The organism is Citrobacter sp. Cb023 (assembly GCF_030336805.1).
Taxonomy (GTDB): Bacteria; Pseudomonadota; Gammaproteobacteria; order Enterobacterales; family Enterobacteriaceae; genus Citrobacter; species Citrobacter braakii.
This window is the reverse complement of sequence record NZ_JAOWCV010000038.1, coordinates 277792-335462: the sequence shown is the minus strand read 5'-3', so window position 1 is coordinate 335462 and position 57671 is coordinate 277792. Positions and strand designations below refer to the sequence as shown.

Genomic DNA, 57671 nt, shown 5'->3' with positions numbered 1-57671 from the left:
ATTAATCTCTTGCTCGCTAACCGTGTATTGCGTGAGTTGATTACAACCAACCAACAGGCCGCTGACAATTAGTGCAGCGGCAAAAAAAAACTTTTTCATGGGGTTCCTCAACATGATGCTTGTTGTGTAATCGTGACACAAAGCATCATCGAGCACCAGCGCTGCGGGTAACAGCAGAAAAAACTGAAAAAAGCACGTACGCCAGATTGGCTATCAGGCGTCAGGCTCCAGCATACCACGCGTTGGACGTTTGAGACTAAATTGCCAGCCCAGCGCCAGGAAAGTGATGAAGCCGATAATACCGAGCATCATCCAGGGCAGCTCCGGTTGTGCCAGGGCTTTACCCATGTCAAACAGCCAGCCGCCGCCGATATAACCAATGGCGCCGCCGATGGCGAGTCCCAGTCGACTGAAACCCATATAGCTTCCCCGGGCACGTGCATTCGCCAGCGAGGCGCTCAGGGTTTCACGCGCCGGTTCGGCGATGATTGAGCCAATATAGAACGTGCAAATCAGGGTGAACAGCTGCTGCAAATTCCCGACCAGGCCGATGGGCATCATGCTTAAAGACATCACCAGCAGACCGGCCATCAGGCGATGCTCAAGGCGAAAGCGTTTTTCACTCCAGCGGGCAATCGGGTAGAGCAACGTTAAAGAGAGGCACGCCTCGATGGCATACATCCATTTCACTGCGGCCGGTGACCCAGCGATGTCGTTTACCATTATTGGCAGCATCAGCATCACTTGCACCGCCAGCATGTAATAGCCCGCCAGCGTCAGCACATAAGTGACAAACCGCTTGTCATGCATCACATGGCTCATTCCTTCGCGCACCGGAATTTTCACCGTCGACAGCTTCCATGCCGGAAGTAGCCAGGCGTTAAACGCCGCGCACAGAACGAACAAAATTGCGCCGGTGGCACACACCAGACGGAAATCGTATTGCAATAACCAACTGCCGAGCAACGCGCCAACCACGGCCCCGGCGCTATCCTGCATCATCAGAATAGAGAAAAAACGCCCGCGCTTTTCCGGACGGATCAGTTTGACCACCAGCGCCGAGCGGGGAGGGTCGAACAACGTGCCGCCCAGCCCGGAAAGAAAGCAGGAAAACCATAGCAGCCACGGTTCATGGGCAATGCCCATGGTGGCGAATCCGGCAGCGCGCATCAGCATGCCGGTGACGATCATCGGTTTTGCCCCGAAACGGTCAGCAATAGCACCGCCGAAGATACCTAAACCTTGCTGGATAAATTGACGTAATCCAAGCGCGATACCGACCATCACGGCGGCCCAACCCATTTGATCGACGAAACGAATTGAGATCAGCGGGAAAACGACGAAGAAACCCAGCACGACCAGCATGTTATCGATAAGAAGGAAGTATTTACCCAGGTTCCTTGCCTGCGAGACTTGCGACATTTCCCCTCCAGGGAAAAACTCGTCACTCTGGATAGAGTTTAAAAGATAAGCACCTCCTATTCTGCGGTGTCGTCATCGCTTTTCCCACCCTTCGCGGGACAATATTTTTTTATCAAAAGTCCGTCTTGATAGAGAGTTTTCATCAAAATGTGTGAATAATTCAAAAAATGGCATTTTGCTCTTTTCACAGGGCGTATTTGCGCAGGTATAGTAATGCGAATAGCGTATTGAAGACGTTACGGGAAGGAGTAGGTATAGAATGTTTGGCTATCGCAGTAACGTGCCAAAAGTGCGCTTAACCACGGACCGCCTGGTCGTGCGTTTAGTGCATGAGCGTGATGCCTGGCGTCTGGCAGATTATTACGCAGAAAATCGTCATTTCTTAAAACCCTGGGAACCTATTCGCGATGAAAGCCACTGTTATCCGTCAGGCTGGCAGGCGCGTCTGAGCATGATCTCTGAGTTTCATAAACAGGGCACCGCTTATTACTTTGCGCTGCTCGATCCGGAAGAAAAAGAGATTATTGGCGTCGCGAACTTCTCGAACGTCGTGCGGGGATCTTTCCACGCCTGTTATCTCGGTTACTCCATTGCACAGAAGTGGCAGGGGCAGGGGCTGATGTATGAAGCCTTAACCTCGGCCATCCGCTATATGCAGCGCACGCAGCATATTCACCGCATTATGGCTAACTACATGCCACATAATAAACGCAGTGGTGACCTGCTGGCGCGACTGGGTTTTGAAAAAGAAGGGTATGCCAAAGACTACCTGCTGATTGACGGGCAGTGGCGCGATCACGTGCTGACGGCGTTGACCACATCAGAATGGACCCCCGGCCGCTAAGTTTCAGATGCAGCCATGATTAATGGAGAAGACGATGAAATACGAATTAACCGCCACCGAAGCACGGGTGATTGGCTGTTTATTAGAAAAACAAGTGACTACGCCTGAACAGTATCCGCTCTCCGTTAACGGAGTCGTAACCGCCTGCAATCAAAAAACGAATCGTGAACCCGTGATGAACCTGTCGGAATCCGACGTGCAGGATCAGCTTGATAACCTGGTGAAACGGCATTTCCTGCGTACGGTGAGTGGCTTTGGTAATCGCGTCACCAAATATGAGCAGCGTTTCTGCAACTCTGAGTTTGGTAATCTTAAGCTCAGCGCGGGGGAAGTCGCGCTCATTACCACGCTGTTGCTGCGCGGCGCTCAAACACCTGGTGAACTGCGTAGCCGCGCCTCCCGGATGTACGAATTCAGCGACATGGCCGAAGTAGAGTCGACACTGGAGAAACTGGCAACCCGGGAAGATGGTCCTTATGTCGTTCGCCTGGCGCGTGAGCCGGGCAAACGTGAAAGCCGTTATATGCACCTGTTTTGCGGTGACGTTGATGAAGCGATGGCCACCACAGATGAACTTCCGGCAGCTTCGGGCGATCTACAGGCGCGCGTTGACGCGCTGGAAACAGACGTCGCGGAGCTTAAGCAGCGGCTTGATTCCTTGCTGGCGCACCTGGGAGACTGATGTGAATAAATTACGTATCGGCGTTGTCGGGCTCGGCGGGATTGCGCAAAAGGCCTGGCTGCCCGTGCTGGGTGCTAGTGCAGACTGGACACTGGAAGGGGCATTTTCACCTTCGCGGGAAAAAGCGCAGCGTATCTGTGATACCTGGCGGATACCTTACGTTGATTCACTGGTTAATCTGGCGCAAACCTGCGATGCGGTTTTCGTCCATTCCAGTACCGCAACGCACTATGCGGTGGTCAGCGAACTGCTGAATGCCGGGGTTCACGTGTGCGTGGATAAACCGCTGGCGGAAAACCTGCGCGAGGCTGAACAATTGGTGGAGCTGGCCGAGCGGAAAAAGCTGACGCTGATGGTGGGGTTTAACCGTCGATTTGCGCCGCTGTATCAGGATCTCAAATCCCAGTTGGGCAATGCGGCGTCCGTACGCATGGATAAGCACCGGACGGACAGCGTCGGGCCGCACGATCTGCGCTTCACTCTGCTGGACGACTATCTGCACGTTGTCGATACCGCATTGTGGCTGGCGGGAGAGAAAGCGCAGTTAAATAACGGTACGCTGTTAACCAATGAATCCGGCGCGATGCTCTATGCGGAGCACCATTTTTCTGCCGGGCAAATGCAGGTAACGACCAGTATGCATCGCCGCGCCGGTAGCCAGCGCGAGAGCGTGCAGGCGGTGACGGATGGTGGCCTGATTGACGTCACGGATATGCGGGAATGGCGGGAAGAGCGCGAGCAAGGAGTGGTGCACAAGCCGGTAGCAGGCTGGCAAACTACCCTGGAACAGCGTGGTTTTGCCGGATGCGCACGTCATTTCATTGAGTGCGTGCAAAATCAGACGGTTCCCCAGACGGCAGGTGAGCAGGCGCTCCTGGCCCAGCGCGTTGTCGAAAAGCTGTGGCGGGAGGCAATGGCTGAATAACCCCCTGTAACATCTGGCGGTAGTAATTCATTGTAATCCAGGTACTATATGCCAACTCAAAAATAACACCTCTTTTCAACCATAGGCTGGTTTGTCGGCCTGATAAGACGCTACGGCGTCGCCATCAGGCACAGCAAAAGTGCCGGATGGCGGCGATCATGCCTTATCCGACCTACGGGCAGGTTTGTCGGGGTTTTGCCTCAGAGTCTGGAATACAACATAGATGAATTTATTAAAGTCGCTGGCAGCCGTCAGCTCGATGACGATGTTTTCACGTGTGCTGGGTTTTGCGCGTGATGCGATTGTCGCCAGAATCTTTGGCGCAGGGATGGCGACTGATGCCTTTTTTGTGGCGTTCAAACTTCCTAACCTGCTGCGCCGAATCTTTGCTGAGGGCGCTTTTTCGCAGGCGTTTGTGCCTATTCTTGCCGAATATAAAAGTAAGCAGGGGGAGGATGCGACCCGCGTCTTTGTCTCTTACGTTTCCGGGCTGTTGACCCTGGCGCTGGCCGTGGTGACGGTCGCCGGAATGCTGGCTGCCCCGTGGGTGATTTTAGTCACCGCGCCTGGGTTTGCCGACACAGCGGACAAATTTGCGCTGACCACTCAACTGCTACGGATCACCTTTCCGTATATTCTGCTGATCTCACTGGCTTCGCTGGTGGGTGCGATCCTGAATACCTGGAATCGCTTTTCCATTCCGGCGTTTGCGCCGACCTTTCTGAATATCAGCATGATCGGTTTCGCGCTGTTTGCTGCGCCTTATTTTCACCCTCCGGTGCTGGCGCTGGCGTGGGCCGTTACCGTTGGCGGCGTGCTACAGCTGATTTATCAGCTTCCACACCTGAAGAAAATTGGCATGCTGGTGCTGCCGCGCGTGAACTTCCGTGATGCGGGGGCGATGCGCGTCGTCAAGCAAATGGGCCCGGCGATCCTTGGGGTATCTGTCAGTCAGATTTCACTGATCATCAATACGATTTTCGCTTCGTTTCTGGCCTCTGGCTCAGTGTCATGGATGTATTATGCTGACCGTCTGATGGAGTTTCCGTCTGGCGTACTTGGCGTCGCGTTGGGGACTATCCTGCTGCCCTCGCTGTCCAAAAGTTTTTCTAGCGGTAATCATGATGAGTATTGCCGTCTGATGGACTGGGGCCTGCGTTTGTGTTTTCTGCTGGCATTACCGAGCGCCGTGGCGTTGGGGATTCTGGCCAAACCGCTGACGGTTTCTCTGTTCCAGTACGGTAAATTTACCGCCTTTGACGCCGCGATGACGCAGCGCGCGCTGGTGGCATATTCGGTAGGTTTGATTGGCTTGATCGTGGTGAAAGTGTTGGCCCCAGGTTTTTATTCGCGCCAGGATATTAAAACGCCAGTCAAGATTGCCATTGTCACGCTGATTATGACCCAGGTAATGAACTTGGCGTTTATTGGGCCGCTGAAACATGCCGGGCTGTCGCTGTCGATTGGTCTGGCGGCGTGTCTGAACGCTTCACTGCTGTACTGGCAACTGCGTAAACAGAAAATTTTTACCCCACAACCGGGTTGGGCCTGGTTCCTGGCGCGACTGGTGATTTCTGTGCTGGTGATGTCTGCGGCGCTGGTTGGGATGCTCTACATCATGCCGGACTGGTCGCAGGGAACGATGTTATGGCGTCTGCTGCGTCTGATGGCCGTTGTGGTGGCAGGTATTGCTGCTTACTTCGCTGCGCTCGCGGTGCTGGGCTTTAAAGTGAAAGAGTTTGTGCGCCGGACGGCGTAACAGATTAATGCCGGATGGCGGCATGACGCCGTATCCGGCCTACAAAACGCGTAGGCCTGATAAGCAAAACGTTATCAGGCTAGCATCAGATAGAGAATTTTTTCCCGCCGCGGTGCGCAGCAGAGGTTTGACCGTTTGCGCCATACAGCGCCGGTTCCTGGTGCGGTTTCAGCACTTGAATCGCTTGTTGATTGCGCTCGATCTGCCCTTCCAGCAGCCAACCGTTGTGCTGGTTGAGTTCGCGTAGGTCCTGTGTTTTCCGGGTAATGGTCTGCCAACGCTCGGCAATTTCATCATTGGCGCTGCGTGTGGCGTCATGCTCCAGACGGCGCTGCTGCTCCAGATAATCAAGGGTTGCCAGCAAAGAGCTTTTTTCTTCTGTAATACGCTGTAGCTGGCTGCCGTTAATATATCCTGCGGAAAGCTGCTGCTGTTCAGCATCCATTACCGTTTTCAGGTCATTGAGGACGGTCGTCATCTGGTCAAGGATTTCTGACAAACGAGTCATACTTTATTTACTCTGTAAGTAGCTCTGCGCCTCGCGGATCAGCGAGTCGGCAATTTTTCCGGTGTCCATTTTCAGCTCGCCATTACGGATCGCGGTTTTCAGTGCTTCCACGCGTTCCATATTGATGTCATTGGTGCCGGGCTGCATCAGTTTGGCCTGGGCGTCGCTCAGCATGACGCTGGTGCTGGTGGTGGCGGTGGTTTTTTCCTTCCGCGTTTTTTGTACCGGCGCATCGCTGGTTTCACGTGGCTGAACGGTACTTACTGGCTTCAATGGTGAGGTACGATCAATGCTCATTTTGTTTATCCTCATCGAGGGGTTACGCTATAGCGGCCCGCTGTAATCATTGGTTGTTTATCTATCGGCACACGCTAAAAAATCTTTAACCTATTATAGGTTAATAAGAATATTCCCATCAGAATCGACGACACCGCTCACCACCTGGCCTGAAATCATCCGTACTCGGGCATTCTGGGCGACGGCGGCATTGTTCAGCGCTTTACCTTCGGCATTCACCCGAAAGCCATCTCCGTTGGCGATAACCAGGACGCGCTGACCGGCCTTGATTCGCCATGCCTGGCGCAACATGGAAAGCTGTATCGGCTGACCAGGCACCAGATCGCGCAGGCTTACGGCATCCTGCACCTGATTCATATCCAGCACGGCGCGCGGAGGGAGTTGGTCCAGTCGACCTCGTTTCAGCGTTACGCTGGCCGAAGTCAGGGCGCTACCCCGAGCGACGGGCGCGGCGGCAACAACGTAGTTTCCCGTGGCCTGCACGTTCACCTGCAGATAACGTTTCTCGTTGGCGCAGCGCGCCAGCACGTTCACATTACCCCACAATTTTGCACTCCCGGACACGCTTAATGCTGGTTGTTCGCAGCTCGGCAATAAGTTTGGCGACGTTCGGATAGTAACGACGACCTCATCGCTAAATCCGGCCAGTCGCTGGGAAAACCATGCCGTCAGCTGTGAATTCAGGTCTTGCGCCAGCGTCATAGGACTGAACAGCAGTGCTGCCACGACGACTCCACGTTTAAACGTTTGCATCAAAACCTCGCGCTTTTTCAGGTAGTGACAGGATTCTACCTGTGTGACGCAGTCATCAACGCAACAAATAGCGACGCATTTTGCGTTTATTCCGGCGATAACGCGCGCGTAATGGGATTTAAGCTGTCGGCTGAATTTTGTCATTTGCGGAGGAGATATGCTCGATAAGCTCGACGCCGCCTTACGTTTTCAACAGGAAGCGCTGAATTTGCGCGCCCAACGCCAGGAAGTATTGGCGGCCAACATAGCCAATGCCGACACGCCGGGGTATCAGGCGCGCGACCTGGATTTCGCCAGTGAATTAAAAAAAGTCATGGTGCGAGGACGGGAAGAAACCGGCGGTGTCTCGTTGACGCTGACCTCTGCACAACACATTCCGGCCCAGACCGTTTCCGCTCCTTCTACGGAACTGCTCTACCGCATTCCTGATCAGCCGTCTCTCGATGGCAACACGGTAGATATGGACCGGGAGCGTACGCAATTTGCAGACAACAGCCTCAAGTATCAAATGGGGCTGACCGCGTTGGGTGGACAAATCAAAGGCATGATGAACGTGCTGCAAGGAGGGAACTAATTCGTGGCGCTGTTAAATATTTTTGATATCGCAGGCTCTGCGCTGACGGCTCAGTCTAAGCGCCTGAACGTGGCGGCCAGCAACATGGCGAATGCGGATAGCGTCACCGGACCTGACGGTCAGCCCTATCGCGCGAAGCAGGTTGTTTTTCAGGTTGATGCCGCGCCAGGCGCGGCAACCGGTGGCGTAAAAGTCGCTGACGTCATTGAAAGCCAGGCACCGGATAAGCTGGTTTATGAACCCGGTAATCCGCTGGCCGATGCGAATGGTTACGTAAAAATGCCGAATGTGGACGTCGTCGGCGAAATGGTCAACACCATGTCAGCCTCGCGTAGCTACCAGGCAAACGTCGAAGTGCTCAATACGGTGAAAAGCTTGATGCTCAAAACGCTGACGCTAGGCCAGTAAAAGGAGGCGCACATGTCTATTGCTGTAAAAATGAATGACCCGAGCACGACGGGTGTGAATGACGCAACGGGGAAGAGTTCACTGACGGGCAGCAACGCCGCGGACCTGCAAAGCAGCTTCCTTACGCTGCTGGTTGCACAGCTGAAAAACCAGGATCCAACCAACCCGCTGCAAAACAACGAACTGACCACCCAGTTGGCGCAAATCAGTACCGTGAGCGGAATTGAGAAACTGAACACCACGCTGGGATCGATCTCCGGGCAGATCGACAACAGTCAGTCGCTGCAGGCCAGTACGCTGATTGGCCACGGTGTCATGATCCCAGGCACCACCATCCTGACCGGTAAAGGTACGGAAGAGGGCGCAAAAACCACCACTACGCCGTTTGGCGTTGAACTGCAGCAACCGGCAGATAAGGTTACCGCAACCATCACCGATAAAGACGGCAAGGTGGTACGCACCATTGATATTGGTGGGTTGAAAGCGGGCGTTCATACCTTTACCTGGGACGGCACCATGACCGATGGCACGGATGCGCCAAGCGGTTCTTACAACGTGTCAATTGCTGCCAGTAATGGCGGAACACAACTGGTGGCTCAGCCGCTTCAGTTTGCGCTGGTGCAGGGCGTTATTCGCAGCAACGGCGGTAATACGCTGGATCTGGGCACCTATGGAACCACCACCCTCGACGAAGTACGGCAGATCATTTAAGCCTTCACACTTATCAGGAGTAAGTCATGGCCTTTTCACAAGCGGTCAGCGGTCTGAACGCTGCAGCGACCAACCTCGATGTCATTGGTAACAACATCGCCAACTCCGCCACCTACGGTTTTAAATCCGGTACGGCCTCTTTTGCCGATATGTTCGCCGGTTCTAAAGTGGGTCTGGGCGTTAAAGTTGCGGGCATTACCCAGGACTTTACCGACGGTACCACGACCAACACCGGTCGCGGGCTGGATGTCGCTATCAGCCAGAACGGTTTTTTCCGCATGGTAGACAGCAACGGTTCCGTTTTCTACAGCCGTAACGGTCAGTTCAAGCTCGATGAAAACCGCAATATCGTCAACATGCAGGGACTACAGCTGACGGGCTATCCGGCTACCGGTACACCGCCAACGATACAGCAAGGTGCTAACCCGGCGCCGATCACTATCCCGAATACGCTGATGGCGGCTAAAACCACCACAACTGCGTCAATGCAGATCAACCTGAACTCCACTGACAAGGTGCCAACGAAGACCCCGTTTAATCCAAGCGATGCGGATTCCTACAACAAAAAAGGCACCGTAACCGTTTTCGATAGCCAGGGTAACGCCCATGACATGAATATTTTTTATGTCAAAAATGCGCAGAGCAACACCTGGGAAGTTCACACACAGGATGCTTCAACCGGAGCCGCTGCAAAATCAGCAGGGTTTATGCGCTTTAATGAAAATGGTGTGTTCTTAGGGATTAGCGCCACAGCCGCCGAGGCGGAACCAACGCCTCCTACCGTCTGGCCAAAGGAAATCAACATCACAACCGGACAGATTAACGGTGCTGATGCGGCAAATTTCTCCCTGAGCTTCCTGAACTCCATGCAGCAGAACACTGGCGCCAACAACATCGTTGCCACGAATCAGAATGGCTATAAGCCGGGCGACCTGGTGAGCTACCAGATTAACAATGACGGTACTGTGGTCGGTAACTACTCCAACGAACAGCAACAGGTTCTGGGGCAGATCGTGCTGGCAAACTTTGCCAACAACGAAGGTCTGGCTTCTCAGGGTGACAACGTCTGGGCAGCTACTCAGTCTTCCGGCGTGGCGCTGCTGGGTACCGCGGGCGAGGGTAACTTCGGCAAGCTGACCAACGGCGCGCTGGAAGCATCAAACGTGGATTTGAGTAAAGAACTGGTGAATATGATCGTCGCCCAGCGTAACTATCAGTCGAACGCGCAGACTATCAAAACCCAGGACCAGATCCTCAACACGCTGGTCAACCTGCGCTAAGCGCCTGACGGGATGGCTTAATGGATCACGCAATTTATACCGCCATGGGCGCGGCCAGTCAGACGCTGAATCAACAAGCGGTGACGGCCAGCAACCTGGCAAACGCCTCAACGCCGGGTTTTCGTGCGCAGCTCAATGCGCTGCGCGCGGTTCCCGTTGAAGGATTGTCTTTACCGACGCGTACGCTGGTGGTGGCCTCCACGCCGGGGGCCGATATGACGCCGGGTCAGATGGACTATACCTCACGTCCGCTGGACGTGGCGCTGCAACAGGATGGCTGGTTGGCTGTGCAGACCGCGGACGGTAGCGAAGGATATACCCGAAATGGCGCCATTCAGGTAAGCCCTACGGGGGAACTGACCATTCAGGGACACCCGGTGATTGGCGAAGCCGGACCAATAGCCGTACCGGAAGGTTCAGAAGTCACCATTGCGGCAGACGGCACGATCTCGGCGCTCAACCCTGGCGATCCGGCTAACACCGTTGCGCCAGTTGGGCGACTGAAACTGGTGAAGGCCACGGGGAGTGAAGTGCAACGTGGCGATGACGGTATGTTCCGTCTGACTCAGGCCGCACAGGCTACCCGTGGCGCTACGTTACAGGCCGACCCCAGCATTCGCGTTATGTCGGGTGTGCTGGAAGGCAGTAACGTTAAGCCGGTAGCCGCGATGAGTGACATGATCGCCAACGCCCGTCGTTTCGAAATGCAAATGAAGATTATCAGTAGCGTGGATGATAACGCGGGTCGCGCCAACCAACTGCTGTCGATGAGTTAATACAGGACATTTTATGATCAGTTCATTATGGATCGCCAAAACCGGCCTGGATGCGCAGCAAACCAACATGGATGTGATTGCCAACAACCTGGCAAACGTCAGCACCAACGGATTTAAGCGTCAACGTGCCGTTTTTGAAGATCTGTTGTACCAGACGATTCGCCAGCCTGGCGCACAGTCTTCTGAACAAACCACACTGCCGTCTGGTTTGCAGATTGGTACCGGTGTGCGCCCGGTCGCGACCGAGCGTTTACACAGCCAGGGGAACCTGTCGCAGACCAACAACAGTAAAGATGTGGCGATTAAAGGGCAGGGCTTTTTCCAGGTCATGCTGCCTGATGGCACGTCCGCCTACACCCGTGACGGTTCTTTCCAGGTGGATCAGAACGGTCAACTGGTGACAGCGGGTGGTTTTCAGGTTCAGCCGGCTATCACCATCCCGGCTAACTCGCTCAGTATCACCATTGGACGCGACGGTATCGTCAGCGTAACCCAGCAGGGCCAGGCAGCACCGGTTCAGGTTGGACAGCTTAACCTGACTACTTTTATGAACGATACCGGTCTGGAAAGCATTGGTGAGAATCTGTACACCGAAACGCAGTCATCCGGTGCGCCGAATGAGAGCACTCCGGGGCTGAACGGCGCGGGTCTGCTGTACCAGGGCTATGTTGAAACCTCTAACGTCAACGTGGCGGAAGAGCTGGTAAACATGATCCAGGTTCAGCGCGCTTACGAAATCAACAGTAAAGCGGTATCGACCACCGATCAGATGCTGCAAAAACTGACGCAACTCTAAAGTGTGGCCCGGTGGGGTGAAAGCCTCACCGGCACACTGATTTTGAAGATGACCGCAATGCGAAAATACGCGCTTCACCCATACCCAATTTTAGCCCTGTTGGTGGTTTCACTGACAGGATGCGCCTGGATCCCGGCCACGCCCCTCGTGCAGGGCGCAACGTCTGCCCAGCCTGTTCCTGGCCCGACGCCGGTGGCGAATGGATCAATCTTCCAGTCGGCCCAACCGATTAACTACGGTTATCAGCCGTTATTCGAAGACCGCCGTCCGCGCAATATTGGCGATACGTTGACCATCGTATTGCAGGAAAACGTCAGCGCGAGCAAAAGTTCTTCGGCTAATGCCAGCCGCGACGGCAAAACCAACTTTGGTTTTGATACCGTACCGCGTTATTTGCAAGGACTGTTTGGCAACGAGCGTGCTGACGTAGAAGCTTCAGGCGGTAACACCTTTAACGGTAAAGGCGGCGCGAACGCCAGCAATACCTTCAGCGGTACCCTGACCGTAACGGTCGATCAGGTACTGGTGAATGGCAACTTACATGTTGTGGGTGAAAAACAGATCGCCATTAATCAGGGCACTGAATTCATTCGCTTCTCCGGGGTCGTTAACCCGCGCACCATCAGTGGCAGCAACTCCGTACCGTCAACTCAGGTTGCGGACGCACGTATTGAGTATGTCGGCAACGGCTACATCAATGAAGCGCAGAATATGGGCTGGTTGCAGCGTTTCTTCCTTAACTTGTCGCCGATGTAAGCGAGGTAGCCAGTGTTTAAATCTTTAGTTGGAATGGTACTGGTGCTGATAACCACCTTTGCGCATGCCGACCGTATTCGTGACCTGACCAGCGTTCAGGGCGTGCGGGAAAACTCGTTGATCGGTTATGGGCTGGTGGTCGGTTTGGATGGCACGGGTGACCAGACTACCCAGACGCCGTTTACTACGCAAACGCTCAACAACATGCTTTCGCAGTTGGGAATTACCGTGCCAACCGGCACCAATATGCAACTGAAAAACGTGGCGGCGGTGATGGTGACCGCGCAATTCCCGGCCTTTGGTCGTCAGGGGCAAACCATTGACGTGGTGGTCTCTTCCATGGGGAACGCCAAAAGCCTGCGCGGCGGAACGTTGCTGATGACCCCGCTGAAAGGGGTCGATAGCCAGGTATATGCGCTGGCGCAGGGGAATATTCTGGTAGGCGGTGCAGGCGCGGCTGCGGGTGGCAGCAGCGTGCAGGTAAACCAGCTCAATGGCGGACGTATTACCAACGGCGCGACCATCGAACGTGAATTACCCAGCCAGTTCGGCGGCGGTAACACTATTAATCTGCAGCTCAATAATGAAGATTTCACTATGGCGCAGCAGATAACCGACACCATTAACCGTTCGCGCGGCTTTGGTAGCGCCACTGCGCTGGACGCCCGGACGATTCAGGTACGCGTGCCAAGCGGCAACAGTTCGCAGGTGCGTTTCCTTGCTGACATCCAGAATATGGAGGTGAATGTCACGCCGCAGGATGCGAAAGTGATTATCAACTCGCGCACCGGATCCGTCGTTATGAACCGTGAAGTCACGCTGGATAGCTGTGCCGTCGCGCAAGGCAACTTGTCGATTACGGTAAACCGCCAGGCGAACGTCAGCCAGCCGGATACACCGTTTGGCGGTGGACAGACCGTGGTGACACCTCAAACCCAGATCGATCTGCGCCAGAGCGGCGGTTCGCTGCAAAGCGTGCGTTCCAGCGCCAACCTGAACAATGTTGTGCGTGCGCTTAATGCGCTAGGGGCAACGCCGATGGATCTGATGTCCATTCTGCAATCGATGCAGAGCGCGGGATGCTTACGCGCCAAACTGGAAATCATCTAATGATTGGTGACAGCAAACTGCTGACCAGTGCCGCCTGGGATGCGCAATCACTGAACGAACTGAAAGCGAAAGCGGGTCAGGACCCGGCGGCGAATATCCGCCCGGTTGCCCGTCAGGTTGAAGGGATGTTCGTACAAATGATGCTGAAAAGTATGCGTGAAGCACTGCCGAAAGATGGTGTTTTTAGCAGTGATTCGACACGTTTGTATACCAGCATGTATGACCAACAAATTGCGCAGCAGATGACCGCAGGCAAAGGTCTGGGACTGGCTGAAATGATGGTTAAGCAGATGACCGAAGGGCAGGCACAACCTGCAGACGATGCGCCGCAGGTGCCAATGAAGTTCTCTCTGGAAACGGTGACCAGCTATCAAAACCAGGCGCTGACGCAACTGGTCCGTAAAGCCATTCCCCGGGCGACGGAAAGCAATGATGAGCCGCTGTCAGGTGACAGCAAAGACTTCCTCGCCCAGCTATCGCTGCCGGCTAAGCTGGCAAGTCAGCAAAGCGGGGTTCCACATCATCTGATTCTGGCGCAGGCGGCGCTGGAGTCCGGATGGGGCCAGCGACAAATCCGCCGTGAGAACGGTGAACCGAGCTTTAACATTTTTGGCGTGAAGGCTTCGGGAAGCTGGAAAGGCCCAACCACCGAAATCACCACCACCGAATATGAAAACGGCGAGGCGAAAAAGGTGAAAGCCCGATTCCGCGTCTATAGCTCTTACCTTGAGGCACTGTCGGATTATGTCGGTCTGATATCACGTAACCCGCGCTATGCGGCGGTAACCGCCGCTGCTACCGCCGAGCAAGGGGCACAGGCTTTGCAGAATGCCGGTTACGCGACTGACCCTAACTATGCGCGTAAATTAACCAGCATGATCCAGCAGTTGAAATCGATGAGCGAAAAAGTGAGCAAAACCTACAGTACGAATATCGATAATCTCTTTTAAATAGCTCAAGTCTACCAACCTGCTGCCGATAATAACGAGTATTGAAGGATTACAAGGAACCTCCATGTCCAGCTTGATTAATAACGCGATGAGTGGACTCGCCGCAGCGCAGGCCGCGTTGAATTCTGCCAGTAATAACATCTCCAGCTATAACGTTGCCGGATACACCCGTCAAACGACAATTATGGCGCAAGCGAACAGCACGCTGGGTGCGGGGGGCTGGGTTGGCAATGGCGTCTATGTTTCTGGCGTACAGCGCGAGTATGACTCCTTTATCACGAATCAGTTACGTGCCGCGCAGAACCAAAGCAGCGGCCTGACAACGCGCTATGAACAAATGTCGAAAATCGACAATCTGCTCTCCAGCAAAACCAGTTCCATTTCGACCTCAATGCAGGACTTTTTTACCAGCCTGCAAACCCTTGTCAGTAACGCGGAAGATCCGGCGGCGCGCCAGGCGCTGATCGGTAAAGCTGATGGTTTAGTCAACCAGTTCAGAACAACCGACCAGTATCTGCGCGATCAAGACAAGCAGGTTAATACTGCGATCAAGGCCAGCGTTGACCAGATCAACAACTATTCAAAACAGATTGCCAGCCTCAACGATCAGATTTCCCGTCTGACCGGCGTCGGCGCGGGCGCATCGCCTAACGATTTACTCGACCAGCGCGACCAACTGGTCAGTGAACTAAACCAGATTGTTGGTGTTGAAGTCAGCGTTCAGGACGGCGGGACTTACAACATAACCATGGCGAACGGCTATTCACTGGTGCAGGGCAGCAATGCACGACAGCTGGCGGCTGTGCCCTCCAGTGACGATCCCAATCGTACCACAGTGGCCTACGTCGACGGGGTTGCCGGCGAGGTTGAAATTCCCGAAAAACTGTTGAATACCGGTTCACTGGGCGGGCTGTTGACCTTCCGTTCTCAAGAGCTTGACCAGACGCGTAACACGCTGGGCCAACTGGCGTTGGCGTTTGCCGATGCGTTTAACACCCAGCATAAAGAGGGTTTTGACGCGAACGGCGATCAGGGTAAGGATTTCTTTGCTATCGGTAGCCCGGCAGTATTCAACAACGCTAAAAATACAGGAACAGGATCGTTAAGCGCGAAGATTACCGACAGCTCTGCTGTACAGGCGACCGATTATAAAATCGTTTATGACGGGACGGACTGGCAGGTTACTCGCCTGGCGGATAATACCAGCTTCAAAGCTACCGTTACCGGTGGGAAGATGTCCTTTGACGGGATGGAAATCACCGTAAATACTGGCGCAAAAGCAAATGACAGCTTCACAGTGAAACCTGTCAGTAACGCCGTTGTTGATATGAAAGTCATGGTGACCGATGAGTCGAAAATCGCCATGGCCCAGGTCTCAAAAAATGATCCGGACCCGGATATTGATAAGGGAAAAAGCGATAACCGTAACGGTCAGAAACTGCTGGATCTGCAGACCAAAGCTACCGTGGGTAATAAGACCTTCAACGATGCATATGCCACGCTGGTAAGCGATGTCGGGAACAAAACCGCGACGCTGAAAACCAGCGCCATTACCCAGAACAACGTGGTAACGCAGCTTTATAAGCAGCAGCAGTCTATTTCCGGCGTCAACCTCGACGAAGAATACGGTAACTTACAGCGCTACCAACAGTATTACCTGGCTAACGCGCAAGTGCTGCAAACTGCAAATGCGCTGTTTGATGCACTGATTAATATTCGCTAAGGGAGAGGGACACAATGCGTATCAGCACCCAGATGATGTACCAGCAGAATATGCGTGGCATCACTAACTCTCAGGCTGAATGGATGAAGTTCGGCGAGCAGATGTCAACGGGAAAACGTGTGATCAACCCATCTGACGATCCGATCGCCGCCTCGCAGGCCGTGGTGCTTTCTCAAGCACAGGCGCAGAACAGCCAATATACGCTGGCGCGTTCATTTGCGACGCAAAAAGTATCGCTGGAAGAGAACGTACTGAGTCAGGTAACGACGGCAATTCAGACCGCGCAGGAAAAAATTGTCTATGCTGCGAATGGCACGTTAAGCGATGACGACCGTGCATCGCTGGCCACCGACCTGCAGGGGATCCGCGATCAACTGATGAACCTGGCGAACAGCACCGACGGTAATGGGCGCTATATTTTTGGCGGATATAAAACAGAATCTGCACCATTTGCTCAGGCAGATGGCGCTTACAGCGGCGGTACAACAAATGTGACCCAGCAGGTCGATGCCTCCCGTACCATGGTGATTGGTCATACTGGCGATAAAGTATTTGTTAATCTGACCAGCAATGCCGTACCGGAACCAGGCGGCGGTACTCAGGAAAAGAACCTGTTCAAAATGCTGGATACCGCTATTGATGCGCTCAAAACCCCGATTGAGGGCAATGACGCGGCAAAATCTACCGCCTCTGCAGCCATTGATAAAACCAGTCGTGGCCTGAAAAATTCACTGAATAACGTGCTTTCTGTTCGTGCAGAATTAGGGACTCAGCTCAGCGAGTTAAGTTCACTGGATTCACTGGGCGCCGATCGCGCATTGGGCCAGACTCAGCAGATGAGCAATCTGGTGGATGTTGACTGGAACGCAGCGATTTCGTCCTACGTGATGCAGCAGGCCGCACTGCAGGCATCGTACAAAACGTTTACCGATATGCAGGGAATGTCGCTATTTCAACTGAACCGGTAACACCTTTTTGAACATATCATGAAACTGGATATGTTTGTCTGCCCGCTCCTTTAACACCCCGGAGCGGGCATTTTTTTAGGCCACTGTTATTTTCTCAGCGACAGATTACCCGTTAATCTTATTACCCACGCAATCGCACCGCTAAAGATTGCCAGCGTAACCACGCCTTCTCAGTTTGTCAGTGTGTAGAGCAGAGATAAAAAAAAGCCGACCCGAAGGTCGGCTTTGATGTTGATTATGACTTACTCAACGGGCTGCGGGCGCGTTGCTGGCGCAGTCGCCTGGTGCGTGGCGCTGTGTCCACCTGCGGCACCTTTACCTTCAAAGGTGAATTCCGGGCGTTGCCAGTCACTATGACGCGGCGCTTCAGGCACATACTCTGGTGCCGGAGCACGGGTCATCGGGGCGGCCGCGTGGCTGTGAAGATGTTCTGCGTCAACGCGGGTTGCGACAACTTCAGCCTGAACGACTGCGTCTTCGACGACAGGTGCGGCAACAACCTCTTGCGGCGCGGCAACTTCTTCAACCACTGGCGCTGTTTCCACAACCTCGGCAATCTCTTCAGCCACTTCAGGCTGAGAAATAACAACCTCCGCAGATTCTTCGACAACCGGCGCAGCCACAATTTCAGCGACAGGTTCGGCTTTCGCCGCGGTATCCTCAGCAACAGGCGCGTCAGATTCAGCGATAATTTGCGGTTGTTCCTCGACCGGAGTAGCGATGACTTCCGGATGGGTGGTTTCAACGACGGTAGCCTGAGGTTCAGCAATGACCACCTCTGGCTGTACGATTTCAACCGACGCAGGGGCGTTCACAATATGCTCAACGGCAGCTGCAGCAACCTGAGGCTCTACGGCGACTGGCATTTCCTGCTCGCGCTGCTCTGCAACCTGCTGATCCTGAGGACGAGCAACAGGGTAGCGGATCCAGACTTTACCGGACGCTAATTCTGGAGATGCGCAGGCAACCGTTAACGGCATCGGCGACTGAACCGGGTAACGCTCGTCACGATAGCGACGACGGCGCTGTCCACTGACGCGCAGATGGCGAGGTGAGCGACGGGAACGACGCGGCATACCATTGGAGTCACGCGCTTCGCTGTTGTCTTCCTGCTCAGTCGCAACGACGGCAGGCAGATCAACTTTCGCCAGTTCAGTACGCTGTGCCGGTACGGGCTGTTCAGTTGGCTGAGCGACAGCCGTTTCAGCGACCACCTCGACAGTAGCAACTTCGGCTTCAACAGCCGGGCTGTCTGTGTAACGAACTTTCTGAGTTAGCTGACGCTGTTTACGGCGAGTCTGAGGCTGACGAACGCGCTCTTCCTGCTCGGTATCCTGCGCAGGTTGTTCTGCCAGGTTCAGCTCTTTAACTTCCTGCTGCGCCTGACGCTTATCATCGTTGCGACGGCGGTTGCGCTCGCGACGCGGAGCCTGCTGGTCATCACCGGATTTCGCTTTGTCGGCGACGTCAGTAGACTGCTGGCGGTTATCGCGCGCTTCCGCATTTTGCTGCTGCGACTGACGGCGGTTACGGCGGTTATCTTCACGGTTTTCGCCGCTTTCTGAACGCTCGTTACGGTTATCACGCTCGCCACGGTTGTCGCGATTATCACGACGATCGTTACGGTCGCGACGATTGTTCTGACGCGGTTTACGACGATCCTGCGGGCGATCGGTTTTCTCTTCCGCTTTCGGCGCAGGTTGTTCAACCGGTTTCACTTCTTCGCTACCGCTGAAGATGGACTTCAGTGCGCCGAAGAAACGGCTAATCAAACCTGGCTGTGCGGCGACGGCCGCGGTCGCTGCTGCGGCTTTAGGCGCGGCGGCCTTCGCAGTAGGTTCCTGCAAAGCAGGGGCTGGCGGCACCTCTGGCATTGCAAAGGTGGCTAATGCCGGCTGCTCTGGCTGTTTACGCTCGACGAACTCTTCTTCCGTCGGCAATGCCATCGCTTCTTCATGCAGTTTCGGCAGCAGGTAGCTCAGGGTTGGTGTTTCTTCCCCTTTGCGTACGCGCAGCACGGAGTAATGCGGGGTTTCCATCTGATCGTTTGGCACAATCACACAGCGCACGCCATTCTGACGCGTCTCGATGGCATTTACCGCGGTACGTTTTTCGTTGAGCAGGTAGGATGCGATCGGCACAGGAACAATAGCGTGAACTTCCTGCGTATTTTCTTTCAGCGCTTCTTCTTCGATCAGACGCAGAATAGACAGCGACAGTGATTCGTTATCACGTACGGTACCCGTGCCGGAGCAGCGTGGGCATACGTGATGGCTGGATTCACCCAGCGACGGGCTCAGACGCTGGCGGGACATCTCCAGCAGGCCGAAGCGAGAAATATGGCTGATTTGAATACGCGCTCTGTCCTGACGCACGGCTTCACGCAGACGGTTTTCAACCGCACGCTGGTGACGAACCGGCGTCATATCAATGAAGTCGATTACGATCAGGCCGCCGAGGTCACGCAGACGCAGCTGACGAGCAATTTCATCGGCTGCTTCAAGGTTGGTGTTGAACGCAGTTTCTTCGATGTCGCCGCCGCGGGTCGCGCGTGCGGAGTTGATATCGATAGCGGTCAGCGCTTCTGTGCTGTCGATAACGATTGAGCCGCCGGACGGCAGACGCACTTCGCGCTGGAACGCGGACTCAATTTGAGATTCGATTTGGTAGTGGCTGAACAGCGGGATTTCACCGGTGTACAGTTTGATTTTGCTGCTGAAATCCGGACGACCCAGCGCGGCGATGTGCTGACGCGCCATCTCCATAACTTTCGGGTTGTCGATGAGGATTTCGCCGATGTCCTGACGTAAATAGTCACGGAATGCGCGAACGATAACGTTGCTTTCCTGATGGATCAGGAACGGAGCAGGGCGGCTGTCAGCGGCTTTTTGAATCGCTTCCCAGTGCTTCAGGCGGAAACTCAGGTCCCACTGCAGTGCTTCGGCAGATTTGCCGACACCTGCGGTACGCACGATAAGCCCCATGCCGTCAGGCAGTTCCAGGCTTGCCAGCGCTTCTTTTAATTCGGTACGGTCGTCGCCTTCAATGCGACGGGAGATACCGCCCGCGCGCGGGTTGTTCGGCATCAGAACCAGATAACTACCTGCCAGGCTGATAAAGGTGGTCAGCGCAGCGCCTTTATTGCCGCGTTCTTCTTTATCGATCTGAACAATGACTTCCTGACCTTCGCGCAACACGTCTTTAATGTTGGGACGACCATGGGAGTTGTAGCTAGCGGGGAAGTATTCGCGGGCAATTTCTTTTAACGGGAGGAAACCGTGACGTTCAGCGCCGTAATCAACAAAAGCAGCTTCCAGACTCGGTTCAATACGGGTAATTTTGCCTTTATAGATGTTGGCTTTTTTCTGTTCGTGTCCAGGACTTTCGATATCCAGATCGTACAGACGCTGCCCATCTACAAGGGCGACACGCAACTCTTCCTGCTGAGTCGCGTTAATTAACATTCTTTTCATCGTAACTTACTCATTATTCTTACATTGACGACTAAGCTGCGGGCAGAGTAATGCCTTTCCGGGTGTGAACCGATGGCCTCGTGTCTATTCGCGTCGCCAACCTCACGGTTATCGTCAGCTCAAAGAGGCGCAGAGTGTCGGTTGCCTGTATTTCATACGGAAACACAGCGCAATTATCAGGGGAACAGTCTGGGTGTTACTCTCCAGAGAAGCTTCCATTGTGCTTATCGTCTTTCACGCTGTGGGTGCGTTGGCTTCATCTTCTTACCCCATCCACTTACAGGAGTAAGCACCTGGGGTTCCCAGACTTGCCGCCTTCCTACAACGCGAAATCTATAGAGCACTTACCGGTAAGGACTGCAACCCGCAGCCCGCTAACTGCCTGAAAGATCAATACGTCTTACGCCATTGCTGCGTTGATGATCGGTCGGGCAAAATTGGGTCATTCCGGAAAAGGTCTTGCTTTAACAAGAGTCAACACGGAAACAACCTCATTATTCCACTGCTAACCTTGTTATAGCAAGATGACTTTTGCCATTTATCACCCGGTTACTCACAGTTTTTTCACTTCCGCGTAGTGATTGCTTTAATAACCACCAAATCGGCTATGTCAAACTTAAGTAATAAGGTATAGCAGTTAATATAAGCATAGAAAAATGTGTGGCGCGAATCTTGATGGCTATTTAAAATCGGCCCCCATGAAAACAGAGACTCCAGCCGTAAAAACAGTTGCCATTACTGCCGACGAAGCAGGGCAACGCATCGACAACTTTTTGCGCACTCAGCTCAAGGGCGTGCCGAAAAGTATGATTTATCGCATTTTGCGTAAAGGCGAAGTGCGGGTGAACAAAAAACGCATTAAGCCCGAGTACAAACTCGAAGACGGGGACATTGTGCGTATTCCACCTGTACGTGTCGCTGAACGTGAAGAAGAGGCCATTTCACCGAATTTGCAGAAGGTCGCGGCGCTGACCGATGTCATTTTATATGAAGATGACCACATTCTGGTGCTTAACAAGCCTTCAGGTACGGCCGTGCATGGTGGAAGCGGGTTAAGCTTTGGCGTCATTGAAGGCTTACGTGCGCTGCGCCCGGAAGCGCGTTTCCTTGAACTGGTGCATCGCCTCGACCGGGATACCTCCGGCGTGCTGCTGGTGGCCAAAAAACGATCTGCCTTGCGTTCGTTGCATGAACAACTGCGTGAAAAAGGCATGCAGAAAGACTACCTCGCGTTGGTACGCGGCCAGTGGCAGTCCCATGTCAAAACCGTGCAGGCCCCGCTGTTAAAGAACATTCTGCAAAGCGGCGAGCGTATCGTGCGGGTGAATCAGGAAGGCAAACCATCGGAAACACGCTTTAAAGTGGAAGAGCGTTACGCGTTTGCTACGCTTGTGCGCTGCAGTCCCGTGACCGGACGCACGCACCAGATTCGCGTGCATACGCAATATGCCGGACATCCGATTGCCTTTGACGACCGCTATGGCGATCGTGAGTTCGATAAGCAACTGGCGGATACCGGGCTGAGCAGGCTCTTTTTGCACGCCGCAGCGTTGAAATTTACTCATCCGGGGACGGGTGAAGTAATGCGTATTGAAGCGCCAATGGATAAGCAGTTGAAGCGCTGCCTCGAGGTGTTACGCAGTAAAGGCTGATGCGCATTGATATTATCGCGCATTACCTGTAGGCCTGAAGGCGCTGTGCCTATCAGGCCTACAGGATTAGGCCTGTACAACCGTCAACCCGTCAGGCTTTTAGCGGGTTCATATCTTCTCGTCGCAGCATTTGACACAGTGCGATTAGCGGCAAACCGATTAAGGTATTTGGGTCACGACCTTCCAGGCGCTCAAAAAGTGCAATGCCCAATCCTTCGCTTTTAAAACTACCGGCACAATGCAGCGGGCGCTCTTTGCGCACGTAATCTTCAATTTCCGTTTCGCTTAAGTGACGAAAATGGACGTCGAACGGTTCAACTTCAGTTTGTAAATGTCCGGTCGCAGAATTATACAGCGCCAGTCCGGTATAAAACGTCACAATATTGCCACGGGCTTTGAGTAACTGCTGGCGTGCATTTTCTTCTGTTAACGGTTTGCCGGTTATTTCACCATCGAGAACACAAATTTGATCGGAACCAATAATAAGGTGCGATGGATATCGGTGGGCGAGAGATTGCGCTTTTTTCTGCGCCAGTCGCAAGACTAAGTGCCGGGGGGCTTCGCCTGGTAACGGCGTTTCATCAACCTCTGGTGCTGCGCATTCGAACGGGATTGCCAGTTTTTCTAGTAAAGCGCGACGCCAGGGAGAGGTAGAAGCAAGAATAAGTTGAGGCATATTTTTTCCCTCGCATATAGCGTATTGATGAGAGCCATTTTAAACTATGGACTTCGTCCTACAAGCTGGCTGTAATGGCTTGTGTTGAGCGATTTTAAGTCGATGACCCGCAATGTGTGCGAATTATTGGCAAAAGGCAACCACAGGCTGCCTTTTTCTTTGACTATATGACGTTACAAAGTTAATATGCGCGCCCTATGCAAAAGGTAAAATTACCCCTGACTCTTGATCCGGTTCGTACGGCTCAGAAACGCCTCGATTATGAAGGTATCTATACTTCTGATCTGGTTGAGCGTGTCGCCGATTCTGTAGTCAGTGTGGACAGTGATGTGGAATGCTCCATGTCGTTCGCTATCGATAACCAGCGCCTTGCCGTTATAACCGGTGATGCAAAGGTGTCGGTTACGCTCGAATGTCAGCGTTGCGGGAAACCGTTCCCACTTCATGTTCACACAACATATTGTTTTAGTCCTGTCCGTTCTGACGAGCAGGCTGAAGCACTCCCGGAAGCGTATGAGCCGATTGAGGTTAACGAATTCGGTGAAATCGATCTGCTTGCAATGGTTGAAGATGAGATTATCCTCTCCTTGCCGGTAGTTCCGGTGCATGATTCTGAACACTGTGAAGTGTCCGAGGCGGACATGGTCTTTGGCGAATTGCCTGATGAAGCGCAAAAACCAAACCCATTTGCCGTATTAGCCAGCTTAAAGCGTAAGTAATTGAGGAGTAAGGTCCATGGCCGTACAACAGAATAAACCAACCCGTTCCAAACGTGGCATGCGTCGTTCTCATGACGCTCTGACCGCAGTCACCAGCCTGTCTGTAGACAAAACTTCTGGTGAACAACACCTGCGTCACCACATCACTGCCGACGGTTTTTACCGTGGCCGTAAGGTAATCGCTAAGTAATCACGCATGACTCAATGGCTTTCCCGCTACGGTGAGAAAGACAAAGAGCACACGCGTGATGAAGCTTAGTGAGGCTTTCCCCGGGTAACTGGGGAAACACCTAACCGGGCAGCGACGATACCTTGACACTTCTAACCCTGGCGTTAGATGTCATGGGGGGTGATTTTGGCCCTACCGTGACAGTGCCTGCAGCATTGCAGGCACTGAATTCTAATTCGCAACTCACACTTCTTTTAGTCGGGGATCCCGATACAATCACGCCATTACTTGCCAAAGCTGACTTCGAACAACGTTCACGTCTGCAGATTATCCCTGCTCAGTCAGTTATTGCCAGTGATGCCCGGCCCTCGCAAGCTATTCGCGCCAGTCGTGGAAGCTCAATGCGCGTTGCCCTGGAGCTCGTGAAAGAAGGACGAGCGGAAGCCTGTGTGAGCGCCGGTAATACAGGCGCGCTAATGGGACTTGCGAAGTTATTGCTCAAACCCCTTGAGGGGATTGAGCGTCCTGCGCTGGTGACGGTTTTACCCCATCAGCAAAAGGGCAAAACGGTGGTGCTGGATTTGGGCGCCAACGTGGATTGTGATAGCACGATGTTGGTGCAATTTGCCGTCATGGGTTCCGTGCTGGCAGAAGAGGTGGTTGGAATTGCCAATCCCCGTGTTGCGTTGCTCAATATCGGTGAAGAAGAAACCAAGGGTCTCGACAGTATTCGGGATGCTTCTGCAGTGCTAAAAACAATCCCTTCTATCAATTATATCGGCTATCTTGAAGCCAATGAGTTACTGACTGGCAAAACTGATGTGTTGGTCTGTGACGGCTTTACAGGTAATGTCACATTAAAGACGATGGAAGGTGTTGTCAGAATGTTCCTTTCACTGCTGAAGTCTCAGGGTGAGGGCAAAAAACGGTCGTGGTGGCTGCTGTTATTAAAACGTTGGTTACAAAAAAGCCTGACAAGGCGATTTAGTCACCTCAACCCCGACCAGTATAATGGCGCCTGTCTGTTAGGATTGCGCGGCACGGTGATTAAGAGTCATGGTGCGGCCAATCAGCGAGCATTTGAAGTCGCGATTGAACAGGCAGTGCAGGCGGTGAAGCGACAAGTTCCTCAGCGAATTGCCGCTCGCCTGGAATCTGTATACCCAGCTGGATTCGAACTGCTGGACGGTGGCGAAAACGCAAACTCGCGAGCACACAGATAACGGTGCGTTTGTGAATGCTGCCAGCGTATCAGCGATTTGCTCGTGGCGGTATATAACCAAAAAGTGACTGAGCGTACATGTATACGAAGATTATTGGTACTGGCAGCTATCTGCCTGAACAAGTGCGTACTAACGCCGATTTGGAAAAAATGGTTGAGACATCTGATGAGTGGATCGTCACTCGCACAGGTATCCGTGAACGCCATATTGCAGCGCCAAATGAAACAGTTGCGACGATGGGCTTTGCCGCCGCAAACCGTGCAATTGAAATGGCGGGCATCGACAAAGAACAAATTGGTCTGATTGTGGTTGCCACCACATCATCCACACACGCATTTCCAAGTGCGGCATGCCAGATCCAAAGTATGCTGGGGATCAAAGGCTGTCCGGCGTTTGACGTTGCAGCCGCTTGTGCCGGTTTCACCTACGCCCTGAGCGTTGCCGACCAGTACGTTAAGTCTGGCGCAGTGAAGCATGCTCTGGTGGTTGGCTCAGATGTCCTCGCTCGTACCTGTGATCCAACCGATCGCGGGACGATCATTATTTTCGGTGATGGCGCAGGTGCCGTTGTACTGAGCGCATCAGAAGAGCCCGGCATTCTTTCTACGCATCTGCACGCTGATGGTCGCTATGGCGAACTGTTGACACTGCCTAATGCCGATCGCGTGAACCCGGAAAACCCGATCCACCTGACGATGGCGGGTAACGAAGTATTTAAAGTCGCGGTGACCGAGCTTGCACACATCGTTGATGAAACGCTGGAGGCAAATAATCTCGATCGTTCTGCACTGGACTGGCTGGTACCGCATCAGGCAAACCTCCGCATTATTAGCGCAACCGCGAAAAAGCTGGGTATGTCGATGGATAATGTTGTCGTGACGCTCGACAGACATGGCAATACCTCCGCGGCCTCCGTACCGTGCGCGCTGGACGAAGCCGTCCGCGACGGGCGTATTAAAGCTGGGCAGTTGATATTGCTTGAAGCCTTTGGGGGTGGATTCACCTGGGGCTCTGCGCTGATTCGTTTCTAGTATAAGGATTTAAACATGACGCAATTTGCATTTGTGTTCCCTGGGCAGGGTTCCCAGACCGTTGGGATGTTGTCTGAAATGGCAGCAAACTACCCAATTGTTGAAGAAACTTTTGCTGAAGCATCAGCTGCGCTGGGCTATGATCTGTGGGCGTTGACTCAGCAGGGACCGGCCGAAGAGCTGAATAAAACCTGGCAGACGCAGCCAGCATTGTTGACTGCCTCTGTTGCGCTTTATCGCGTATGGCAGCAGCAGGGTGGTAAAACACCTGCGCTGATGGCTGGTCACAGCCTGGGCGAATACTCTGCGCTGGTGTGTGCGGGTGTTATCGGTTTTGCCGATGCCGTACGTCTGGTTGAACTGCGTGGCAAATTCATGCAGGAAGCGGTACCGGAAGGCACTGGCGGCATGTCTGCTATTATCGGTCTGGACGACGCTGCTATCGCTAAAGCGTGTGAAGAGTCTGCCGAAGGCCAGGTGGTTTCACCGGTAAACTTTAACTCACCAGGTCAGGTGGTTATTGCCGGGCACAAAGAAGCCGTAGAACGTGCCGGCGCAGCCTGTAAAGCGGCTGGCGCTAAGCGTGCTCTGCCACTGCCGGTCAGCGTTCCTTCTCACTGCGCGCTGATGAAGCCTGCTGCTGAGAAACTGGCTGTTGAACTGCAAAAAATCACTTTTAACGCGCCGACTGTTCCGGTTGTGAACAACGTCGACGTGAAGTGCGAAACAGATGCAGACGCTATTCGCGATGCGCTGGTTCGCCAGCTGTACAGCCCGGTTCAATGGACTAAAACCGTTGAATTCATGGCGTCCCAGGGCGTAGAGCACCTGTATGAAGTTGGTCCGGGCAAAGTTCTGACCGGTTTGACGAAACGTATTGTTGACACCCTGACTGCTTCGGCACTGAATGAGCCGGCGGCATTATCTGCGGCGCTAGAGCAATAAAAGAGGAAGACCATGAGTTTTGAAGGAAAAGTCGCGCTGGTTACCGGTGCAAGCCGTGGCATTGGCCGCGCAATTGCTGAAACACTCGTTGCCCGTGGCGCGAAAGTTATCGGTACTGCAACCAGCGAAAGCGGTGCGCAGGCCATTAGCGATTACTTAGGTGCAAATGGTAAAGGTCTGATGTTGAATGTGACCGATCCGGCATCTATCGAATCTGTTCTGGGAAATATTCGTGCAGAATTTGGTGAAGTCGATATCCTGGTCAATAATGCCGGGATTACTCGTGATAACCTGTTAATGCGCATGAAAGATGACGAGTGGAACGATATCATCGAAACCAACCTGTCATCTGTTTTCCGTCTGTCAAAAGCGGTAATGCGAGCTATGATGAAAAAGCGTCATGGGCGTATTATCACTATCGGTTCTGTGGTTGGTACCATGGGAAATGCGGGTCAGGCTAACTACGCTGCGGCGAAAGCGGGTCTGATCGGCTTCAGTAAATCACTGGCGCGCGAAGTTGCGTCTCGTGGCATTACTGTAAACGTTGTTGCTCCGGGCTTTATTGAAACGGACATGACGCGTGCGCTGTCTGATGATCAGCGTGCGGGTATTCTGGCGCAGGTTCCTGCGGGTCGCCTTGGCGGCGCTCAGGAAATCGCCAGTGCGGTTGCATTTTTAGCTTCTGACGAAGCAAGTTACATCACAGGTGAGACTTTGCACGTCAACGGCGGGATGTACATGGTTTAACCACGAGATAAAAAAATTTGCGTTATTAGGGTGAATGCCCTCAAAATAACGTAAAATCGTGGTAAGACCTGCCGGGATTTAGTTGCAAATTTTTCAACATTTTATACACTACGAAAACCATCGCGAAAGCGAGTTTTGATAGGAAATTTAAGAGTATGAGCACTATCGAAGAACGCGTTAAGAAAATTATCGGCGAACAGCTGGGCGTTAAGCAGGAAGAAGTAACCAACAATGCTTCCTTCGTTGAAGACCTGGGCGCAGATTCTCTTGACACCGTTGAGCTGGTAATGGCTCTGGAAGAAGAGTTTGATACTGAGATTCCGGACGAAGAAGCTGAGAAAATCACTACCGTTCAGGCTGCCATTGATTACATCAACGGCCACCAGGCGTAAGTGAACATCTCCAGGCGGTCATTCGACCGCCTGAGTTTTATCTTTTTATCCCACTTGAATTATTTTCCCTCCCTGGAGGACAACCGTGTCTAAGCGTCGTGTAGTTGTGACCGGACTGGGCATGTTGTCTCCTGTCGGCAATACCGTAGAGTCTACCTGGAAAGCTCTCCTTGCCGGTCAGAGTGGCATCAGCCTGATCGACCATTTCGATACTAGCGCCTATGCAACGAAATTTGCTGGCTTAGTAAAGGATTTTAACTGTGAAGACATTATCTCGCGCAAAGAACAGCGCAAGATGGATGCTTTCATTCAATATGGAATTGTCGCTGGCGTTCAGGCCATGCAGGATTCTGGTCTCGAAATTACGGAAGAGAACGCTCACCGTATTGGCGCCGCTATCGGCTCTGGTATTGGCGGTCTCGGATTGATCGAAGAAAACCACACCTCTTTGGTGAATGGCGGTCCACGTAAGATCAGCCCGTTCTTCGTTCCGTCAACGATTGTTAACATGGTGGCAGGTCACCTGACCATCATGTACGGCCTGCAAGGGCCAAGCATCTCCATTGCGACCGCCTGTACTTCAGGTGTGCATAACATTGGTCATGCAGCACGTATCATTGCATACGGCGATGCAGACGCGATGGTTGCGGGTGGTGCAGAAAAAGCCAGTACCCCGCTGGGTGTGGGGGGTTTTGGCGCGGCACGTGCGCTGTCTACACGTAATGATAACCCGCAAGCGGCAAGCCGTCCGTGGGATAAAGAGCGTGATGGCTTTGTGCTGGGCGACGGCGCAGGCATGGTGGTACTGGAAGAGTACGAGCATGCGAAAGCGCGTGGTGCAAAAATCTATGCTGAAGTCGTTGGTTTTGGCATGAGCAGCGATGCTTACCACATGACGTCACCACCGGAAAACGGTGCGGGCGCTGCGCTGGCAATGGTCAACGCACTACGCGATGCGGCTATCGAAGCGGGTCAGATCGGCTATGTCAACGCGCATGGCACGTCTACTCCTGCTGGCGATAAAGCCGAAACCCAGGCAGTGAAATCTGTCTTTGGCGATGCGGCAAGCCGTGTGATGGTAAGCTCCACTAAATCCATGACCGGACACCTGTTGGGTGCGGCGGGCGCGGTAGAGTCTATTTTCTCTATCCTGGCGCTGCGCGATCAGGCTATTCCGCCAACCATCAACCTGGATAACCCGGATGAAGGTTGTGACCTGGACTTCGTACCTCACGAAGCGCGTCAGGTTAGTGGTCTGGAGTACGCACTGTGTAACTCCTTCGGCTTTGGCGGGACTAACGGTTCGTTGATCTTTAAAAAGATTTAAGTCTGCCAGGTGGTGCGTTAGCATCGATAGCAATTTAAAAAGGTCCGCTTGTCGGGCCTTTTTTTATTCGGTTTTCCACCCTTGTCCTGTGTTGTTCATCCTGCCAAACTAGCGGACCAGAAATAAGGAGCCACCATGTTCTTAATTAATGGCTGCGAGCAGAATATGCTGGCCGCAAGCGATCGAGCGACCCAATTCGGTGATGGCTGTTTTACCACTGCGCGTATTATTGACGGCGAAATTTGCCTCTTTGCAGCGCATCTTGCGCGTTTACAAGACGCCTGCCAAAAATTGCTGATCTCTTTCGAAGATTGGTCAGAGCTGCAAAGTGAAATGAAAATGCTTGCGCAAGGGCATGCGCGGGGCGTGTTAAAAGTGATTATCAGCCGTGGTAGCGGTGGCCGTGGTTACAGCGGCGCAAACTGTCGCAGTGCCACACGTATTCTCTCTGTTTCAGCCTGGCCCGATCATTACGATCGTTGGCGACTGGAGGGGATAACGCTGGCGTTAAGTCCAGTGCGTCTGGGGCGTAATCCGTTGCTTGCCGGACTTAAGCACCTGAATAGACTGGAACAGGTGTTGATTCGCTCTCATCTTGAGCAGACGGCAGCTGATGAAGCACTGGTTCTTGACAGTGAGGGATGGGTTACGGAATGCTGTGCGGCTAATTTGTTCTGGCGTAAGGGGGATGTGGTTTACACTCCCCGGCTGGATCAGGCCGGAGTGAACGGCATTATGCGACAATTCTGTATCCGGATGCTGGCACAATCGTCGTTCAGCATTGTCGAAGTGTATGCCGGGTTGGAAGAGGTTATGCAGGCCGATGAAATCGTCGTCTGTAATGCGTTAATGCCTGTTATTCCCGTACGCACCTGTGGCGACACGCTGCTGTCTGCACGTATGTTGTTCGATTTTTTAGCCCCACTTTGTGAGCACCCGAATTAGTCATGAAAAAACTGTTACTTGTTGTCCTGTTATTGCTGGTTGTGCTGGGCATAGCTGCGGGAGTGGGAATGTGGAAAGTTCGCCATCTGGCGGACAGTAAGTTATTGATTAAAGAAGAGACGATTTTTACGCTGAAAGCAGGTACGGGCCGTCTGGCTCTCGGTGAACAGTTGTATGCGGACAACGTTATCAATCGTCCGCGTGTGTTCCAGTGGCTGCTGCGTGTGGAGCCCGAACTGTCGCATTTTAAAGCCGGAACCTACCGTTTTACGCCCGACATGACAGTCCGGGATATGTTGCAACTGCTGGAAAGCGGTAAAGAGGCGCAGTTCCCGTTACGTCTGGTTGAAGGGATGCGTCTGAGCGACTACCTCAAGCAGCTGCGCGACGCCCCGTACATCAAACATACGCTGAGCGATGATAATTACGAGACCGTTGCACAGGCGCTGAAGCTGGAGAACCCGCAATGGGTAGAAGGCTGGTTCTGGCCAGATACCTGGATGTATACCGCCAATACAACCGACGTGGCGTTGCTAAAACGCGCGCATCAGAAAATGGTTAAAGCGGTAGACTCCGTCTGGGAAGGGCGCGCTGAAGGCCTGCCTTATCAGGACAAAAATCAGCTGGTAACTATGGCCTCTATTATCGAAAAAGAGACTGCGGTTGCCAGCGAGCGTGACCAGGTGGCTTCCGTCTTTATTAACCGCTTACGGATTGGCATGCGTTTACAGACCGATCCGACGGTGATTTACGGGATGGGGTCACGGTATAATGGCAAGTTGTCGCGTGTGGATTTAGATACCCCGACCGCCTATAACACCTATACCATTACGGGGTTGCCGCCTGGCCCGATTGCCATGCCGGGAGAGGCCTCATTGCAGGCCGCGGCGCATCCGGCAAAAACGCCGTACCTCTATTTCGTGGCTGACGGTAAAGGCGGTCACACGTTTAACACCAATCTTGCCAGCCACAACCGGTCCGTGCAGGATTACCTGAAAGTGCTTAAGGAAAAAAATGGGCAGTAACTATATCGTCATCGAGGGCCTGGAAGGCGCCGGAAAAACCACTGCGCGTAACGTGGTGGTAGAGACACTTGAGCAACTCGGTATTCGTGACATGGTTTTTACCCGCGAACCGGGGGGAACTCAGCTCGCGGAGAAACTAAGAAGTCTGGTGCTGGACATTAAGTCGGTGGGTGACGAGGTCATCACTGACAAAGCTGAAGTTCTGATGTTTTACGCCGCGCGCGTACAGCTGGTCGAAACCGTTATTAAACCTGCGCTGGCAAAAGGCGCATGGGTAATTGGCGACCGTCACGATTTGTCGACCCAGGCGTATCAGGGGGGCGGACGCGGCATCGATCAAAACATGCTGGCAACCCTGCGCGATGCTGTGCTCGGTGATTTTCGCCCGGACCTGACGCTCTATCTGGACGTGACTCCAGAAGTCGGATTGAAGCGTGCCCGTGCGCGCGGCGAGCTGGATCGTATTGAGCAGGAATCTTTCGATTTCTTTAATCGCACCCGCGCGCGCTATCTTGAACTGGCTGCCAAAGATGCCAGCATTCGTACCATCGACGCTACGCAGCCGCTGGAAGCTGTGATGGCTGATATCCGCAATACCATCACCCAGTGGGTGCAGGAGCAGGGCGCATGAAATGGTACCCATGGTTACGGCCAGATTTTGAAAAACTGGTAGCCAGCTACCAGGCGGGTCGTGGTCACCATGCGTTACTGATTCAGGCATTACCCGGAATGGGTGACGACGCGCTGATTTACGCGCTCAGTCGCTATTTAATGTGCCAGCAGCCGGAAGGGCATAAAAGCTGCGGACACTGCCGGGGCTGTCAATTGATGCAGGCGGGGACGCATCCTGATTACTATTCGCTGCTGCCGGAAAAAGGCAAAAGCACGCTGGGGGTTGATGCGGTACGTGAAGTGAGTGAAAAGCTGTACGAGCATTCACGCCTTGGCGGTGCGAAAGTGGTGTGGATCCCTGATGCTGCCCAGTTAACTGATGCTGCTGCCAATGCTCTGCTAAAAACGCTGGAAGAACCGCCTGCACAAACCTGGTTTTTCCTCGCCAGCACAGAGCCTGCGCGATTGCTGGCGACATTGCGCAGCCGCTGCCGGTTACACCATCTTGCGCCGCCGGCTGAGTCGTACGCAATCTCCTGGCTCGCCCGCGAAGTGACCGCATCTCCAGAAGCTCTGTTGAGCGCATTACGCCTGAGCGCGGGTTCGCCTGGTGCGGCACTCTCGTTGTTACAGGCTGAAAGCTGGGCGCATCGCACAGATTTTTGTGCGGCACTGGCAAACACATTAAACGCAGGTGACTGGTATATCCTGCTCGCGGCGTTAAACCACGATCAGGCCGCCGCCCGTTTACACTGGCTGGCAACGTTGTTGACGGATGCCTTGAAGCGTCCGTATGGGGTTTCCCATTTAACCAATCCTGATGCGCTGGACCTGATATCTTCTATCGCAGAACGGTTATCCGTCGCCCGGATACAGGCGATACTCGGTGACGTTTGTCATTGCCGTCAGCAGTTGCTGAACGTAACAGGCGTAAACCGTGAACTGGTGTTAACCGATCTTATCCTGCGTATTGAGCATTACCTGCAACCAGGCACCGTACTGCCTGTTCCCCATCTTTGAGAGAGACATTATGTTTTTAGTCGACTCACACTGCCATCTTGATGGCCTGGATTATCAATCTCTGCATAAGGACGTGGATGACGTGCTGGCGAAAGCAGCCGCACGCGATGTGAAATTCTGTCTTGCCGTCGCGACCACTCTGCCAGGATACCGCAGTATGCGCGAACTGGTCGGTGAACGTGACAATGTGGTGTTCTCCTGCGGCGTGCATCCGTTAAATCAGGATGAAGCCTATGATGTTGAAGACCTGCGCCGTTTTGCCGCCGAAGAGGGCGTTGTGGCGATGGGGGAAACCGGGCTGGACTATTTCTATACGCCGGAAACAAAGGTGCGCCAGCAGGAATCTTTTATCCATCATATTCAGATTGGCCGTGAGTTACAAAAGCCAGTTATCGTACATACCCGCGATGCGCGGGCCGATACGCTGTCTATTCTGCGCGAAGAAAAAGTGACGGATTGTGGTGGCGTACTACACTGTTTTACAGAAGACAGAGAAACGGCGGGCAAATTGCTGGACCTCGGATTTTATATCTCGTTTTCCGGCATCGTCACGTTCCGTAACGCAGATCAGCTCCGTGATGCCGCCCGCTATGTTCCTCTGGATAGGTTGCTGGTTGAGACGGATTCTCCCTACCTTGCGCCTGTACCGCATCGTGGAAAAGAGAACCAGCCTGCCATGACCCGTGACGTTGCGGAGTATATGGCCGTAGTGAAAGGTGTTGCCGTTGAAGAACTGGCGCAGGCAACCACTGATAACTTTGCCCGCCTGTTTCACATCGATGCTTCTCGCCTGCAATCCGTTCGTTAACTGACTTTTTTTAAAGCTCGTAATTAATAAGCAAAGCGAGTAAAGTTCACCGCCTCAAAATGGGCGGTGAATAACCGGTTTGACACATTCAGAAACGCATTTTATCGGAATGTGCGGATTTTACGGCCATCCACGACTGAATTGTGATAGCCGTCAAACAAAAACAAACTGAATTATTTTACTCTGTGTAATAAATAAAGGGTACTTAGATGCCCTGTACACGGCGAGGTTCTCCCCCCTCGCTAATGCGTGAGAACGTAGAAAAGCACAAATACTCAGGAGCACTCTCAATTATGTTTAAGAATGCATTTGCTAACCTGCAAAAGGTCGGTAAATCGCTGATGCTGCCGGTATCCGTACTCCCGATTGCAGGTATCCTGCTGGGTGTCGGTTCCGCTAACTTCAGCTGGCTGCCAGCCGTTGTATCGCACGTAATGGCAGAAGCAGGCGGTTCTGTTTTTGCAAACATGCCGCTGATTTTTGCCATCGGTGTCGCGTTAGGCTTCACCAATAACGACGGCGTATCTGCACTGGCATCCGTTGTTGCCTACGGCATTATGGTTAAGACCATGGCTGTTGTTGCGCCGCTGGTTCTGCATTTACCTGCTGAAGAGATCGCAGCTAAACACCTTGCTGATACGGGTGTTCTCGGGGGGATTATCTCCGGTGCGATTGCAGCGTATATGTTCAACCGTTTCTACCGTATCAAATTGCCTGAGTATCTTGGCTTCTTTGCGGGTAAGCGCTTCGTTCCTATCATTTCTGGTCTGGCCGCTATCTTCACCGGTGTGGTTCTGTCCTTCATTTGGCCGCCGATCGGGACTGCTATTCAGACGTTTTCCCAGTGGGCTGCATACCAGAACCCGGTCGTAGCGTTCGGTATCTATGGCTTCATTGAACGCTGCCTGGTGCCGTTTGGTCTGCACCATATCTGGAACGTTCCATTCCAGATGCAGATCGGTGAATACACCAATGCTGCGGGCCAGGTATTCCACGGCGATATCCCTCGCTATATGGCGGGTGACCCGACTGCGGGCAAACTGTCTGGTGGCTTCCTGTTCAAAATGTACGGTCTGCCGGCTGCCGCTATCGCTATCTGGCACTCTGCTAAACCAGAAAACCGCGCGAAAGTGGGCGGTATCATGATCTCCGCGGCGCTGACCTCGTTCCTGACCGGTATTACCGAACCGATCGAGTTCTCGTTCATGTTCGTGGCACCGATCCTGTACATCATCCACGCAATTCTGGCTGGTCTGGCATTCCCGATCTGTATCCTGCTGGGTATGCGTGACGGTACGTCGTTCTCCCACGGTCTGATCGACTTTATCGTTCTGTCCGGTAACAGCAGCAAACTGTGGCTGTTCCCGATTGTTGGTATCGGTTATGCGATTGTTTACTACACCATCTTCCGTGTGCTGATCAAAGCGCTGGACCTGAAAACTCCGGGTCGTGAAGATGCTACCGAAGATACCAAAGCGGGTGCGTCCGGCGAAATGGCTCCGGCCCTGGTTGCGGCATTCGGCGGTAAAGAAAACATCACTAACCTCGATGCGTGCATCACTCGTCTGCGTGTCAGCGTCGCTGACGTTGCCAAAGTGGATCAGGCTGGCCTGAAGAAACTGGGTGCGGCGGGCGTTGTAGTGGCGGGTTCCGGTGTTCAGGCTATCTTCGGTACTAAGTCCGATAACCTGAAAACTGAAATGGATGAGTACATCCGTCACAGCTAAGCAGTAAAAAGTTGGGGAGAATTAAGGCAGCCTGCGGGCTGCCTTTTTTAATGCATTAATTGGCCTGAACGCGAATCGGCGCAGTGGCGGCGAACAACCACGGACGAGCCTCTGCGTTCACGCGTGGGGATAACGTCTCTCTGACCTGCTGGTGGTAATCATCAATCCACTGCTTTTCAGCCTCACTTAGCAGATGCAGTTCAACCAGACTTAAATCAATCGGCACCAGCGTCAGCGTTGAGAAGCGACAGAAGCCAGGACGACTGTTGATAATCTCCACCTGATTCTCAATACGGATCCCATATTCTCCGGCCAGATAATAACCCGGCTCGATGGTAATGATATTGCCCGCAACCAGAGGCCAGGGGTTTACTTTTTTGGCAATGCGATGGGGCTGCTCATGGATCAGGAGCTGATGGCCTACGCCGTGTCCCGTACCGTGATCAAAATCCAGACCCAGATCCCACAGCGCCCGACGGCTAAAGGCATCCAGTTGATGACCCTGAGTGCCGCTGGGAAATTGCAGCGAGATAAGCGACAAAAAGCCTTTCAACACAGCGGTGTAATGCAGACGACGCTGCGGATCCTGTGGACCAAACGCGAGGGTGCGCGTTGTATCCGTCGTACCATTATGGTACTGGCCGCCGGAATCATTCAGATACATGGCCTGAGAGGTAATGGGCGTATTGGTTTTTTCGCTGGAATGGTAATGGCACATTGCGGCATTGCTGGCTGAGGCCGAAATCGTGTTGAAGCTTTGCTCGATAAATCCCGGCTGCTGCTGGCGAAATTCCAGTTGCCTGGCCTGCGCTTCCAGCTCAGTGACCGGATTGCCTGCCGCTTCGCGCAAGGGAACTTCATGCGTAAGCCATGCCAGAAAGTTAACCCAGGCCGCGCCATCTTGTTCATGGCATTCCCGATAACCCGCCAGTTCAACGTCATTCTTGTGCGCTTTCATCAAGGTGATGGGATCGGGTGCCCATAAGACTTCGCCACCGTGTTCTACAATGGCAAAACGCAGCGCGACCGGGGCGTAGTCTTTATCGACCAAAAAGCGTTTCCCTTTGGCCAACTGCTGGCAGCGGGCAAGAAAACTCTCTTGTGGGGCCAGCGTGAGCGTATTCAGCAGTGCAGCAGGGAGCTGCTGGGTTTTGTTGCTATCCACAAACCATTCCAGCTCGCCGCTGCGATGGAGCAGGGCGAACGAAAACGGCACTGGCACCATTGGCAGATCGGAACCGCGCACATTCAGCAGCCAGGCAATGTTATCCGGCAGCGTGATCGCCAGAACGTCGGCCTGTTGTTGCGTGAGCAGATCCACGACGCGGGCACGTTTTTGTGTGCTGCTTTCCCCGCTGATTTCAATGGGCATTTCATGAATGATGCCGCAGGGTGCTGCCGGGCGATCAAGCCATACCTGGTCGAAAGGATCTTGCTCAAGAGACACCAGCTCGCAATGGGTCGCCGACAGTGCTTCAAACTGGCTGTTGACCATCAGCAACGGTTCAAAGCCGATACGCGCGCCGACAGCAACGTGAGACTGCAAATAATCGGCCAGCGGTTCGTCATGTAAATGGTGAATTTCAAAATCATCCAGCGAGACTTCATTGCGCACCTGGACCTGATAGCGTCCATCGACAAACATTAATGCGCGGTCGCGCAGGACCAACGCGAGACCAGCGGAGCCGCTAAAACCGGTCAGCCAGGCCAGCTTATTGTCATGCGGTGTACAATCTTCGCTTTGGTGAGCGTCGGCGCGCGGAACAATCATGCCATCCAGCCCTTGCGCTAACAGCAGGTTGCGCAGAGCGGAAAGAGGAGTTGAGTTGTGCATAGTTACCTTCAGGCCTTAACGGAACGGCGGTTCGTTGAACGTACGTAATTTACGGGAGTGCAGTCGATCGCCTTCAGCACGCAGACGATCGATTGCCCGAATACCTATTTGCAGGTGCTCGGAAATGGCACCTTCATAAAAACGGTTGGCCTGACCAGGCAGTTTGATCTCGCCGTGCAGCGGTTTATCGGAAACGCACAACAGTGTGCCGTAAGGGACGCGGAAGCGGTAACCCTGGGCGGCGATGGTGGCGCTTTCCATATCAATAGCCACCGCGCGACTGAGGTTAAAACGCAGCGCAGAAGCGGAATAGCGTAACTCCCAGTTGCGATCGTCGGTGGTGACGACGGTACCGGTACGCAGGCGCTGTTTAACCTCTTCGCCGGGCATGCCGCTGACTTCTTTGGTGGCGTCATACAGTGCGCGTTGTACTTCCGCAATGCTCGGAATGGGAATATCCGGTGGTAGCACGGCATCCAGCACATGGTCGTCACGCAGATAAGCGTGGGCCAGAACATAGTCGCCAATCGCCTGACTTTCGCGCAGGCCGCCACAGTGTCCAATCATCAGCCAGACGTCAGGGCGTAGGACGGCCAAATGATCACAAATGGTTTTAGCGTTAGACGGGCCAACGCCGATATTGACCAGCGTGATCCCCTGACCGTCGGCGGTGATTAGATGCCAGGCGGGCATCTGATGTTTCTTCCAGGCGAGATCGGAGATGGCCTCTTCCGGAGCTTCCGTTTCAGCGGTGATCCAGATCCCGCCCGCGCATGACAGCGCGATATAAGGGCTGTTCGGATCGAGGATCTGGCTGCAGCCCCAGCGCACGAACTCATCGACATAGCGGGTGTAGTTGGTGAACAGCACAAATGGCTGGAAATGTTCAACCGGCGTTCCCGTGTAGTGACGCAGTCGTGCGAGCGAAAAATCTACTCGTCGGGCGTCGAAGTGCGACAGCGGGGAGAATTCCGCCGGATGATAGGTACCATCGGCTGTTTCATCGCCAATTTGTGACAACTCGGTAGTGGGGAAATGGCGCGTTAATCCGGCGCTCATCGAGCGGTCGAGCGTCAGTTCAGAACCGTCGATCACATAGGGATAAGGGATTTCATGCTGCGACGGTTCGACGGAGATATGCGCATCATAATCCTGATACAGCAGCGTGAGTTGTTCTTCAAGATAGGGACGAAAAAGCGACGGACGGGTGATCGTAGTGGTATAGCTGCCCGCATGGGTAAAACGGCCATAGGCACGGGTTTTCGGGGGATTGGTGGCGCTGCCATCCCAGGTGACACAAAGCGATGGGTAAACAAAAAGACCATTATGGCGGGCGATTATGTCAGGGAGCGTCCCTGTTTCAATGTACTTACCAATGGCGCTACGCAGTGCTTTAACCGACTGCTCGTACAGCGTGTCCAGTTTATCCAGTGCCTGAGTTGGGGTCAGGCTGGAGCCCTTATTGTTCATGTCTGTCTCCTTGTTCCACAGATGTACTGCTCTCCCGATAGTATGTCACAGGAATATGAAACAAAAGTCAGACGTAGAGGAAGATTGTGCGAAGGTCGAATGACCTTCGCATCAGGGCTTAACTGTGCTGCTTATCCCGCATCAGCAATGCAGTGGCGGCGGAAATAAGACACCCGGCCATCAGATAAATGGCCACGCTGTGCCATTCTCCTCCAGAGAATGTCACCAGTGCCGCAGCAATGAAGGGGGTAAAACCACCGCCAACCACACTTGCCACCTGATAGCCAACGCCTGCGCCGCTGTAGCGATAACTTGCGCCAAACAAACCGGTAAACATAGGCTGTTGTACGCAGACCACCATATCGTGCGCAATATTGGCCAACATAATCGCGAAGAACACGATCCAGAAAATAGACTGTGCTTCCAGCGCCATAAAGAACGGGAAGGCGCTCAGCGTACCGACCAGTGCACCGGTAATGTACACGCGCCGTCGACCAAAGCGGTCGGCAAGCCAGGCAAAGCAGGGGATGGTCAGACAGCTCAGTCCTCCCACTAACAAACCGATATTCAGAAACAGCTCGCGGGGTAGGCCCAGGTTCTGCGTAGAGTAATTAAGGGCAAACGCGGTGACGATATACATCGTCAGTAGTTCACATAAGCGCAAGCCGATAATTTTTAAGAATGAGCCCGGATGGCGGATTAACGCCTCGACCACCGGTAACCGCTTGTTCTCTGGTTGCGCTGCCTGTTGCTGCTGTTCGAATTCGGCTGATTCATCCATTCTGTTACGCATCCACAACGCGCCCAAAACCAGTACGATGCTGAACAGGAACGGAATACGCCAGCCCCAGCTCAGGAACTGCTCATCGGTGGTTTGCGAGCTAATCAGTGATACCAGACCGGTAGAAAGCAGCAGTCCGACGCCGTAACCGACCTGAACGCCACTGCTGTAGAAGGCTTTTTTATTTTTCGGCGCGCTTTCGACCGAGAGCAACGCCGCGCCGCCCCATTCACCACCAACGGCGAATCCCTGAATGGCGCGTAGCGTCACCAGCAGCACAGGGGCCCACCAGCCAATAGTGTCAAAAGAAGGAATAATCCCTATCAGCGCAGTGGCAATCCCCATCATCCAGACGGTGAGCATCAGCATGCGTTTACGGCCAAGGAGATCGCCAAAGTGGCCGAAGATAACCCCGCCTAACGGACGGAACAAAAATCCGACGCCAAAGGTGGCAAATGCGGCAAGTGTTCCCATTGCCGGGCTAACCTGCGGGAAGAACTCGCGATTAAAGACCAGTGCGGCGGTGATGCCATAAAGCAGAAAATCATACCAGTCGACCACGGCGCCAGCGAAGCTACCAAGCGCAGCGCGTCGGGCACGATGAAGCGAAGAGACGTCCTCTTGGGGACCCGCGGAGGTGAGAGTGGAATCCATAGTTATCCTGTCTGTACTGTCTTTTAGTTATTAGTATTTGAATTGGGCTACACACATTGCAGTCGATATATTAACGACCGTTATGAGATTACCGCGACAGACGGGAAGAGAAAACGATTATCTCCCTCACCAGAGGGCTACATGAAAAATAAGACGAATGAAAAACAGAAAAGCAAAAAGCCTGCTTAGTTTCCTAAGCAGGCTTCTTAAATTTGGCTCCTCTGACTGGACTCGAACCAGTGACATACGGATTAACAGTCCGCCGTTCTACCGACTGAACTACAGAGGAATCGTTTGAACGAGGCGCATATTAGCGAGGGCGATGAGGCTTGTCAAAGGGGGAAATACATTTGTGCGTTCGTTTGCTGACAAAATCAGCAAAGCGGCGATCTTTCCGTCTTTTTATGCTTTTGCCCCATTCTGGTGCGCGTCTACCTCTTCCAGGGCAGCCAGAATGAGAGATTCAGGTGTGCAAAAAGTCCATTCTTCACCTTTGAGCCTGACTTTACGCGGTTTTAACCGTAAAACACGGCTGCTGACTAAACTGGCAAGCATCTTGCAATCCTGAATTTAATGACTGCCAGCACGGGTTCTGGTATTCCGACAGGAGGCAAAATGAACTTCAGACGACTGAAATATTTCGTGAAAATCGTCGATATTGGTAGCCTGACCCAGGCAGCGGAAGTGTTGCATATCGCGCAACCCGCGCTGAGCCAGCAGGTTGCTACGCTGGAAGGCGAACTGGATCAGCAACTGCTGATTCGCACCAAACGCGGCGTCACACCGACGGAAGCGGGGAAAGTGTTGTATGCCCATGCGCGGACGATTTTACGCCAGTGCGAGCAGGCGCAACTTGCGGTCAATAACGTGGGTCAGACCCTGGGGGGACAGGTCTCTATTGGCCTGGCACCGGGGACGGCGGCGTCAGCCATCACTATGCCGTTATTACAGACAGTACGAGCAGAGCTGCCCGATGTGCTGGTCTATTTGCATGAAAACAGTGGGGCGGTGCTGAATGACAAGCTGCTCAGCGGGCATTTAGACATGGCGGTGCTCTACGAGCGCTCACCCGTGGCGGGTATCAGCAGTCAACCGTTGCTTAAAGAGGATCTGTACCTGGTCGGGACGCGTGATTGCCCGGGGCAAAGCGTCGATTTAGCCGCGGTGGCGCAGATGAATCTATTTTTGCCACGGGATTACAGCGCAGTTCGCCTGCGTGTAGATGAAGCTTTTTCGCTTCGTCGCCTGACGGCCAAAGTGATTGGCGAAATTGAATCTATCGCCACCTTAACGGCAGCCATCGCCAGTGGGATGGGCGTCACAGTGTTGCCTGAGTCAGCGGCCCGTTCATTATGTAATGCAGCGAACGGCTGGATGGCGCGGATAACAACCCCGTCGATGAATCTGCCATTATCGCTGAACGTCTCAGCCAGAGGGAGCTTATCGCCGCAGGCACAGGCCGTGAAGGAGATCCTGTTGTCGCTGGTAAGCCGTCCGGCACTGGAAAACCGCGAGCTACAGCTGGTCAGCTAAACCTTATTCCCTTCAGGAATAAGATGCGGGTTTTTATTATTTGTTATGCCGGGCATCAGACTTTAACAATAGCGTAATGTCTGATGCGCCCGGAGCAAAAAGTGAATTTCCAGCAACTTAAAATAATCCGCGAGGCGGCCCGTCAGGATTACAACCTGACGGAAGTCGCGAATATACTGTACACCTCGCAGTCGGGAGTCAGCCGACATATTCGTGAACTTGAAGATGAACTTGGCATTGAGATTTTTATCCGTCGCGGTAAACGCCTGCTGGGCATGACCGAACCGGGCAAAGCCTTGCTGGTTATTGCCGAGCGTATTCTGAATGAGGCCAGCAACGTTCGCAGACTGGCGGATCTGTTTACCAATGACACGTCCGGTGTACTGACGATTGCCACCACGCATACACAGGCACGCTATAGCCTGCCTGCGGTGATTAAAGCCTTTCGTGAGCTCTTTCCTGAGGTACGTCTGGAACTGATCCAGGGTACACCGCAGGAGATCGACGTACTGCTGCAAAACGGTGGGGCAGACATCGGGATTGCCAGCGAGCGACTGAGCAGCGATCCGCTGTTGGTAGCTTTTCCCTGGTTTCGTTGGCACCACAGCCTGCTTGTTCCTCACGATCATCCCTTGGTGAAAACGTCTCCTCTCACGCTGGAGTCTATCGCCCACTGGCCATTAATTACGTATCGTCAGGGGATTACGGGGCGTTCCCGTATCGATGAGGCATTTGCCCGTAAAGGGTTAGTGCCGGATATTATCCTCAGCGCCCAGGACTCGGATGTGATTAAAACCTATGTGTCGCTGGGGCTGGGAATCGGGCTGGTGGCAGAACAATCCAGTGGAGAGCAGGAGGAGGGGAGCTTAACACGTCTGGATACCCGGCACTTATTTGATGCAAATACCGTCTGGCTGGGCCTGAAACGCGGGCAACTGCAGCGCAACTATGTCTGGCGATTCATTGAGCTATGCAACGCAGGGTTATCCGTCGATGAAATCAAGCGCCAGGCGATGGAGCCAGATGAAGCCGTGATTGATTATCAGATATAATGCAAAAAGCCTGCTTAGTTTCCTAAGCAGGCTTCTTAAATATGGCTCCTCTGACTGGACTCGAACCAGTGACATACGGATTAACAGTCCGCCGTTCTACCGACTGAACTACAGAGGAATCGTGTGAACGAGGCGAATATTAGCGATGCCTCTCAGCGTTGTCAAAGCCTGAATAGATAAATGCGATCGTTTGCTGAAATATTCCCCATTTCGCCGCTTATTCAGACGCAACCGGTTGTTTTATGCACTTTTCACGCTCGGGACGAGGGTATTTCCATAACCAGCGGCCTGTAACCATACGCCAGTAAAATAACGCGGCGCGCACGGCCCAGTCGAAGAACATCCCTAACCAAACGCCGACTACACCCCATCCTAATACGATTCCCAATGTGTAACCCGCCACAACGCGACAGCCCCACATGCCCAACATCGATACCCACATCGCAAAACGCACATCACGCGCGCCCTTAAACCCTGATGGTAGCACCCAGGATGCCGCCCATATCGGCATAAACGCTGCGTTGAGCCAAATTAGGATGACTATGACCTCTTTTACATCCTGATCGTGGGTATAAAATGAGGCCATAACGCCGGCAAAAGGGGCGGTTAGCCAGGCGATGGCGGTTAAGCCGATTGTTGAGAGCCAGAATATATGGCGTAACTGGATTTCCGCTTGGGCAATCTGACCATTTCCCAGACGCCTGCCGGTAATGATTGTCGACGCGGAGCCTAAAGCATTCCCCGGCAGGTTGATGAGCGCGGCGATGGAAAATGCAATGAAGTTTCCGGCAATTACGCTGGTTCCCATGCCGGAGACAAACATCTGCGTTAACAGTTTACCGCCATTAAATAGCACTGACTCAATACTTGCCGGAATACCGATCCCCATAACTTCCCAGATAATGGCGAGATTGAGCGGCTTAAAATAGCTTTTGAAGGGAATACGCAGCGCCGGATTAAAACCAATCATCAGCACCCAGATAATGGCGAACGCACCGATGTAGCGTGAAATGGTCAGCCCGAGTCCTGCCCCCACAAATCCCAGCCCTTGCCAGGAAAAGACCCCGTAGATCAGGATGCTACTGATGATGATATTTAGGATATTCATACCGCCATTAATCAACAGCGGAATTTTGGTATTTCCAGCTCCGCGGAGTGCGCCGCTACCGATCAAAGCAATGGCTGCCGCCGGGTAGCTGAGCACCGTTAGCTCCAGATAGGTGAGTGCCAAAGCCTTAACGTCGGGAGTTGCTTCACCGGCGACAACGTCAATAATCTGTTCACCAAAATAGTGAATGACCGCTGCCAGCACGGTAGCAAAAATCGTCATGATCACCAGCGATTGTCTGGCTGCTGACCTTGCCCGTCGACGATCTCGTTTTCCCAGGCTAAATGCTACCACCACCGTGGTTCCCAGATCGATGGCGGCAAAAAACGCCATGATGACCATGTTGAAACTGTCGGCGAGACCAACGCCAGCCATTGCTTCTTTTCCCAACCAGCTAACAAGGAAGGTACTCAGTACGCCCATCAACAGCACACAGGTGTTTTCCAGAAAAATGGGGACCGCAAGCGGAGTGATTTCGCGCCAAAAGAGAACCTTATAACTCTTGCGTTTAGCATACCAGGGCGTGCGGGAAGCGACCTGGCGTAAGGCAGCGGAGACGTTCAAAGTGGACCTTAAAGAAGAAAGTTGAAACCTCATTTCAAATGATGAGGGAGAAACCAAAAAGCTGCAAAGTTTTTTCCATTTAAAATGTCTGGAAATGCAACAAACTGTCGAGAGAAGCATCAATTGAAACTTTTTCGGGGAAATGGGGTTTGACAAAATTTTTTTCGCCGCTAAGATAAGCCTCCACAACGATTCCTCTGTAGTTCAGTCGGTAGAACGGCGGACTGTTAATCCGTATGTCACTGGTTCGAGTCCAGTCAGAGGAGCCATATTTAAGAAGCCCGCTTAAGGAAACTTAAGTGGGCTTTTTGTGTTCTCAGTCCAATGCATCCACCTGACGAGCAGGTGGAGCGTGATGTGTTTCGAATCAGAACTGATAGCTGGCGGTGACGCTGACGTTGCGCGGCTCGCCATAGACGATAGATCCGTCGACATTGGTGTCGTAGGTTTTATCGAACAGGTTATTGAGGTTACCCTGCACAGAGAAGTTTTTCGTCACCTGATAGCGGGTGAATAAATCGACCAGGGCGTAGCTTCCCTGTTCCGCGCGGAATGTGCCATACGGCGTGACCGTATCGCTATAAACACGATTCTGCCAGTTAACCCCACCGCCCACGGTCAGTTCCGGCATGGCTGGCAGGCGATAACGGGTAAACAGTTTTACTGTGGTACGCGGTAGGTTCGGGTTTACCGCATTGCCTTCGTTGTCTTCAGCAACATAGCGTGTCGCGCCGAACGTCATCTGCCAGTTATCGGTGATCGCACCGTTAACTTCGAATTCGACCCCTTTGCTGACCGTTCCATCCATCGCTCTATAGGCCGTGTCGCCATTGCTACCGGCAATTGGTACGCCGGTTGATTGGCCCACGTTATCCTGTTCAATGCGGAACACCGCGAGGGTGGTGGTTAAACGGCTGTTCATCCAGTCGGACTTCAGGCCAAGTTCATAGTTATTGCCGGTAATTGGGGAAAGATATTTACCGGAACTGTCGCGCTTGTTCTGCGGCTGAAAGATTGAGGTATAGCTGGCGTACGTAGACCAGTTATCGTCAATGTCATACACCAGGCCCGCATACGGCGTGGTGTGGTTTTGTTCCATGCTGTAGGCGAGGGTGTCGATACGCCAGTTGGTATAACGCGCGCCGACAATCAAATGCAGTGGGTCGGCCAGCGAAATACGTGTTGCGGCGTAGAGCGATTTCATGTGCGTGGTATCGTCCTGGGCCAATGACTGCGGGTTCCAGTTGGTTTCCGGGAAGTTACCATCGAAGGTATAGAAACTGCCGATTTCGTTGGGGAATACGTTCGCCCACGCGCTTTCGTAACGGTTATTCTGTTTGCTGTAGCTGCCGCCCAGCATCAGATTATGCTGACGACCAAACAGGTCGTAACCGCCGTCGGCGAACAGATCGACGGCATCTACCTTACGCTTGCCGCTGTTCCAGCCGGTACCTCCGACGTAGTCATAGCCCGGACCATAGCTGCCATACGGGCCAATCAGCGTACCATCGGCTTTATTGACATAGGCATCGACGTACATCATTTTACTGTCGAACTTGACCTCGGAGTGGGTGGCATTCATGGTCGCCTGCCAGGTATCGGCAAAACGTTGCTTGATGGTGACAAACACTTTGTTGAAGTCTTTATCGTTGTACGCCCAGTCCGGCGCAGTGCTGTGCGAGCGGTCATAGCTGTTTTTGCTGCCGTCGGTATTCCAGCGCGGCAATCCACCCCATGTTGGGCTGTTGATATCAATGCGCTGGTATTCATAACCCACAGACAGGCTGGTGGTGCCGCCCAGATCGGCATCGACAATCCCGGAGAAGAACATTTTTTCGCTATTGTAGCGATCAAGCCAGGCGTCGTTATTCTGGTAACCCGCCACGATGCGCCCGCGCACGTTGCCGTCTGCCGTGAGCGGGCTTTGAAGATCGGTCACATATCGTTTTTTATTCCAACTGCCATATTCCGCAGAAACATTACCGGTGAACTCGCGGCTGGTGGCATGCTTACGGATCATATTAATCGACGCTGAGGGGTTACCCGTCCCGGTCATTAGCCCGTTTGCGCCACGGACAACTTCGACACGCTCAAAAAGGGCCGTGTCGGAAAGGGCATCACCGAGATTCCAGCGGGATTCAAAATAGGTCGGAATCCCATCGACCATATAGTTATCAATCTGAAATCCGCGAGAGTAATAGCTACTGCGATCTGAATCCGCCTGACTTCTGCTTATCCCCAACGTGTTGTCCATCACATCGCCCAGCGTTTGCAGTTGCTGATCTTCCATGCGCTGCTGACTGATAATACTGACTGATTGCGGAATATCGCGCTGCGTCATCTGCATTTTGGTGCCAGCAGTCGTTGATTTAACGCTGTAATCCTGCTCCTCGCTGGATGTAGCTGGAGCAGAGCCTTCAACGATAACCGTCTCTTCAGCAGGGGCTGCGAGGCTGGTGGAAGGCAATAGTGCTAACGTGATGCAGGCTGCCAGTACAGAAGGGGCAAGCCCCGGTTGGCGTTGGTCATCCCCGTTGTGTGTTGTGAAAGACATCGAAAAGTCCTTGATAATTATTAATATTAAGTTCGAATCACTGAGGTTGTGATGAACCCTTTGGTTGTAAATTATTAAGTTCGCACGCGAATACAAATGCGAAATATACGCATTCACATTCAATGTGTAAACAGATGCTACGGCATAAGTGAAATGTTGTTTCAGTACTATGATTAAGCAATAGCGACGGGAAATGGTTATAAGAACAGCAGTGGCAGGGCTTTTTGCTTAAAAAATCGAGGGTTAAAGTTGAAAGAGCGTGAGTAACTCGCTCATACTCTATACTCGCAGAGTGACCCGGCGTAGCATGGCATAACGCTTGGGCTGTTAATGAAAAAGGAAAACGTCGTGGCAGAAGAAACTATATTCAGCAAAATTATCCGTCGTGAAATTCCGTCAGATATCGTGTACCAGGATGAACTGGTCACTGCGTTTCGTGATATTTCCCCTCAGGCACCTACGCACATTCTGATCATTCCTAACGTCCTGATCCCGACCGTCAACGATGTGACGGCGGAACACGAGCAGGCGTTGGGTCGCATGATCACCGTAGCGGCGAAAATCGCCGAGCAGGAAGGCATTGCTGCGGATGGGTATCGTTTAATCATGAATACCAATCGTCACGGCGGTCAGGAGGTGTATCACATTCATATGCACCTGCTGGGTGGGCGTGCGCTTGGTCCAATGCTTGCGCATAAAGGTCTGTAAGCATGACCAGAGGATGCATTGCACTTTCACTGAGCTTGCTGCTACTGGCTGGCTGTCGGGCACATCCTGAAATTCCGGTAAGTGATGAACAGTCGCTGGTGATGGAATCAACGATTCTGGCGTCGGGCATTACAGCAGAACAGCCGACGTTAACCACGTCTGATATTCAGGCCTCAGCATCCTCGCGACTTTATAACGAAAGACAAGAACCCGTTACCGTTCATTATCGGTTTTACTGGTATGACGCCAGAGGACTGGAAATGCATCCTCTGGAAGCGCCACGCAGCGTGACTATCCCGGCTCATTCGTCGGTGACGCTGTACGGCAGCGCCAATTTTCTGGGGGCGCACAAGGTTAGACTTTATCTTTATTTGTAAGGGGTGAATCTTGATGATCAAAATGAATCGCTACGCACTGATTGCCGCGCTGGCGATGTTTCTCTCTGGCTGTGTGGCGCAACGTGAGCCCGCACCCGTAGAGGAAGTGAAGCCAGTGCCGGAACAGCCCGCGCAGCCGCAACAGCCAGTGCCGGTTGTACCAACGGTGCCAAGCATACCGCAGCAGCCGGGTCCGATTGAGCACGAGGACCAAACGGCGCAGCCGACGCCACGTCAACGTCACTATGACTGGAACGGAGCTATGCAACCGATGGTCGGTAAAATGCTGCAGGCTGACGGCGTCAAAGCGGGAGGCGTTCTGCTGGTTGATAGCGTGAATAACCGGACCAACGGCTCGTTGAACGCCGGTGAAGCCACCGAGACCTTGAGGAACGCGCTGGCGAATAACGGCAAGTTTACCCTGGTTTCCGCCCAGCAGTTGGCTGTCGCCAAACAGCAGTTAGGTCTGTCGCCGAACGACAGTCTGGGAACGCGCAGCAAAGCGATTGGTATCGCCCGTAACGTTGGCGCACAGTATGTGCTCTATTCCAGCGCCTCCGGCAACGTCAATTCGCCGGCGCTGCAAATGCAATTAATGCTGGTACAAACTGGCGAGATAATCTGGTCAGGTAAAGGTGCCGTACAGCAACAATAACCGGCTGACGCGCGACGAGGTGTTGTCGCGCTATTTCCCGCAGTATCATCCCGTCGTAGCCAACCAGAGCGGCCTGAGCGGCGGGAGCTGCATCATCGAACACGATACCCACCGCTTAGTGTTGCGCTCTCATCACGACCCTGACGCGCCGGAATCGCATTTCTTACGCCACTATCACGCGTTAAAGCATCTGCCTGAAAGCCTTGCGCCGCGCCCCCGCTTTTATATACGAGGGTGGATGGCGGCCGACTTTTTTCACGGTAAGGTAGAATCCAGATTGCCGGACGCCGACGAACTCGCTGGCTTATTGTATCATCTGCACCAACAACCCCAATTGGGCTGGCGAATCAGTCTGCTGCCGCTACTCGAACAGTACTGGCAGTGTGGCGATCCGGCGCGTCGCACGCCATGCTGGTTGCGAGCGTTGAAGCGACTCAGGAAAAGCGGTGAGCCTCGACCTTTACGTCTGGGGCCTCTGCATATGGATGTCCACGGTGACAACATCGTACGTACAGCATCAGGGCTGCGGCTGATTGACTGGGAATATGCCGGAGACGGTGATATCGCTCTGGAGCTGGCGGCGGTTTGGGTCAACGACGAATCTCAGCACCAACGGCTGGTTAGCGCCTACGCCCAACGAGCGCACATTGAACAAAACGCGCTGTGGCGGCAGGTCAGACGATGGCGGCCCTGGGTCATAATGCTGAAAGCGGGGTGGTTTGAGTATCGCTGGCGACAAACTGGCGATCGACAATTTATCAGGCTGGCCGATGAAACCTGGCGGCAGCTAATAATGAAAGGATAAGGAGAGCAGTGTGGGCCCAGTAATGTTGGATGTCGAAGGGTATGAGCTGGACGCTGAAGAGCGTGAGATTCTGGCGCATCCGCTGGTAGGTGGGTTGATCCTCTTTACCCGAAATTATCATGACCCGGAACAGTTGCGTGAATTAGTGCGCCAGATTCGCGCGGCATCACGCAATCATCTGGTGGTGGCGGTAGATCAGGAAGGCGGCAGGGTACAGCGTTTTCGCGAAGGATTTACGCGTCTGCCCGCGGCCCAATCCTTTGCTGCGCTGCACGGTCTGGAAGACGGCGGCAATCTGGCTCAGGACGCCGGATGGCTAATGGCCAGCGAAATGATCGCAATGGATATAGATATCAGTTTTGCGCCGGTGCTGGATGTGGGGCATATCAGCGCGGCGATTGGCGAACGCTCTTACCATGCCGATCCGCGGAAAGCGCTGGCTATGGCGACCCGCTTCATTGACGGTATGCATGCTGCTGGCATGAAAACTACCGGTAAACATTTCCCCGGGCATGGGGCAGTGACGGCGGATTCGCATAAAGAAACCCCAACCGATCCACGTTCAGAAGCCGAAATTCGTGCAAAAGATATGTCCGTGTTCCAGACATTGATTACGGAAAACAAACTCGATGCCATTATGCCTGCGCATGTCATCTACAGTGACGTGGACCCGCGTCCGGCGAGCGGTTCGCCACACTGGCTGAAAACGGTGCTGCGTCAGGAGCTTGGTTTCGATGGCGTCATTTTCTCCGATGATTTGTCGATGGAAGGGGCGGCGATTATGGGAAGCTATGCGGAGCGTGGTCAGGCATCGCTGGATGCGGGTTGCGATATGATCCTGGTCTGCAATAATCGTAAAGGCGCGGTCAGTGTGTTAGATAATCTGTCGCCGATCAATGCAGAACGTGTTACACGTTTGTATCATAAAGGTTCATTTTCACGTCAGGAACTGATGGACTCGGCACGCTGGAAGACGGTAAGCGCCCAGCTCAATCAGCTTCATGAGCGCTGGCAGGAAGAGAAAGCAGGTCATTAACGCAAGTTTGGCGAGGATGCGATGATTATCTATTTACACGGTTTTGACTCTAACAGCCCGGGCAACCACGAAAAGGTGTTGCAGCTGCAGTTCATCGACCCGGATGTCAGGTTGATTAGCTACAGTACGCGGCATCCTAAACATGACATGCAGCATCTACTGAAAGAAGTGGACAAAATGCTGCAGCTTAATGTGGACGACCGTCCGCTGATTTGTGGCGTGGGGCTCGGGGGATATTGGGCTGAACGGATTGGTTTCCTGTGTGATATTCGTCAGGTAGTGTTTAATCCCAACCTGTTCCCGTATGAGAACATGGAAGGAAAAATCGACAGGCCTGAAGAGTATGCCGATATCGCGACAAAATGCGTGACCAATTTCCGCGAAAAGAATCGCGATCGCTGCCTGGTGATCCTGTCACGTCATGATGAAGCGCTCAATAGTCAGCGTTCGTCAGAAGAGCTGCATCATTTTTACGAGATAGTCTGGGACGAAGAGCAGACGCACAAGTTTAAGAATATCTCCCCGCATTTGCAGCGCATCAAAGCGTTCAAGACGTTAGGTTAATCCTCAATGAACGTGTAAAAAACCAGCCTTCGGGCTGGTTTTTTTGTTCTTAAAGTTCGTGTTGTCTATCTTTTCAGCATCAAAACTTGATACACATCAATTTTGGTATGACCAATGCACCGTTCGTGTTATTCTCACTCTCGAAGAACATTTTCATTATCGTAACTTGTTGTTAATTAAAGGCTATGCCTATAACTTTTAATTAACAATTGGTTAATAAATTTAAGGGGGTCACGTTGACTACACCATTAAAAAGAATCGTGATTGTCGGCGGCGGTGCTGGCGGACTGGAAATGGCGACGCAGCTGGGTAAAAAGCTGGGGCGCAAGAAAAAGGCCAAAATCACGCTGGTGGACAGAAACCACAGCCATTTATGGAAACCGTTACTGCATGAAGTCGCGACGGGTTCCCTGGACGAAGGCGTGGATGCGCTGAGCTATCTGGCGCATGCCCGTAACCACGGTTTCCAGTTTCAGTTGGGTTCGGTGGTGGATATCGATCGCGAAGCGAAAACCATTACTCTTGCCGAGCTGCGCGATGAGAAGGGCGAGCTGCTGGTTCCTGAGCGCAAAGTCCCGTATGACACGCTGGTGATGGCGTTGGGTAGTACCTCCAACGATTTCAATACGCCGGGCGTCAAAGAAAACTGCATTTTCCTGGATAACCCGCATCAGGCGCGTCGTTTCCACCAGGAGATGCTGAATCTGTTCCTGAAGTATTCCGCGAATCTGGGCGCTAACGGCAAAGTAAATATCGCCATTGTCGGCGGCGGTGCGACGGGGGTTGAACTCTCAGCCGAGCTGCACAATGCGGTAAAACAGCTGCACAGCTATGGTTACAAAGGGCTGACCAACGAAGCGCTGAACGTTACGCTGGTAGAAGCCGGTGAGCGTATTCTGCCTGCGTTGCCGCCACGTATTTCCAGTGCTGCGCATAATGAGTTAACCAAACTGGGCGTACGCGTACTGACCCAGACGATGGTAACCAGCGCTGATGAAGGCGGACTGCATACCAAGGATGGCGAGTACATTGAAGCCGATCTGATGGTGTGGGCTGCGGGGATCAAGGCGCCAGACTTTATGAAAGACATTGGCGGTCTGGAAACCAATCGTATTAACCAACTGGTGGTTGAGCCGACTCTGCAGACCACGCGCGATCCCGACGTGTACGCGATTGGCGACTGCGCTTCCTGCGCTCGCCCGGAAGGTGGTTTTGTGCCGCCGCGCGCTCAGGCTGCGCACCAGATGGCAAGCTGCGCAATGAACAACATTTTGGCGCAGATGAACGGCAAGCCGCTGAAAGCGTATCAGTACAAAGACCACGGCTCTCTGGTTTCACTTTCTAACTTCTCTACCGTGGGTAGCCTGATGGGTAACTTGACCCGTGGTTCGATGATGGTAGAAGGGCGTATTGCGCGCTTTGTGTACATCTCACTGTACCGCATGCACCAGATTGCTCTGCACGGTTACTTTAAAACCGGTCTGATGATGCTGGTTGGCAGCATTAACCGGGTGATCCGCCCGCGTCTGAAACTGCATTAATACGGCTTATGGCGTCGGATGATTGTACTTATCCGGCGCCTTCCTTCAGAGTTCTCCGAATCATCCTGCCTTCGCTCCTCCTAGTGCTATTTTCATCCGTAATCTGATTGGCATTCCTTACCTTCTGTTGCAAAGTTGTTGCTAATAGCAAAAAAGGAGGAAGTCCCGTGAATAAATCTATGTTGGCGGGTATAGGGATTGGCGTAGCTGCTGCGCTGGGTGTTGCAGCGGTGGCCAGTCTTAACGTTTTCGAGCGTGGCCCACAGTATGCACAAGTTGTCTCTGCAACACCGATTAAAGAGTCGGTAAAAACACCGCGCCAGGAGTGTCGGAACGTGACGGTCACGCACCGTAAGCCGGTACAAGATGAAAACCGTATCGCGGGTTCTGTGTTGGGTGCGGTTGCTGGTGGCGTTATCGGCCATCAGTTTGGCGGCGGACGCGGTAAAGATATTGCTACCGTGGCCGGCGCTTTAGGCGGCGGTTATGCAGGTAACCAGATCCAGGGTTCGATGCAAGAAAATGATACGTACACTACTACGCAGCAGCGTTGTAAAACGGTGTATGACAAATCTGAAAAAATGCTGGGCTACGACGTGACGTACAAAATTGGCGATCAGCAGGGGAAAATCCGTATGGATAAGGACCCCGGCGCGCAAATTCCGTTGGATAACAACGGACAGTTGGTACTAAATAACAAAGCGTAAAATAGCATTATCCTGAACATTAGCCCCCCATTCGCTCAGGCTGGGGGGCTTTTTTTATCAGAAGGTTAAGGCGTAGTTCAGACCAAACGTGCGGCCCCGGCCCTTGTATTCATACAGTGACGGGCTACCGTAGGTGGGGCTGTACAGCAGTGGCGCACGTTGTCCCCACAGCGTGGTGTATTCTTCATTCAGCAGGTTTTCCACGCTAAAGGTCAGTTTACCCAACGGGAGCTGATAGCTGCCGATAAAGTCCATCGTGTTATAGCCGTCCAGCTTATTGCCGCTGGCGTCCGTCAGATCAAATGTTTGCTGGCTCTGTACGCGCAATGTCCACGGTTCAGGTGCCCAGCCGACCCACGCGGTGGCTTTGGACGGGGAAGCCAGGGTGACATCCCATTTCTGCCACTTACCGTTTTGCTTCACTTCCGATTTAATGACGTTGAAGTTGCCGCCCAGACTCCAGTCCGTATCCGCAATGAAATAATCCACCGCACCTTCAAGGCCATAAATACGGCGATCATCGGGCTGGACGTTAATGGTCATATCGCTACGGTTGATAACGATCGATTTATCCGAAGTAGAGTAGTAAGCGGCCAGCTGCGTGCGCAGACTGTCGCCAGTGTAGCGCCATCCCAGTTCGTAGGAATTAACTTTAATCCCCTCCAGGCGTGAGTCCGCCACGTTGACGCTGCGCTGGAGCTGGTAATGATCGCCAACCAGGGAATAGGTGCCGTTACCGTAATATTTCCCCGGGTCCGGAAGCTCCACGCCCTGAGAGAAGTTAAACCATGTCTGCTGACGGTCGGTCAGGTGGGCGAGAATACCGGCGTTAAACAGGAAATTATCGTAATCGGTTTTACCGCCAGGAATGGTATCGGCGGAGTTTGCCAGGCCGGTGGCAATTCCCTGTTGTTGGGCATAACCCACGAAATCATCCACCCTGTTTTCGGTCCATTGATAGCGCACACCGCCGCTGAGGGTAAAGATGTCGTTAATGTCATAGCTGTTCTGCAGGAAAGGCGCGAAGTTGGTGATGCTGTAACCGGGGTAACGCCCGGTGGTATAAGCGGTTCGGTTGTCCATACCGCCGGAGGGCAGGGACCAGGCCAGATCGAAGAATTTCTGATTGGAATCGAAGGTTTCGTGATCGGCATCGACACCCCATGTCAGCTCCCAGTTGTCCATCAGCTGGCTGTTGAGGGTGATTTTGGCACCAAACTGGTCTGTGTCCTGCTGCGATGCGGAGAAACTGGTGACCTTGCCTTTGCTCAGCGTAGGGAAGGGGTAGAATTTCAGCGATTCGTCACGGTAATAGATTTGGCTGACCAGGTTCTGGCCGAAGAAATCCGCGTCTGAATACTGCAGGCTGATCAGATGACGCTCGGTGCCGGGAATACGATCGGAATTCAGTCCGCTGCTGGTATAAGCCTTACCGTTTCCCGTCACGGCGGACATGTTCTCGCCAAGATCCAGTCCGTAATCGTCATCCCCCTGGCTCTTATAATACTGCGTAACCAGTTGTAACTGACGGTTGTCGTCAAGCTCAATCGTTCCGGTGCCCATCACGTCCAGACGATCGGAGTGCTGCAGGCCGGTTTGGGTGTTATCCAGCAGCAGGGCATCGTGATTGCCGTCATACCAGCCGCCAAACCGTTGATACGCGACGGACATGCGCCCGGAAGCGCGATCGGTTCCTCCGCTCACCGCCGCAGCAACGCGTTCATCATGATCGTTACTGTTATTGAAGCCGCTTTTACTCCCCAGTTCGAGTTCAACTTCACGCTCCGGCTGGCCTTTTTTGGTGACAATGTTGATTAACCCACCGGTACTGCCGCCGCCATATAGTGAGGTTGCACCTGAGATGACTTCAATGTGTGCGATGTTAAACGGATCAATAGAATCAAGTTGACGACTGTCAGTACGCGAGGAGTTCAGACGGACACCGTCTATCAGTACTACGATGGCACGACCGCGCATATTCATGCCGTAGTTTGTGCGCCCCTGGCTGCTGACATCGATTCCTGGGATTAACTGAGCAAGAACATCTTTGAACTCTTTCCCCCCCTGAACCTGCTGTTCAATCTCGCTTCCTTCAATAACCCAGGTCGTTTGCGCCATTTCTGCCACGGTGCGTTGACTACGGTTGGCACTGACGATGAGGTTATCTTCCTCAGCCGCGATGGCTGGGAGAGTTAAAGACAACAGGAGAGGATTGAGCACCCAGAGACGCTTATGCATTTGTATTCCTTTTAAAAAGAGTCAATCTGTTTTTGTTATGGCGGTAGAGAAACCGATGGTTACATTGTGAAACAGGCGTTAAAACAAATGCGAATATTGCTGATAATAATTGTTGTTATCAATACATTTTACAAAAAATGATCGGATAAGATGATGAAAACACTGAATAATGTAGGGGTAATCCGCGGGAATCTAACCGGGGCTTAATCAGCTCCCGGTGGTGTCAGTACTGCGGGGAAATAGCGGGAAAGGGTTAAACTTTGATAAGTTCAGGCCACAGTCGCAGAGTCGTGTGTGCGATCTGCATCAGTTTTTCAAACGTTGCGCCCTCACGGGCGCTGATCGACATACCCTGTAAAATACAGTTCAGGTATTCGGCCAGTTTTTGCACGTCGCAATGGGCCGGAATTTCGCCTCGTTGCTGGCGCTGGTGAAGGAACTGGGTAAGCGTCTGTTCCTGCATTGCATGGCGGGATTTCACCGTGTGCGCAATATCCCGGGAAGAGGCCGCCAGTGTCGCGGAAGTGTTAATCATGAAACATCCCGCCGGGGTGTCTTTACTGGTAAAGCAGGTCGCTATTGCGGTGAAATAGTCTTCCAGCGCGCACTCAAGACTTTTTTCTTCACAAAACAGTTGGGCTTCATGCTTCGCTGCGAAGCGGGTGATGTAGCGGTCCAGTACGGCACGAAACAACCCCTCTTTATTGGTGAACTCCGCATACAGCGTGGGCGCTTTTGCGCCAGTTGCTTCTACGAGATCGGCGAGCGATGTCGCTTCATACCCGTGCTGCCAGAAGAGTGTCATGGCCTTATCAAGCGCGGCTTCCCTGTCGAACACTTTTGGTCGGCCACGGCTTTTTTTAGCACAACCTGTCATTTCAGTTGTCATGGCGCCGATGTACCTTTGTTGGGTTTATTGAATAACCATTATAAAAATATTCGACTGCACACTCCAGCGGATTAGCGATAAAAATAATTTAACGCTATTGATATGAAAAATAAGGTCTTTGTGTTTTATATAACGATCATTATAAAAAAATGTTGACGTGTGACCTGGATCACATCTATGATTTACCTATCGATCGTTAAGTTAATCTTTGCGACACACATTCATCTGCTAAAGGTCACTATCATGAAAAACGTAAAAACTCTGTTTGTTGCTGCTGTTCTTAGCTCACTCTCATTTGCAAGCTTTGCTGCCGTTGAAGTTCAGGCCACACCTGCGGGCCAACAGAAAGTCGGTACTATTTCTGCGAATGCGGGGACTAACTTAGGTTCTCTGGAAGATCAACTGGCGCAGAAAGCGGATGAGATGAGGGCGAAGTCTTTCCGTATTACTTCCGTTACCGGTCCTAACACCCTCCACGGGACTGCAGTTATCTACAAATAAGATTTAACCCATCGCAATGCCACTGCGAGTTAAATAAAAAACCCCCGCGGAATAAAATCCAGCGGGGGTTTTTTATGCGCTGAATTACAGCGGTTGTTGAGCAACGTCGTGATGACGGGTGACATCGACCGGCATGCCTGAGCGAATCTCCATCGCATGTTCCATGACGGCAGAGTCCGTTTGCGCCGCATTCTTAAACGTCTGCATGGATGCGTTCAGCACGATCGGCAGCAATTGCGGGTCGTCATTGATTTTTTCGGACAACGGCTGGTGTACTTCAACCAGGCGCACGCCGTTAGGTTCAACAGATGCTTTGATTGGCGTATTGATAATATTGACCTTGGTTCCTGGCTTCACCTGACGGAAC

General features: G+C 53.0%; 58 protein-coding genes and 3 tRNA genes (2 of these 61 only partly in view). 42 read left to right on the top strand and 19 right to left on the bottom strand.

All coding sequences use genetic code 11. The features are described from left to right. Positions 1 to 99: the start of a lipoprotein gene (locus OGW44_RS15385; RefSeq protein WP_185654361.1), read on the bottom strand. The gene continues 462 nt to the left of window position 1, outside the view; only the first 99 of its 561 coding nucleotides appear in the window; it begins with the start codon at positions 97 to 99; its stop codon lies beyond the left edge, outside the window. A gap of 114 nt (positions 100 to 213) precedes the next feature. Then, positions 214 to 1422 (bottom strand): multidrug efflux MFS transporter MdtH, encoded by a 1209-nt coding sequence (mdtH, locus tag OGW44_RS15380; RefSeq protein WP_016156184.1) that lies wholly within the window; start codon positions 1420 to 1422, stop codon positions 214 to 216. Between the two features lie 259 nt (positions 1423 to 1681). Here mdtH and rimJ point away from each other — a divergent pair, with 259 nt between their 5' ends. The 4 genes from rimJ to murJ all read left to right on the top strand — a co-directional run bounded on the left by rimJ (position 1682) and on the right by murJ (position 5632). Further along, on the top strand, positions 1682 to 2266 hold the full coding sequence (gene rimJ, locus OGW44_RS15375) for a ribosomal protein S5-alanine N-acetyltransferase (RefSeq protein WP_006685101.1): 585 nt from the start codon (positions 1682 to 1684) through the stop codon (positions 2264 to 2266). Positions 2267 to 2300: 34 nt separating this feature from the next. Then, positions 2301 to 2948, top strand: a complete 648-nt coding sequence (locus OGW44_RS15370) for a YceH family protein (protein WP_047359336.1) — start codon at positions 2301 to 2303, stop codon at positions 2946 to 2948. Between the two features lies 1 nt (position 2949). Next, positions 2950 to 3873, top strand: coding sequence for a Gfo/Idh/MocA family protein (locus OGW44_RS15365; RefSeq protein ID WP_185654362.1), 924 nt, complete (start codon positions 2950 to 2952; stop codon positions 3871 to 3873). A 223-nt stretch (positions 3874 to 4096) separates the two neighbouring features. Beyond that, positions 4097 to 5632, top strand: a complete 1536-nt coding sequence (gene murJ / locus OGW44_RS15360) for a murein biosynthesis integral membrane protein MurJ (RefSeq protein WP_016152622.1) — start codon at positions 4097 to 4099, stop codon at positions 5630 to 5632. 85 nt (positions 5633 to 5717) lie between these two features. On the opposite strand, the gene flgN is transcribed toward murJ, so the two are convergent. The 3 genes from flgN to flgA all read right to left on the bottom strand — a co-directional run bounded on the left by flgN (position 5718) and on the right by flgA (position 7190). After that, a complete protein-coding gene (gene flgN / locus OGW44_RS15355) occupies positions 5718 to 6140 on the bottom strand; it encodes a flagella biosynthesis chaperone FlgN (RefSeq protein WP_016152623.1) in 423 nt (140 codons plus the stop codon). 3 nt (positions 6141 to 6143) lie between these two features. Beyond that, positions 6144 to 6437, bottom strand: a complete 294-nt coding sequence (gene flgM / locus OGW44_RS15350; RefSeq protein WP_016152624.1) for a flagellar biosynthesis anti-sigma factor FlgM — start codon at positions 6435 to 6437, stop codon at positions 6144 to 6146. Between the two features lie 93 nt (positions 6438 to 6530). Next, on the bottom strand, positions 6531 to 7190 hold the full coding sequence (flgA, locus tag OGW44_RS15345; protein ID WP_016156187.1) for a flagellar basal body P-ring formation chaperone FlgA: 660 nt from the start codon (positions 7188 to 7190) through the stop codon (positions 6531 to 6533). A gap of 157 nt (positions 7191 to 7347) precedes the next feature. On the opposite strand from flgA, the gene flgB reads away from it, so the two are divergent. The 11 genes from flgB (at position 7348) to flgL (ending at position 17242) form a co-directional block, all read left to right on the top strand. Further along, entirely contained in the window at positions 7348 to 7764 is a 417-nt protein-coding gene (flgB, locus tag OGW44_RS15340; RefSeq protein ID WP_016152626.1) for a flagellar basal body rod protein FlgB, read from the top strand. Between the two features lie 3 nt (positions 7765 to 7767). Next, on the top strand, positions 7768 to 8172 hold the full coding sequence (flgC, locus tag OGW44_RS15335; RefSeq protein WP_006685091.1) for a flagellar basal body rod protein FlgC: 405 nt from the start codon (positions 7768 to 7770) through the stop codon (positions 8170 to 8172). 12 nt (positions 8173 to 8184) lie between these two features. Then, a complete protein-coding gene (flgD, locus tag OGW44_RS15330) occupies positions 8185 to 8883 on the top strand; it encodes a flagellar hook assembly protein FlgD (protein ID WP_016152627.1) in 699 nt (232 codons plus the stop codon). A 26-nt stretch (positions 8884 to 8909) separates the two neighbouring features. Further along, positions 8910 to 10163, top strand: a complete 1254-nt coding sequence (gene flgE, locus OGW44_RS15325) for a flagellar hook protein FlgE (protein WP_185654363.1) — start codon at positions 8910 to 8912, stop codon at positions 10161 to 10163. Positions 10164 to 10183: 20 nt separating this feature from the next. Next, a complete protein-coding gene (locus OGW44_RS15320) occupies positions 10184 to 10939 on the top strand; it encodes a flagellar basal body rod protein FlgF (RefSeq protein WP_016156188.1) in 756 nt (251 codons plus the stop codon). A gap of 13 nt (positions 10940 to 10952) precedes the next feature. Further along, a complete protein-coding gene (flgG, locus tag OGW44_RS15315; RefSeq protein ID WP_003036202.1) occupies positions 10953 to 11735 on the top strand; it encodes a flagellar basal-body rod protein FlgG in 783 nt (260 codons plus the stop codon). A 57-nt stretch (positions 11736 to 11792) separates the two neighbouring features. Continuing rightward, positions 11793 to 12491, top strand: coding sequence for a flagellar basal body L-ring protein FlgH (gene flgH, locus OGW44_RS15310; protein ID WP_016152630.1), 699 nt, complete (start codon positions 11793 to 11795; stop codon positions 12489 to 12491). Positions 12492 to 12524: 33 nt separating this feature from the next. Further along, complete coding sequence (locus OGW44_RS15305) at positions 12525 to 13601, top strand: flagellar basal body P-ring protein FlgI (protein WP_019076467.1); 1077 nt, start codon at positions 12525 to 12527, stop codon at positions 13599 to 13601. Next, entirely contained in the window at positions 13601 to 14551 is a 951-nt protein-coding gene (flgJ, locus tag OGW44_RS15300) for a flagellar assembly peptidoglycan hydrolase FlgJ (RefSeq protein WP_016152632.1), read from the top strand. The genes OGW44_RS15305 and flgJ overlap by 1 nt, the downstream gene beginning before the upstream one ends. 64 nt (positions 14552 to 14615) lie before the next feature. Then, positions 14616 to 16274 carry a flagellar hook-associated protein FlgK gene (gene flgK / locus OGW44_RS15295; RefSeq protein WP_016152633.1) on the top strand — a complete coding sequence of 553 codons (1659 nt, stop codon included), beginning with the start codon at positions 14616 to 14618 and terminating at the stop codon, positions 16272 to 16274. Between the two features lie 14 nt (positions 16275 to 16288). Beyond that, positions 16289 to 17242 (top strand): flagellar hook-associated protein FlgL, encoded by a 954-nt coding sequence (gene flgL, locus OGW44_RS15290; RefSeq protein WP_185654364.1) that lies wholly within the window; start codon positions 16289 to 16291, stop codon positions 17240 to 17242. Positions 17243 to 17484: 242 nt separating this feature from the next. Here the strand turns inward: flgL and rne are convergent, their stop codons facing one another. After that, positions 17485 to 20715 carry a ribonuclease E gene (rne, locus tag OGW44_RS15285; RefSeq protein WP_185654365.1) on the bottom strand — a complete coding sequence of 1077 codons (3231 nt, stop codon included), beginning with the start codon at positions 20713 to 20715 and terminating at the stop codon, positions 17485 to 17487. Between the two features lie 698 nt (positions 20716 to 21413). Between rne and rluC the strand changes: the two genes are divergently transcribed. After that, on the top strand, positions 21414 to 22367 hold the full coding sequence (rluC, locus tag OGW44_RS15280; RefSeq protein WP_049259723.1) for a 23S rRNA pseudouridine(955/2504/2580) synthase RluC: 954 nt from the start codon (positions 21414 to 21416) through the stop codon (positions 22365 to 22367). Between the two features lie 91 nt (positions 22368 to 22458). Here the strand turns inward: rluC and OGW44_RS15275 are convergent, their stop codons facing one another. Next, positions 22459 to 23043, bottom strand: a complete 585-nt coding sequence (locus OGW44_RS15275) for a Maf family protein (protein ID WP_016152637.1) — start codon at positions 23041 to 23043, stop codon at positions 22459 to 22461. A gap of 197 nt (positions 23044 to 23240) precedes the next feature. Between OGW44_RS15275 and yceD the strand changes: the two genes are divergently transcribed. The 14 genes from yceD to ptsG all read left to right on the top strand — a co-directional run bounded on the left by yceD (position 23241) and on the right by ptsG (position 35733). Further along, positions 23241 to 23762, top strand: coding sequence for a 23S rRNA accumulation protein YceD (yceD, locus tag OGW44_RS15270; protein WP_003036239.1), 522 nt, complete (start codon positions 23241 to 23243; stop codon positions 23760 to 23762). 16 nt (positions 23763 to 23778) lie between these two features. Further along, positions 23779 to 23952 (top strand): 50S ribosomal protein L32, encoded by a 174-nt coding sequence (gene rpmF, locus OGW44_RS15265; protein WP_003036242.1) that lies wholly within the window; start codon positions 23779 to 23781, stop codon positions 23950 to 23952. A 122-nt stretch (positions 23953 to 24074) separates the two neighbouring features. Next, on the top strand, positions 24075 to 25154 hold the full coding sequence (gene plsX, locus OGW44_RS15260; protein ID WP_185654366.1) for a phosphate acyltransferase PlsX: 1080 nt from the start codon (positions 24075 to 24077) through the stop codon (positions 25152 to 25154). A gap of 77 nt (positions 25155 to 25231) precedes the next feature. Next, positions 25232 to 26185: a beta-ketoacyl-ACP synthase III gene (fabH, locus tag OGW44_RS15255; RefSeq protein WP_016152639.1), complete on the top strand. Its 954-nt coding sequence runs from the start codon at positions 25232 to 25234 to the stop codon at positions 26183 to 26185. A gap of 15 nt (positions 26186 to 26200) precedes the next feature. Then, positions 26201 to 27130 carry an ACP S-malonyltransferase gene (gene fabD / locus OGW44_RS15250; RefSeq protein ID WP_016152640.1) on the top strand — a complete coding sequence of 310 codons (930 nt, stop codon included), beginning with the start codon at positions 26201 to 26203 and terminating at the stop codon, positions 27128 to 27130. 12 nt (positions 27131 to 27142) lie between these two features. Further along, a complete protein-coding gene (gene fabG / locus OGW44_RS15245) occupies positions 27143 to 27877 on the top strand; it encodes a 3-oxoacyl-ACP reductase FabG (RefSeq protein ID WP_016152641.1) in 735 nt (244 codons plus the stop codon). A gap of 155 nt (positions 27878 to 28032) precedes the next feature. Then, entirely contained in the window at positions 28033 to 28269 is a 237-nt protein-coding gene (gene acpP / locus OGW44_RS15240) for an acyl carrier protein (protein WP_000103754.1), read from the top strand. Positions 28270 to 28354: 85 nt separating this feature from the next. Then, complete coding sequence (gene fabF, locus OGW44_RS15235) at positions 28355 to 29596, top strand: beta-ketoacyl-ACP synthase II (protein WP_003036260.1); 1242 nt, start codon at positions 28355 to 28357, stop codon at positions 29594 to 29596. 135 nt (positions 29597 to 29731) lie between these two features. Further along, on the top strand, positions 29732 to 30541 hold the full coding sequence (gene pabC / locus OGW44_RS15230) for an aminodeoxychorismate lyase (protein WP_016156193.1): 810 nt from the start codon (positions 29732 to 29734) through the stop codon (positions 30539 to 30541). Between the two features lie 2 nt (positions 30542 to 30543). Continuing rightward, positions 30544 to 31566 carry a cell division protein YceG gene (gene yceG, locus OGW44_RS15225; protein WP_019076480.1) on the top strand — a complete coding sequence of 341 codons (1023 nt, stop codon included), beginning with the start codon at positions 30544 to 30546 and terminating at the stop codon, positions 31564 to 31566. Next, positions 31556 to 32197: a dTMP kinase gene (gene tmk, locus OGW44_RS15220; protein ID WP_016156195.1), complete on the top strand. Its 642-nt coding sequence runs from the start codon at positions 31556 to 31558 to the stop codon at positions 32195 to 32197. Before yceG ends, tmk begins: the two co-directional genes overlap by 11 nt. Continuing rightward, positions 32194 to 33198: a DNA polymerase III subunit delta' gene (gene holB, locus OGW44_RS15215; protein ID WP_016152653.1), complete on the top strand. Its 1005-nt coding sequence runs from the start codon at positions 32194 to 32196 to the stop codon at positions 33196 to 33198. The genes tmk and holB overlap by 4 nt, the downstream gene beginning before the upstream one ends. 10 nt (positions 33199 to 33208) lie before the next feature. Then, entirely contained in the window at positions 33209 to 34006 is a 798-nt protein-coding gene (locus tag OGW44_RS15210) for a metal-dependent hydrolase (RefSeq protein WP_016156196.1), read from the top strand. A 293-nt stretch (positions 34007 to 34299) separates the two neighbouring features. Continuing rightward, positions 34300 to 35733: a PTS glucose transporter subunit IIBC gene (gene ptsG, locus OGW44_RS15205; RefSeq protein ID WP_016152655.1), complete on the top strand. Its 1434-nt coding sequence runs from the start codon at positions 34300 to 34302 to the stop codon at positions 35731 to 35733. Between the two features lie 55 nt (positions 35734 to 35788). Here the strand turns inward: ptsG and OGW44_RS15200 are convergent, their stop codons facing one another. The 5 genes from OGW44_RS15200 to OGW44_RS15180 all read right to left on the bottom strand — a co-directional run bounded on the left by OGW44_RS15200 (position 35789) and on the right by OGW44_RS15180 (position 41027). Beyond that, complete coding sequence (locus tag OGW44_RS15200; RefSeq protein ID WP_137352064.1) at positions 35789 to 37567, bottom strand: aminopeptidase P family protein; 1779 nt, start codon at positions 37565 to 37567, stop codon at positions 35789 to 35791. A gap of 15 nt (positions 37568 to 37582) precedes the next feature. Beyond that, entirely contained in the window at positions 37583 to 39037 is a 1455-nt protein-coding gene (locus OGW44_RS15195; protein ID WP_185654367.1) for an AMP nucleosidase, read from the bottom strand. 118 nt (positions 39038 to 39155) lie between these two features. Further along, positions 39156 to 40472 carry a shikimate transporter gene (gene shiA / locus OGW44_RS15190; RefSeq protein WP_185654368.1) on the bottom strand — a complete coding sequence of 439 codons (1317 nt, stop codon included), beginning with the start codon at positions 40470 to 40472 and terminating at the stop codon, positions 39156 to 39158. A 213-nt stretch (positions 40473 to 40685) separates the two neighbouring features. Continuing rightward, positions 40686 to 40761 (bottom strand) — tRNA-Asn (locus OGW44_RS15185). A gap of 113 nt (positions 40762 to 40874) precedes the next feature. Further along, positions 40875 to 41027 carry a hypothetical protein gene (locus OGW44_RS15180; protein WP_016156199.1) on the bottom strand — a complete coding sequence of 51 codons (153 nt, stop codon included), beginning with the start codon at positions 41025 to 41027 and terminating at the stop codon, positions 40875 to 40877. Positions 41028 to 41087: 60 nt separating this feature from the next. Between OGW44_RS15180 and nac the strand changes: the two genes are divergently transcribed. Both nac and cbl read left to right on the top strand, forming a co-directional pair. Next, positions 41088 to 42005, top strand: coding sequence for a nitrogen assimilation transcriptional regulator NAC (gene nac, locus OGW44_RS15175; protein WP_016156200.1), 918 nt, complete (start codon positions 41088 to 41090; stop codon positions 42003 to 42005). A gap of 101 nt (positions 42006 to 42106) precedes the next feature. Beyond that, positions 42107 to 43057 (top strand): HTH-type transcriptional regulator Cbl, encoded by a 951-nt coding sequence (gene cbl, locus OGW44_RS15170; protein WP_016152661.1) that lies wholly within the window; start codon positions 42107 to 42109, stop codon positions 43055 to 43057. Positions 43058 to 43099: 42 nt separating this feature from the next. Here the strand turns inward: cbl and OGW44_RS15165 are convergent. The 3 genes from OGW44_RS15165 to OGW44_RS25685 all read right to left on the bottom strand — a co-directional run bounded on the left by OGW44_RS15165 (position 43100) and on the right by OGW44_RS25685 (position 44916). Beyond that, a tRNA-Asn gene (locus tag OGW44_RS15165) sits at positions 43100 to 43175 on the bottom strand. A 99-nt stretch (positions 43176 to 43274) separates the two neighbouring features. Further along, on the bottom strand, positions 43275 to 44762 hold the full coding sequence (locus tag OGW44_RS15160) for an EmmdR/YeeO family multidrug/toxin efflux MATE transporter (RefSeq protein ID WP_278085702.1): 1488 nt from the start codon (positions 44760 to 44762) through the stop codon (positions 43275 to 43277). 46 nt (positions 44763 to 44808) lie between these two features. Further along, a complete protein-coding gene (locus tag OGW44_RS25685; RefSeq protein WP_353622525.1) occupies positions 44809 to 44916 on the bottom strand; it encodes a DUF5951 family protein in 108 nt (35 codons plus the stop codon). A gap of 6 nt (positions 44917 to 44922) precedes the next feature. Between OGW44_RS25685 and OGW44_RS15155 the strand changes: the two genes are divergently transcribed. Continuing rightward, a tRNA-Asn gene (locus OGW44_RS15155) sits at positions 44923 to 44998 on the top strand. 98 nt (positions 44999 to 45096) lie between these two features. Here the strand turns inward: OGW44_RS15155 and fhuE are convergent. After that, entirely contained in the window at positions 45097 to 47283 is a 2187-nt protein-coding gene (gene fhuE, locus OGW44_RS15150) for a ferric-rhodotorulic acid/ferric-coprogen receptor FhuE (protein ID WP_185654370.1), read from the bottom strand. 348 nt (positions 47284 to 47631) lie between these two features. Between fhuE and hinT the strand changes: the two genes are divergently transcribed. The 8 genes from hinT to OGW44_RS15110 all read left to right on the top strand — a co-directional run bounded on the left by hinT (position 47632) and on the right by OGW44_RS15110 (position 53676). Continuing rightward, the gene (gene hinT / locus OGW44_RS15145; RefSeq protein ID WP_016156204.1) at positions 47632 to 47991 is read left to right on the top strand and encodes a purine nucleoside phosphoramidase; all 360 of its coding nucleotides are present in this window, start codon (positions 47632 to 47634) and stop codon (positions 47989 to 47991) included. A 2-nt stretch (positions 47992 to 47993) separates the two neighbouring features. After that, positions 47994 to 48368 carry a YcfL family putative periplasmic lipoprotein gene (locus OGW44_RS15140; protein ID WP_019076489.1) on the top strand — a complete coding sequence of 125 codons (375 nt, stop codon included), beginning with the start codon at positions 47994 to 47996 and terminating at the stop codon, positions 48366 to 48368. Positions 48369 to 48381: 13 nt separating this feature from the next. Then, the gene (gene lpoB / locus OGW44_RS15135) at positions 48382 to 49023 is read left to right on the top strand and encodes a penicillin-binding protein activator LpoB (RefSeq protein ID WP_016152673.1); all 642 of its coding nucleotides are present in this window, start codon (positions 48382 to 48384) and stop codon (positions 49021 to 49023) included. Further along, complete coding sequence (thiK, locus tag OGW44_RS15130; protein WP_185654371.1) at positions 49004 to 49828, top strand: thiamine kinase; 825 nt, start codon at positions 49004 to 49006, stop codon at positions 49826 to 49828. Before lpoB ends, thiK begins: the two co-directional genes overlap by 20 nt. Positions 49829 to 49838: 10 nt before the next feature. After that, positions 49839 to 50864 carry a beta-N-acetylhexosaminidase gene (gene nagZ, locus OGW44_RS15125; RefSeq protein ID WP_016152675.1) on the top strand — a complete coding sequence of 342 codons (1026 nt, stop codon included), beginning with the start codon at positions 49839 to 49841 and terminating at the stop codon, positions 50862 to 50864. A gap of 21 nt (positions 50865 to 50885) precedes the next feature. Beyond that, complete coding sequence (ycfP, locus tag OGW44_RS15120; protein WP_003030817.1) at positions 50886 to 51428, top strand: alpha/beta hydrolase YcfP; 543 nt, start codon at positions 50886 to 50888, stop codon at positions 51426 to 51428. Between the two features lie 236 nt (positions 51429 to 51664). Next, positions 51665 to 52969, top strand: coding sequence for an NADH-quinone dehydrogenase (gene ndh, locus OGW44_RS15115; RefSeq protein ID WP_016152676.1), 1305 nt, complete (start codon positions 51665 to 51667; stop codon positions 52967 to 52969). 167 nt (positions 52970 to 53136) lie between these two features. After that, complete coding sequence (locus tag OGW44_RS15110) at positions 53137 to 53676, top strand: glycine zipper 2TM domain-containing protein (protein WP_003030814.1); 540 nt, start codon at positions 53137 to 53139, stop codon at positions 53674 to 53676. A 57-nt stretch (positions 53677 to 53733) separates the two neighbouring features. Here OGW44_RS15110 and OGW44_RS15105 read toward each other — a convergent pair whose 3' ends face one another. After that, positions 53734 to 55914, bottom strand: coding sequence for a TonB-dependent siderophore receptor (locus OGW44_RS15105; protein WP_019076496.1), 2181 nt, complete (start codon positions 55912 to 55914; stop codon positions 53734 to 53736). 253 nt (positions 55915 to 56167) lie between these two features. Further along, a complete protein-coding gene (comR, locus tag OGW44_RS15100) occupies positions 56168 to 56803 on the bottom strand; it encodes a TetR family copper-responsive transcriptional repressor ComR (RefSeq protein WP_016156207.1) in 636 nt (211 codons plus the stop codon). A gap of 243 nt (positions 56804 to 57046) precedes the next feature. Between comR and bhsA the strand changes: the two genes are divergently transcribed. Next, on the top strand, positions 57047 to 57304 hold the full coding sequence (bhsA, locus tag OGW44_RS15095) for a multiple stress resistance protein BhsA (protein ID WP_185654372.1): 258 nt from the start codon (positions 57047 to 57049) through the stop codon (positions 57302 to 57304). Positions 57305 to 57388: 84 nt separating this feature from the next. Here bhsA and ldtC read toward each other — a convergent pair whose 3' ends face one another. After that, positions 57389 to 57671: the end of a L,D-transpeptidase LdtC gene (ldtC, locus tag OGW44_RS15090; RefSeq protein ID WP_016156209.1), read on the bottom strand. The gene runs 683 nt beyond the window's last position; only the last 283 of its 966 coding nucleotides appear in the window; the start codon falls outside the window, past its right edge; it ends in the stop codon at positions 57389 to 57391.

Bases quoted from the DNA above. Each gene is read 5' to 3' on its own strand.
- mdtH (WP_016156184.1), bottom strand. From the start codon at position 1,422: ATGTCGCAAGTCTCGCAGGCAAGGAACCTGGGTAAATACTTCCTTCTT.
- rimJ (WP_006685101.1), top strand. From the start codon at position 1,682: ATGTTTGGCTATCGCAGTAACGTGCCAAAAGTGCGCTTAACCACGGAC.
- OGW44_RS15370 (WP_047359336.1), top strand. From the start codon at position 2,301: ATGAAATACGAATTAACCGCCACCGAAGCACGGGTGATTGGCTGTTTA.
- murJ (WP_016152622.1), top strand. From the start codon at position 4,097: ATGAATTTATTAAAGTCGCTGGCAGCCGTCAGCTCGATGACGATGTTT.
- flgN (WP_016152623.1), bottom strand. From the start codon at position 6,140: ATGACTCGTTTGTCAGAAATCCTTGACCAGATGACGACCGTCCTCAAT.
- flgM (WP_016152624.1), bottom strand. From the start codon at position 6,437: ATGAGCATTGATCGTACCTCACCATTGAAGCCAGTAAGTACCGTTCAG.
- flgA (WP_016156187.1), bottom strand. From the start codon at position 7,190: ATGCAAACGTTTAAACGTGGAGTCGTCGTGGCAGCACTGCTGTTCAGT.
- flgB (WP_016152626.1), top strand. From the start codon at position 7,348: ATGCTCGATAAGCTCGACGCCGCCTTACGTTTTCAACAGGAAGCGCTG.
- flgD (WP_016152627.1), top strand. From the start codon at position 8,185: ATGTCTATTGCTGTAAAAATGAATGACCCGAGCACGACGGGTGTGAAT.
- flgE (WP_185654363.1), top strand. From the start codon at position 8,910: ATGGCCTTTTCACAAGCGGTCAGCGGTCTGAACGCTGCAGCGACCAAC.
- OGW44_RS15320 (WP_016156188.1), top strand. From the start codon at position 10,184: ATGGATCACGCAATTTATACCGCCATGGGCGCGGCCAGTCAGACGCTG.
- flgG (WP_003036202.1), top strand. From the start codon at position 10,953: ATGATCAGTTCATTATGGATCGCCAAAACCGGCCTGGATGCGCAGCAA.
- flgH (WP_016152630.1), top strand. From the start codon at position 11,793: ATGCGAAAATACGCGCTTCACCCATACCCAATTTTAGCCCTGTTGGTG.
- OGW44_RS15305 (WP_019076467.1), top strand. From the start codon at position 12,525: ATGGTACTGGTGCTGATAACCACCTTTGCGCATGCCGACCGTATTCGT.
- flgJ (WP_016152632.1), top strand. From the start codon at position 13,601: ATGATTGGTGACAGCAAACTGCTGACCAGTGCCGCCTGGGATGCGCAA.
- flgK (WP_016152633.1), top strand. From the start codon at position 14,616: ATGTCCAGCTTGATTAATAACGCGATGAGTGGACTCGCCGCAGCGCAG.
- flgL (WP_185654364.1), top strand. From the start codon at position 16,289: ATGCGTATCAGCACCCAGATGATGTACCAGCAGAATATGCGTGGCATC.
- rne (WP_185654365.1), bottom strand. From the start codon at position 20,715: ATGAAAAGAATGTTAATTAACGCGACTCAGCAGGAAGAGTTGCGTGTC.
- rluC (WP_049259723.1), top strand. From the start codon at position 21,414: ATGAAAACAGAGACTCCAGCCGTAAAAACAGTTGCCATTACTGCCGAC.
- OGW44_RS15275 (WP_016152637.1), bottom strand. From the start codon at position 23,043: ATGCCTCAACTTATTCTTGCTTCTACCTCTCCCTGGCGTCGCGCTTTA.
- yceD (WP_003036239.1), top strand. From the start codon at position 23,241: ATGCAAAAGGTAAAATTACCCCTGACTCTTGATCCGGTTCGTACGGCT.
- rpmF (WP_003036242.1), top strand. From the start codon at position 23,779: ATGGCCGTACAACAGAATAAACCAACCCGTTCCAAACGTGGCATGCGT.
- fabH (WP_016152639.1), top strand. From the start codon at position 25,232: ATGTATACGAAGATTATTGGTACTGGCAGCTATCTGCCTGAACAAGTG.
- fabD (WP_016152640.1), top strand. From the start codon at position 26,201: ATGACGCAATTTGCATTTGTGTTCCCTGGGCAGGGTTCCCAGACCGTT.
- fabG (WP_016152641.1), top strand. From the start codon at position 27,143: ATGAGTTTTGAAGGAAAAGTCGCGCTGGTTACCGGTGCAAGCCGTGGC.
- acpP (WP_000103754.1), top strand. From the start codon at position 28,033: ATGAGCACTATCGAAGAACGCGTTAAGAAAATTATCGGCGAACAGCTG.
- pabC (WP_016156193.1), top strand. From the start codon at position 29,732: ATGTTCTTAATTAATGGCTGCGAGCAGAATATGCTGGCCGCAAGCGAT.
- yceG (WP_019076480.1), top strand. From the start codon at position 30,544: ATGAAAAAACTGTTACTTGTTGTCCTGTTATTGCTGGTTGTGCTGGGC.
- tmk (WP_016156195.1), top strand. From the start codon at position 31,556: ATGGGCAGTAACTATATCGTCATCGAGGGCCTGGAAGGCGCCGGAAAA.
- holB (WP_016152653.1), top strand. From the start codon at position 32,194: ATGAAATGGTACCCATGGTTACGGCCAGATTTTGAAAAACTGGTAGCC.
- OGW44_RS15210 (WP_016156196.1), top strand. From the start codon at position 33,209: ATGTTTTTAGTCGACTCACACTGCCATCTTGATGGCCTGGATTATCAA.
- ptsG (WP_016152655.1), top strand. From the start codon at position 34,300: ATGTTTAAGAATGCATTTGCTAACCTGCAAAAGGTCGGTAAATCGCTG.
- OGW44_RS15200 (WP_137352064.1), bottom strand. From the start codon at position 37,567: ATGCACAACTCAACTCCTCTTTCCGCTCTGCGCAACCTGCTGTTAGCG.
- OGW44_RS15195 (WP_185654367.1), bottom strand. From the start codon at position 39,037: ATGAACAATAAGGGCTCCAGCCTGACCCCAACTCAGGCACTGGATAAA.
- shiA (WP_185654368.1), bottom strand. From the start codon at position 40,472: ATGGATTCCACTCTCACCTCCGCGGGTCCCCAAGAGGACGTCTCTTCG.
- OGW44_RS15180 (WP_016156199.1), bottom strand. From the start codon at position 41,027: ATGCTTGCCAGTTTAGTCAGCAGCCGTGTTTTACGGTTAAAACCGCGT.
- nac (WP_016156200.1), top strand. From the start codon at position 41,088: ATGAACTTCAGACGACTGAAATATTTCGTGAAAATCGTCGATATTGGT.
- OGW44_RS15160 (WP_278085702.1), bottom strand. From the start codon at position 44,762: ATGAGGTTTCAACTTTCTTCTTTAAGGTCCACTTTGAACGTCTCCGCT.
- fhuE (WP_185654370.1), bottom strand. From the start codon at position 47,283: ATGTCTTTCACAACACACAACGGGGATGACCAACGCCAACCGGGGCTT.
- OGW44_RS15140 (WP_019076489.1), top strand. From the start codon at position 47,994: ATGACCAGAGGATGCATTGCACTTTCACTGAGCTTGCTGCTACTGGCT.
- lpoB (WP_016152673.1), top strand. From the start codon at position 48,382: ATGATCAAAATGAATCGCTACGCACTGATTGCCGCGCTGGCGATGTTT.
- ycfP (WP_003030817.1), top strand. From the start codon at position 50,886: ATGATTATCTATTTACACGGTTTTGACTCTAACAGCCCGGGCAACCAC.
- OGW44_RS15105 (WP_019076496.1), bottom strand. From the start codon at position 55,914: ATGCATAAGCGTCTCTGGGTGCTCAATCCTCTCCTGTTGTCTTTAACT.
- comR (WP_016156207.1), bottom strand. From the start codon at position 56,803: ATGACAACTGAAATGACAGGTTGTGCTAAAAAAAGCCGTGGCCGACCA.
- bhsA (WP_185654372.1), top strand. From the start codon at position 57,047: ATGAAAAACGTAAAAACTCTGTTTGTTGCTGCTGTTCTTAGCTCACTC.